Annotated in this window: 52 protein-coding genes, 5 tRNA genes and 1 pseudogene (1 of these 58 running past the window's edge); 16 read left to right on the forward strand and 42 right to left on the reverse strand. The window is 46.2% G+C overall.

What is annotated here, in order from left to right; all coding sequences use genetic code 11:
- Positions 1 to 181: 181 nt before the first annotated feature.
- The gene (gene hemB, locus R7127_RS20235; protein WP_031777176.1) at positions 182 to 1,243 is read right to left on the reverse strand and encodes a porphobilinogen synthase; all 1,062 of its coding nucleotides are present in this window, start codon (positions 1,241 to 1,243) and stop codon (positions 182 to 184) included.
- A 184-nt stretch (positions 1,244 to 1,427) separates the two neighbouring features.
- Here hemB and R7127_RS20240 point away from each other — a divergent pair, with 184 nt between their 5' ends.
- Entirely contained in the window at positions 1,428 to 2,189 is a 762-nt protein-coding gene (locus R7127_RS20240) for a TatD family hydrolase (RefSeq protein WP_206949368.1), read from the forward strand.
- Between the two features lie 461 nt (positions 2,190 to 2,650).
- Here the strand turns inward: R7127_RS20240 and tatC are convergent, their stop codons facing one another.
- The 7 genes from tatC to rmuC all read right to left on the reverse strand — a co-directional run bounded on the left by tatC (position 2,651) and on the right by rmuC (position 8,839).
- Positions 2,651 to 3,403 (reverse strand): twin-arginine translocase subunit TatC, encoded by a 753-nt coding sequence (gene tatC, locus R7127_RS20245; protein ID WP_005379234.1) that lies wholly within the window; start codon positions 3,401 to 3,403, stop codon positions 2,651 to 2,653.
- Between the two features lie 68 nt (positions 3,404 to 3,471).
- Complete coding sequence (gene tatB / locus R7127_RS20250; RefSeq protein ID WP_005379230.1) at positions 3,472 to 3,870, reverse strand: Sec-independent protein translocase protein TatB; 399 nt, start codon at positions 3,868 to 3,870, stop codon at positions 3,472 to 3,474.
- A 3-nt stretch (positions 3,871 to 3,873) separates the two neighbouring features.
- Positions 3,874 to 4,119 (reverse strand): Sec-independent protein translocase subunit TatA, encoded by a 246-nt coding sequence (gene tatA / locus R7127_RS20255; protein WP_005382958.1) that lies wholly within the window; start codon positions 4,117 to 4,119, stop codon positions 3,874 to 3,876.
- 52 nt (positions 4,120 to 4,171) lie between these two features.
- On the reverse strand, positions 4,172 to 5,806 hold the full coding sequence (gene ubiB, locus R7127_RS20260) for a ubiquinone biosynthesis regulatory protein kinase UbiB (protein ID WP_005379226.1): 1,635 nt from the start codon (positions 5,804 to 5,806) through the stop codon (positions 4,172 to 4,174).
- Positions 5,803 to 6,438, reverse strand: a complete 636-nt coding sequence (locus tag R7127_RS20265; protein ID WP_005379213.1) for an SCP2 domain-containing protein — start codon at positions 6,436 to 6,438, stop codon at positions 5,803 to 5,805. The genes ubiB and R7127_RS20265 overlap by 4 nt, the downstream gene beginning before the upstream one ends.
- 11 nt (positions 6,439 to 6,449) lie before the next feature.
- Positions 6,450 to 7,229: a bifunctional demethylmenaquinone methyltransferase/2-methoxy-6-polyprenyl-1,4-benzoquinol methylase UbiE gene (ubiE, locus tag R7127_RS20270; RefSeq protein ID WP_017635022.1), complete on the reverse strand. Its 780-nt coding sequence runs from the start codon at positions 7,227 to 7,229 to the stop codon at positions 6,450 to 6,452.
- Between the two features lie 77 nt (positions 7,230 to 7,306).
- Positions 7,307 to 8,839 carry a DNA recombination protein RmuC gene (gene rmuC / locus R7127_RS20275; protein WP_033905890.1) on the reverse strand — a complete coding sequence of 511 codons (1,533 nt, stop codon included), beginning with the start codon at positions 8,837 to 8,839 and terminating at the stop codon, positions 7,307 to 7,309.
- Positions 8,840 to 9,007: 168 nt separating this feature from the next.
- Between rmuC and R7127_RS20280 the strand changes: the two genes are divergently transcribed.
- Together R7127_RS20280 and R7127_RS20285 are read left to right on the forward strand one after the other, a co-directional pair.
- Positions 9,008 to 9,913: a DMT family transporter gene (locus R7127_RS20280; protein ID WP_258461188.1), complete on the forward strand. Its 906-nt coding sequence runs from the start codon at positions 9,008 to 9,010 to the stop codon at positions 9,911 to 9,913.
- A gap of 195 nt (positions 9,914 to 10,108) precedes the next feature.
- Positions 10,109 to 12,556, forward strand: coding sequence for an EAL domain-containing protein (locus tag R7127_RS20285; protein ID WP_315956749.1), 2,448 nt, complete (start codon positions 10,109 to 10,111; stop codon positions 12,554 to 12,556).
- An 18-nt stretch (positions 12,557 to 12,574) separates the two neighbouring features.
- Here R7127_RS20285 and R7127_RS20290 read toward each other — a convergent pair whose 3' ends face one another.
- From R7127_RS20290 to R7127_RS20305, 4 genes are read right to left on the reverse strand one after another with little or no spacing between them, the layout of a single operon-like run.
- Positions 12,575 to 13,645 carry an AI-2E family transporter gene (locus R7127_RS20290; protein ID WP_213872488.1) on the reverse strand — a complete coding sequence of 357 codons (1,071 nt, stop codon included), beginning with the start codon at positions 13,643 to 13,645 and terminating at the stop codon, positions 12,575 to 12,577.
- 45 nt (positions 13,646 to 13,690) lie between these two features.
- Positions 13,691 to 14,017 (reverse strand): hypothetical protein, encoded by a 327-nt coding sequence (locus tag R7127_RS20295; protein ID WP_005379200.1) that lies wholly within the window; start codon positions 14,015 to 14,017, stop codon positions 13,691 to 13,693.
- A complete protein-coding gene (locus R7127_RS20300) occupies positions 14,007 to 14,519 on the reverse strand; it encodes a hypothetical protein (RefSeq protein WP_033905884.1) in 513 nt (170 codons plus the stop codon). Before R7127_RS20300 ends, R7127_RS20295 begins: the two co-directional genes overlap by 11 nt.
- Positions 14,520 to 14,567: 48 nt before the next feature.
- Positions 14,568 to 14,816: a hypothetical protein gene (locus tag R7127_RS20305; RefSeq protein WP_005379196.1), complete on the reverse strand. Its 249-nt coding sequence runs from the start codon at positions 14,814 to 14,816 to the stop codon at positions 14,568 to 14,570.
- Between the two features lie 367 nt (positions 14,817 to 15,183).
- Here R7127_RS20305 and R7127_RS20310 point away from each other — a divergent pair, with 367 nt between their 5' ends.
- Together R7127_RS20310 and R7127_RS20315 are read left to right on the forward strand one after the other, a co-directional pair.
- A complete protein-coding gene (locus tag R7127_RS20310; protein ID WP_005379194.1) occupies positions 15,184 to 15,621 on the forward strand; it encodes a DUF2383 domain-containing protein in 438 nt (145 codons plus the stop codon).
- 155 nt (positions 15,622 to 15,776) lie between these two features.
- On the forward strand, positions 15,777 to 16,175 hold the full coding sequence (locus tag R7127_RS20315; protein WP_258483358.1) for a hypothetical protein: 399 nt from the start codon (positions 15,777 to 15,779) through the stop codon (positions 16,173 to 16,175).
- Between the two features lie 204 nt (positions 16,176 to 16,379).
- Here R7127_RS20315 and R7127_RS20320 read toward each other — a convergent pair whose 3' ends face one another.
- The 5 genes from R7127_RS20320 to R7127_RS20340 all read right to left on the reverse strand — a co-directional run bounded on the left by R7127_RS20320 (position 16,380) and on the right by R7127_RS20340 (position 19,704).
- A complete protein-coding gene (locus R7127_RS20320; RefSeq protein WP_062730778.1) occupies positions 16,380 to 18,044 on the reverse strand; it encodes a diacylglycerol kinase family protein in 1,665 nt (554 codons plus the stop codon).
- Between the two features lie 144 nt (positions 18,045 to 18,188).
- A complete protein-coding gene (locus tag R7127_RS20325) occupies positions 18,189 to 18,620 on the reverse strand; it encodes a hemerythrin domain-containing protein (protein WP_017821107.1) in 432 nt (143 codons plus the stop codon).
- 104 nt (positions 18,621 to 18,724) lie between these two features.
- The gene (locus R7127_RS20330; RefSeq protein ID WP_005379178.1) at positions 18,725 to 18,922 is read right to left on the reverse strand and encodes a hypothetical protein; all 198 of its coding nucleotides are present in this window, start codon (positions 18,920 to 18,922) and stop codon (positions 18,725 to 18,727) included.
- A gap of 8 nt (positions 18,923 to 18,930) precedes the next feature.
- On the reverse strand, positions 18,931 to 19,107 hold the full coding sequence (locus tag R7127_RS20335) for a DUF1328 family protein (protein WP_005379177.1): 177 nt from the start codon (positions 19,105 to 19,107) through the stop codon (positions 18,931 to 18,933).
- 45 nt (positions 19,108 to 19,152) lie between these two features.
- Positions 19,153 to 19,704 carry a BON domain-containing protein gene (locus R7127_RS20340; RefSeq protein WP_042522589.1) on the reverse strand — a complete coding sequence of 184 codons (552 nt, stop codon included), beginning with the start codon at positions 19,702 to 19,704 and terminating at the stop codon, positions 19,153 to 19,155.
- 436 nt (positions 19,705 to 20,140) lie between these two features.
- Between R7127_RS20340 and R7127_RS20345 the strand changes: the two genes are divergently transcribed.
- Positions 20,141 to 21,484, forward strand: a complete 1,344-nt coding sequence (locus R7127_RS20345; protein WP_005382945.1) for a sigma-54 interaction domain-containing protein — start codon at positions 20,141 to 20,143, stop codon at positions 21,482 to 21,484.
- Between the two features lie 93 nt (positions 21,485 to 21,577).
- Here the strand turns inward: R7127_RS20345 and R7127_RS20350 are convergent, their stop codons facing one another.
- The 3 genes from R7127_RS20350 to ftnA all read right to left on the reverse strand — a co-directional run bounded on the left by R7127_RS20350 (position 21,578) and on the right by ftnA (position 23,893).
- Positions 21,578 to 22,771: an NAD(P)/FAD-dependent oxidoreductase gene (locus R7127_RS20350; protein WP_005379170.1), complete on the reverse strand. Its 1,194-nt coding sequence runs from the start codon at positions 22,769 to 22,771 to the stop codon at positions 21,578 to 21,580.
- A gap of 179 nt (positions 22,772 to 22,950) precedes the next feature.
- Positions 22,951 to 23,274: a universal stress protein UspB gene (gene uspB, locus R7127_RS20355; protein ID WP_005379169.1), complete on the reverse strand. Its 324-nt coding sequence runs from the start codon at positions 23,272 to 23,274 to the stop codon at positions 22,951 to 22,953.
- A 91-nt stretch (positions 23,275 to 23,365) separates the two neighbouring features.
- Positions 23,366 to 23,893 carry a non-heme ferritin gene (gene ftnA / locus R7127_RS20360; RefSeq protein WP_005379167.1) on the reverse strand — a complete coding sequence of 176 codons (528 nt, stop codon included), beginning with the start codon at positions 23,891 to 23,893 and terminating at the stop codon, positions 23,366 to 23,368.
- Positions 23,894 to 24,175: 282 nt separating this feature from the next.
- On the opposite strand from ftnA, the gene uspA reads away from it, so the two are divergent.
- Complete coding sequence (gene uspA, locus R7127_RS20365) at positions 24,176 to 24,601, forward strand: universal stress protein UspA (RefSeq protein WP_005379165.1); 426 nt, start codon at positions 24,176 to 24,178, stop codon at positions 24,599 to 24,601.
- A gap of 64 nt (positions 24,602 to 24,665) precedes the next feature.
- A complete protein-coding gene (locus R7127_RS20370) occupies positions 24,666 to 25,544 on the forward strand; it encodes a carboxylate/amino acid/amine transporter (protein ID WP_017821112.1) in 879 nt (292 codons plus the stop codon).
- Between the two features lie 68 nt (positions 25,545 to 25,612).
- Here R7127_RS20370 and R7127_RS20375 read toward each other — a convergent pair whose 3' ends face one another.
- The 3 genes from R7127_RS20375 to R7127_RS20385 all read right to left on the reverse strand — a co-directional run bounded on the left by R7127_RS20375 (position 25,613) and on the right by R7127_RS20385 (position 30,366).
- Positions 25,613 to 26,185, reverse strand: a complete 573-nt coding sequence (locus R7127_RS20375) for a hypothetical protein (RefSeq protein WP_213967730.1) — start codon at positions 26,183 to 26,185, stop codon at positions 25,613 to 25,615.
- Positions 26,186 to 26,371: 186 nt separating this feature from the next.
- On the reverse strand, positions 26,372 to 27,151 hold the full coding sequence (locus tag R7127_RS20380) for a class I SAM-dependent methyltransferase (protein WP_005379162.1): 780 nt from the start codon (positions 27,149 to 27,151) through the stop codon (positions 26,372 to 26,374).
- Between the two features lie 89 nt (positions 27,152 to 27,240).
- Positions 27,241 to 30,366 carry an EAL domain-containing protein gene (locus R7127_RS20385; RefSeq protein ID WP_258457918.1) on the reverse strand — a complete coding sequence of 1,042 codons (3,126 nt, stop codon included), beginning with the start codon at positions 30,364 to 30,366 and terminating at the stop codon, positions 27,241 to 27,243.
- A 113-nt stretch (positions 30,367 to 30,479) separates the two neighbouring features.
- Between R7127_RS20385 and asnC the strand changes: the two genes are divergently transcribed.
- Positions 30,480 to 30,944 carry a transcriptional regulator AsnC gene (asnC, locus tag R7127_RS20390; protein WP_005389595.1) on the forward strand — a complete coding sequence of 155 codons (465 nt, stop codon included), beginning with the start codon at positions 30,480 to 30,482 and terminating at the stop codon, positions 30,942 to 30,944.
- A gap of 66 nt (positions 30,945 to 31,010) precedes the next feature.
- On the opposite strand, the gene prlC is transcribed toward asnC, so the two are convergent.
- Positions 31,011 to 33,053, reverse strand: a complete 2,043-nt coding sequence (prlC, locus tag R7127_RS20395; RefSeq protein WP_318141898.1) for an oligopeptidase A — start codon at positions 33,051 to 33,053, stop codon at positions 31,011 to 31,013.
- 399 nt (positions 33,054 to 33,452) lie between these two features.
- On the opposite strand from prlC, the gene R7127_RS20400 reads away from it, so the two are divergent.
- Positions 33,453 to 34,292, forward strand: a complete 840-nt coding sequence (locus R7127_RS20400) for a 23S rRNA (adenine(2030)-N(6))-methyltransferase RlmJ (protein ID WP_203345749.1) — start codon at positions 33,453 to 33,455, stop codon at positions 34,290 to 34,292.
- 259 nt (positions 34,293 to 34,551) lie between these two features.
- Entirely contained in the window at positions 34,552 to 35,907 is a 1,356-nt protein-coding gene (gene gorA / locus R7127_RS20405; protein ID WP_005379157.1) for a glutathione-disulfide reductase, read from the forward strand.
- 81 nt (positions 35,908 to 35,988) lie between these two features.
- Here gorA and R7127_RS20410 read toward each other — a convergent pair whose 3' ends face one another.
- Positions 35,989 to 36,894 (reverse strand): LysR family transcriptional regulator, encoded by a 906-nt coding sequence (locus tag R7127_RS20410; protein WP_005379156.1) that lies wholly within the window; start codon positions 36,892 to 36,894, stop codon positions 35,989 to 35,991.
- Between the two features lie 120 nt (positions 36,895 to 37,014).
- On the opposite strand from R7127_RS20410, the gene xapA reads away from it, so the two are divergent.
- On the forward strand, positions 37,015 to 37,839 hold the full coding sequence (gene xapA / locus R7127_RS20415; RefSeq protein WP_005379149.1) for a xanthosine phosphorylase: 825 nt from the start codon (positions 37,015 to 37,017) through the stop codon (positions 37,837 to 37,839).
- 105 nt (positions 37,840 to 37,944) lie between these two features.
- Here xapA and R7127_RS20420 read toward each other — a convergent pair whose 3' ends face one another.
- Together R7127_RS20420 and R7127_RS20425 are read right to left on the reverse strand one after the other, a co-directional pair.
- Entirely contained in the window at positions 37,945 to 38,556 is a 612-nt protein-coding gene (locus R7127_RS20420; protein WP_005379148.1) for a bifunctional 4-hydroxy-2-oxoglutarate aldolase/2-dehydro-3-deoxy-phosphogluconate aldolase, read from the reverse strand.
- 9 nt (positions 38,557 to 38,565) lie between these two features.
- Entirely contained in the window at positions 38,566 to 39,942 is a 1,377-nt protein-coding gene (locus R7127_RS20425; RefSeq protein WP_318141899.1) for a GntP family permease, read from the reverse strand.
- Between the two features lie 153 nt (positions 39,943 to 40,095).
- On the opposite strand from R7127_RS20425, the gene R7127_RS20430 reads away from it, so the two are divergent.
- Together R7127_RS20430 and edd are read left to right on the forward strand one after the other, a co-directional pair.
- A complete protein-coding gene (locus R7127_RS20430; RefSeq protein WP_318141900.1) occupies positions 40,096 to 40,620 on the forward strand; it encodes a gluconokinase in 525 nt (174 codons plus the stop codon).
- Positions 40,620 to 42,416, forward strand: coding sequence for a phosphogluconate dehydratase (gene edd / locus R7127_RS20435; RefSeq protein WP_213869989.1), 1,797 nt, complete (start codon positions 40,620 to 40,622; stop codon positions 42,414 to 42,416). The genes R7127_RS20430 and edd overlap by 1 nt, the downstream gene beginning before the upstream one ends.
- Positions 42,417 to 43,486: 1,070 nt before the next feature.
- On the opposite strand, the gene R7127_RS20440 is transcribed toward edd, so the two are convergent.
- From R7127_RS20440 to R7127_RS20480, 9 genes and pseudogenes are all read right to left on the reverse strand, one after another.
- Positions 43,487 to 43,816 (reverse strand): SMR family transporter, encoded by a 330-nt coding sequence (locus R7127_RS20440; RefSeq protein WP_005478614.1) that lies wholly within the window; start codon positions 43,814 to 43,816, stop codon positions 43,487 to 43,489.
- Entirely contained in the window at positions 43,813 to 44,217 is a 405-nt protein-coding gene (locus R7127_RS20445; RefSeq protein WP_017821127.1) for an SMR family transporter, read from the reverse strand. Before R7127_RS20445 ends, R7127_RS20440 begins: the two co-directional genes overlap by 4 nt.
- Before the next feature lie 269 nt (positions 44,218 to 44,486).
- Positions 44,487 to 45,429: pseudogene (locus R7127_RS20450) on the reverse strand (LysR family transcriptional regulator).
- A gap of 55 nt (positions 45,430 to 45,484) precedes the next feature.
- Entirely contained in the window at positions 45,485 to 46,492 is a 1,008-nt protein-coding gene (locus R7127_RS20455) for a substrate-binding domain-containing protein (RefSeq protein WP_017636149.1), read from the reverse strand.
- A gap of 226 nt (positions 46,493 to 46,718) precedes the next feature.
- Entirely contained in the window at positions 46,719 to 47,738 is a 1,020-nt protein-coding gene (locus tag R7127_RS20460) for an SPOR domain-containing protein (protein WP_250654318.1), read from the reverse strand.
- Between the two features lie 157 nt (positions 47,739 to 47,895).
- Positions 47,896 to 48,846, reverse strand: coding sequence for an ABC transporter permease (locus R7127_RS20465; protein ID WP_054730225.1), 951 nt, complete (start codon positions 48,844 to 48,846; stop codon positions 47,896 to 47,898).
- A gap of 2 nt (positions 48,847 to 48,848) precedes the next feature.
- The gene (locus R7127_RS20470) at positions 48,849 to 49,826 is read right to left on the reverse strand and encodes an ABC transporter permease (protein WP_005379110.1); all 978 of its coding nucleotides are present in this window, start codon (positions 49,824 to 49,826) and stop codon (positions 48,849 to 48,851) included.
- A gap of 147 nt (positions 49,827 to 49,973) precedes the next feature.
- On the reverse strand, positions 49,974 to 51,527 hold the full coding sequence (locus R7127_RS20475; RefSeq protein WP_005379109.1) for an ABC transporter substrate-binding protein: 1,554 nt from the start codon (positions 51,525 to 51,527) through the stop codon (positions 49,974 to 49,976).
- A 92-nt stretch (positions 51,528 to 51,619) separates the two neighbouring features.
- A complete protein-coding gene (locus R7127_RS20480; protein ID WP_005379108.1) occupies positions 51,620 to 53,335 on the reverse strand; it encodes a dipeptide ABC transporter ATP-binding protein in 1,716 nt (571 codons plus the stop codon).
- 661 nt (positions 53,336 to 53,996) lie between these two features.
- On the opposite strand from R7127_RS20480, the gene R7127_RS20485 reads away from it, so the two are divergent.
- Positions 53,997 to 54,722, forward strand: a complete 726-nt coding sequence (locus R7127_RS20485; protein ID WP_005379107.1) for an HAD family hydrolase — start codon at positions 53,997 to 53,999, stop codon at positions 54,720 to 54,722.
- A 195-nt stretch (positions 54,723 to 54,917) separates the two neighbouring features.
- Here the strand turns inward: R7127_RS20485 and R7127_RS20490 are convergent.
- From R7127_RS20490 to R7127_RS20510, 5 genes are all read right to left on the reverse strand, one after another.
- Positions 54,918 to 54,994: transfer RNA gene (locus tag R7127_RS20490), tRNA-Pro, on the reverse strand.
- Between the two features lie 64 nt (positions 54,995 to 55,058).
- A tRNA-His gene (locus R7127_RS20495) sits at positions 55,059 to 55,134 on the reverse strand.
- 48 nt (positions 55,135 to 55,182) lie between these two features.
- Positions 55,183 to 55,259, reverse strand: a tRNA-Pro gene (locus R7127_RS20500).
- Between the two features lie 69 nt (positions 55,260 to 55,328).
- A tRNA-His gene (locus R7127_RS20505) sits at positions 55,329 to 55,404 on the reverse strand.
- A gap of 33 nt (positions 55,405 to 55,437) precedes the next feature.
- Positions 55,438 to 55,514, reverse strand: a tRNA-Arg gene (locus tag R7127_RS20510).
- Positions 55,515 to 55,849: 335 nt separating this feature from the next.
- On the opposite strand from R7127_RS20510, the gene R7127_RS20515 reads away from it, so the two are divergent.
- Positions 55,850 to 56,263, forward strand: coding sequence for a c-type cytochrome (locus R7127_RS20515; RefSeq protein ID WP_005384252.1), 414 nt, complete (start codon positions 55,850 to 55,852; stop codon positions 56,261 to 56,263).
- Positions 56,264 to 56,336: 73 nt separating this feature from the next.
- Here the strand turns inward: R7127_RS20515 and rep are convergent, their stop codons facing one another.
- On the reverse strand, positions 56,337 to 57,671 hold the 3' portion of the coding sequence (gene rep, locus R7127_RS20520) for a DNA helicase Rep (RefSeq protein WP_318136215.1). The gene runs 681 nt beyond the window's last position; the window shows 1,335 of its 2,016 coding nt (coding positions 682-2,016); the start codon falls outside the window, past its right edge; the stop codon is at positions 56,337 to 56,339.

Genomic DNA, 57,671 nt, shown 5'->3' on the forward strand with positions numbered 1-57,671 from the left:
TGAGTAGTTTTACAGGCAAAGCCGAAACGGATGATAACCACCTACTGAAGTAGGTGGTTTAGGGCTGAAAATAAAAATACCCAAGCACCTTGGATTGTTACTGTTGTAATCCGCCTGAGGTTACTTGGGTATATACAGACGAACAACTCTCGTTGGTCTGGTATTTCTCACTGAGCGATAATTACTCTTCTGTCGCTTCCGGAGTACGATTTAGGTGTTGAGCAGTTTGTGCATTCTCTTCTGCCAACCACTCAGCAACGTCTTTCGCAAAGTACGTTAAGATGCCATCTGCACCTGCACGTTTGAAGCACAATAGTGATTCCATCACAATTTCACGCTCTTTGAGCCAGCCATTCATGATCGCCGCTTTATGCATCGCGTACTCGCCAGAGACTTGATAAGCAAATGTCGGTACTTGAAGTTCAGTTTTTACTCGGCGAACTACATCTAAGTATGGCATACCAGGTTTAACCATCACCATGTCCGCACCTTCATTGATGTCTAGCGCCACTTCGTGAATCGCTTCATCAATGTTTGCTGGGTCCATTTGGTAGTTTTTCTTGTTGCCGCCTTTTAGATTTGAAGAAGAGCCAACCGCATCACGGAATGGTCCGTAGTAGTTCGATGCGTACTTAGCCGAGTAAGCCATGATTTGAGTATGAATGTAGCCCGCGTTTTCTAATGCTTCGCGGATCTTACCAATTCGGCCATCCATCATGTCTGAAGGCGCGACTACGTCAGCTCCCGCTTCTGCATGAGACAAAGCCTGCTTAACCAATACTTCTGTGGTTTCATCATTCATTACGTAGCCATCTTCATCGATGATGCCGTCTTGGCCATGTGTCGTGAATGGGTCAAGTGCCACGTCTGTGATTACACCAATTTGAGGAATGTGTTCTTTAAGTGCTCGTACTGCTCGCTGAACCAAACCTTCTGGGTTGTAGGCTTCAGTAGCACATAAGCTTTTAGCGTCTTGGTTTACGACAGGGAAAAGCGCGATTGCTGGAACGCCTAGATTTGCAAGGTATTGTGCTTCTTCTAGCATTAAATCAATCGACAAACGCTCTACACCCGGCATGGACTCCACGCTCTCACGACGATCTTTACCCATAAGAATGAACATTGGGTAAATCAGATCATTAACAGAAAGTTGGTTCTCAGCCATCAAACGACGACTAAAATCGTGCTTACGTAAACGACGCATACGGCGTGCAGGGAATGGACCTTGAATTGATACAGACACCATTTTCTCCTTGTCTGGACGGTTATGATGATCAAATCATCTGGTGAACAAAATCATATCACTCTTGATGCATGTTGCGAGTGACAATCTGGAAAAAGGTAATGAAAAAAACTGAAAATGACCCAGCACTCACACTCAAGTATACTTCGAATACGAAACCAACCATGAAGCACAGAGAGTAACGATGATCGATACCCACGCGCACATCTATGCCAGCGAATTTGATAACGACCGCGATGAAGTAGTACAACGCGCCTTAACGCAAGGCATTAATAAAATCCTGTTGCCAAACATCGATCTGGACTCAATTGAGCCCATGCTAAAAACCGAAGCGGCGTATCCAGACGTGTGCCACTCAATGATGGGGCTGCACCCTTGCTATGTGGATAACAACGTTGAGCAAACGTTGGAGATCATCCGCGGCTGGTTTGAGAAACACAAGTTTATTGCGGTGGGCGAAATCGGTATCGACCTATATTGGGATAAAACCTATCGTGCTGAGCAAGAAATAGCGTTCGTAGCTCAACTTAACTGGGCAAAAGAGATGGATTTACCGGTCGTTATCCACACTCGTGATTCGATTGAAGAAACACTCACTTTGCTACGACAAGAGCAAGATGGTCGTCTGCGTGGTGTATTCCACTGTTTTGGAGGCAGCTTAGAAGAAGCACAAGCAATCAATGAGCTAGGCTTCCACTTAGGCTTAGGTGGCGTATCGACCTTTAAGAATGGCGGGATGGATAAAGTCATTCCACATTTGGATATGCAGTGGGTCATTTTAGAAACCGACTGTCCATATTTAGCGCCTGTGCCACACCGTGGTAAACGTAATGAACCAGCCTACACTTCTCTCGTTGCACAACGTGTTGCCGACTTGCGTGATGTCGACATCGCAACCATCGATGCCATAACGACTGAGAATGCCAAAAAGCTGTTTAATATTTAATTCACGAGAATTGAAAAAAGCGACGAAATCAACGTCGCTTTTTTATCACCTAAACTATTGAATGAACGATTCAACCCGTTGAAATAGTAGAACAATCCATACAAAATTATTGATAAAAATAATAATTAACTAGCAACTCTACTTACTTCTCATATCGTCACTTTACTTCGTCCGCTTTGCAAAACTGTCGACAACTCGACACATTATTTTTCTATACTGATTTACGCCCATTAATTAGCACAAATGTAAAACAGCATGAATATGGAAGTTGAAGTGTGCACACATGGTGCTTACTTACAACGCGTACCGCGCAGTTTTTTTCAAAAGCTGCTGGGCATCAAGGAAGTATACGTATGCACAAAATGTGGTTACGTCATGAAAGTTAAGTAATTAGCCCAAGAAAAAACCAACCGCAAAAAAAAAGCGGCTCAATTGAGCCGCTTTTCACATCTAGATTAGCCTTATTCTTCGGTTTCCGCTTCTACTTCTTCGCTTCGACGAGTATAAAAACGCGCGAAGAACAAACCGACTTCAAACAGTAAACACATCGGAATAGCGAGTAAGGTTTGCGAGATCATGTCTGGTGGCGTTAACACCATACCTACGACAAACGCAGCCACTATAATATAAGGACGTTTCTGTCTTAAATCTTCTGGTGTAGTGGCCCCAGTCCAACACAACAAAATAATCGCAACAGGCACCTCGAATGCGATACCAAACGCCATAAATAGCGCCAGCACAAAGTCGAGATAACTCGAGATATCAGTTGCAAACTCTACTCCACCAAGAGAGATGGCGGTAAAGAAGCCAAACACCAATGGAAATACCACGAAGTAGGCAAATGCCACTCCACAGTAGAACAATAGCGAACTAGAGAACAGCAATGGCATGATCAATCGACGTTCATGCTTGTACAAACCTGGCGCTACAAATGCCCACACTTGATACAAGATAAACGGCACCGCAATAAATACCGAAGCAATTAACGTCAGCTTAAGTGGCGTAAAAAAAGGTGACGCTACATCCGTAGCAATCATGGTCGCGCCTTCAGGTAGACGTTCTACTAAAGGTGCGGAAACAAACTCGTAAATGTGGTTAGAGAAATAAATTAGTCCGACAAACACGACCAACACTGCGAGGATTGAGCGCAGTAGTCGGTTGCGAAGCTCCAACAAATGACTAATTAAAGGTTGTGTCTGCTCGACGGTAGACATGGCAAACCTCTTATTAAAAACCAGATCAAAAAGGAGCTACCAATCACTAGTAGCTCCTCCTAATGAGACTATTCGGCTTTCTTATCTGCCGCTGTAACCTTGCTCTCTTGCGCTTTCACGGCCTCTTCGACTGCTGGCTCTGTTTTTACAGGCTCAGTCTCTGAATCGGTGTTCTTTGCGTAAGGACGATTTACAGATTGCGCTGCCTTCTTCAACTCTTCAACTGAAGATTTCAACTCAGGGGACAAATCATCCATCCCCATTTGTTCTGCTTTGCGCAAGTTTTCTTGCAGCTCTTGGACTTTCAGCTCGTGTGACAATTCGTCTTTGACGCTATTTGCCATACTCTTAGCGGCACCGATAAAGCGAGACACGCTGCGAATAGCATGAGGCAAACGCTCCGGCCCAAGAACGACCAGACCAACAACAGATATTAATACCAGTTCCCAAAAACCGATATCAAACACGTTTTACGCCTGCTCTTTGTCTTTTTTCGTTTCAGGAGCAGCTTCTTTTTTCTGCTGCTCTTCTAGACTTTTTGGTTCGAAGTCTGCGTCTTTGTCATTTTTCGCAGGTTCATCTTCGCTCATCGCTTTTTTGAAGCCCTTAACGGCACCACCCAGATCGCCACCGATACCGCGTAGTTTCTTTGTTCCGAATAGCAATACAACAATTACAGCAATGATTAGAAGTTGCCAAACACTGATACCACCCATTCTCTTTACCTCGGGTCTTTAAACAAACAAAAATATTTCAAGAGTTTAACGTCTATTGACGATAAGCTCGCCAACTAAGCAGCCAAAATGTGACACCTGCGATACCGCAGGCCAACGAAAGCTGCTCAAAAGCATCGTTCACCAATATTGCCGAGCATACGACTAAAGTCGCGCCAACGCCAAACAAAAACTTTCCTGTCGCCTGCTGGCGCTTGCTCTGGCGATACCCTTGATAAAGCTGATCCATACGTTGATTCATCGCTTTACCTTGTTTCAGGCTATCGTAAAGTAGCTCTGGCAGTTCAGGTAATTTCTCTGCCCAAAATGGTGCGCGGTCTTTAATCGCATTCACTAGAGCTTGCGGCCCAACTTGATTCATCATCCATTCTTCCAGGAATGGTTTTGCGGTCTCCCACAAATCAAGTTGAGGATATAGCTGCCTACCAAGCCCTTCCACGTACAACAGCGTTTTTTGCAACAGTACAAGTTGTGGCTGAACCTCCATATTGAATCGACGTGCCGTGTTGAACAAATTCAACAACACATGACCAAAGGAGATTTCGCACAATGGCTTAGCAAAAATAGGCTCACACACAATGCGAATCGCGAACTCAAACTCATCGACATTGGTATCCGCAGGCACCCAACCTGAATCCACATGTAACTCCGCCACTCGGCGGTAGTCACGATTGAAAAACGCCAGGAAGTTTTCCGCCAGATAACGCTTGTCTTCGCTATTAAGTGTACCAACGATTCCGCAATCTAGCCCTATCCACATTGGGTTCTCTGGATGTTCGGGTTTGACGAACACATTACCCGGATGCATATCGGCATGGAAAAAGCTGTCTCGGAACACCTGAGTGAAGAACACACTCACACCGCGTTCCGCGAGCAATTTCATATTGGTGCCATTTGCTTTCAAGCCTTCAATATCAGAGACTTGAATGCCATATATTCGCTCAGAAACCATGACAGTTTCATTACTGAAGTCGGGAAAAACTTCAGGAACATACAATTCTTCGCTGCCCTCAAAGTTGCGGCGCAACTGAATGGCATTCGCCGCCTCACGTCGCAAGTCGAGTTCATCAAGCAGGGTTTTCTCGTACTCACGCACGACTTCAACTGGTTTTAAACGACGTGCTTCAGGCATCGCTCCGGCGACTATACGCGCCATTCGGTGCATCAGTTTTAGATCTGAATCAATGACTGGGCGAATATCTGGGCGGATAACCTTTAATACCACTTCTTGGTTAGTGTCTTTTATGCGCGCAGTATGTACCTGAGCAATCGACGCAGACGCCAGTGGTTTGATATCAAACTCGGTAAACCATTTTTCTAACGGACCACCTAATGCTTGCTCCATCTGCTTTTTTGCCAACTCGCCATCAAAAGGAGCGACTTGGTCTTGAAGTAAAGCTAGGGGATCAGCGATATGCGGAGGAAATAAGTCACGGCGCGTCGACATCATCTGACCGAACTTAATCCAAACCGGCCCCAGCTCTTGCAGTGCTAAACGCAGACGTTCACCGAGTGGTTTTTCTGGGTGCTTGTTCTTAATCCAAAACAAGCTTTTGCGCAGTAAAAGCGGCGCTTTGGTCAGTTGGTGATCGGGAAGCAGCTCATCTAAGCCGTATTCCAGTTGTACTTTGGCGATGTGGTATAAGCGCTTTAGTTCTGCTGGCGTCATGGTTTCTCCAATGCAGGCTTATCTGCATCCAGCTTATTCAGCAAAGCCGTTAAACGAGCTTCAATGCGAGAAGCCTGGCTGCGAACCTCATCAACTTGGTCGCAGAAATAGGCCACTTCTAACGGAGCGGGAGCCAGTTTCCATTCTTCAGTCACTACTTGCGCAAGATGACGCTGGTGTTTTTCTGCTTGAGACGCAAGAAAGTTGCCGATGTTTTTTGAACCTTGCACAAAGGTATGTGCGGCGACATCGCCAGTCACGCGAGACAACCACTCTTCAACATCTGGTTTGCAATCCACCATCAACTGAGAGAATTTCTGCGCCAATTGAATATCGCCTTCGAGTTCAAGTTTATCTTGTTTAATAAGACGAGTGATGTTGGCCTGATCGCGCAGCTCTGGTAACACACTCAAGTTGAGCGATAGATAGCAGTTAGGCTGCCCTTCGTAATGACCGAGCACATCAATTTGCTGACTAAAAACGAATGTCAGTGTTTTATTGATCTCTTTCAGGTGAACTTGAATAACTTGACCTTTTAGACGCGCTAAACGACGGCCCAATGCAGGGTCGTCTTTGATCAGTGTATTCAGTGACGTTTCAATCACAGCGGTGATAAGTGGTTCAAATGGCATGCCGTTAACCCTTAGAATTTATAACCGCGATGCAAAGCCACAATACCACCAGTTAAGTTGTAGTATTTGGTGTTTTCAAAACCTGCTTCTTGCATCATGCCTTCCAGCGTTTCTTGGTCTGGATGCATACGGATTGACTCCGCTAGGTAGCGGTAACTCTCTGAGTCATTCGCAACTAGCTCACCGATTCTCGGCAACAAGTGGAATGAATATGCGTCGTATACTTTCGATAACGGCTCTAGCACTGGTTTTGAAAATTCCAACACCAATAGACGGCCGCCTGGCTTCAGTACGCGGAACATTGAACGAAGCGCTTTGTCTTTGTCAGTCACATTACGCAAACAAAAACTGATGGTGATGACATCAAAATAATCATCTGGGAACGGCAGTTCTTCTGCGTTGGCTTGAACGTAATGCACGTTACCCACAATACCGTTATCACGCAGTTTATCGCGACCAACGTTAAGCATTGAGTTATTGATATCGGCAAGGATGACATGGCCTTCATCGCCAACAATGCGCGAGAATTTCGCCGTCAAATCCCCCGTACCACCACCTAGGTCAAGAATACGTTGGCCAGGGCGAGCGCCACTACAATCGATAGTGAAGCGCTTCCAAAGGCGGTGAATACCACCTGACATCAGGTCATTCATGATGTCGTATTTTGTTGCCACGGAGTGGAATACTTCGGCAACCTTAGTCACTTTTTCGTCTTTTGCCACTGTAGAGAAACCAAAGTGAGTGGTTTCATTCTCTAACGCTGTATTGGATTGCAAACTTGTGTCCGTCATTCTAATTCCTCTTAGGCAGCGCTTTCCTCTACGGGGCGTTTGTTGACAAATAAAATCGCCCACTGCACTGCGGGCGATTAGTTTACTTTATCCTCAGCCGGATGTCTTTCTACTAACGGGTCATTTTCTGAAAATGCATCACTCTGCGCTAACTGCGCGAGGTCGGAAGAAATCGGTCGTTTAATTTCAACTCCCAAGTGTTTAAAGCTTTCGGCTTGGCGAATCACATTTCCGCGCCCTGTGGCAAGCTTGTTCATCGCACCTTGATAGCTTTGATTCGCCTTATCCAGCGCACCGCCGAGCCCCTCCATGTCGTCTACAAACAATCGTAATTTGTCGTAGAGTTTTGTCGCACGCTGCGCAATCATTTTGGCGTTTTCATTTTGGCGTTCATTGCGCCATAGATTATCAATGGTGCGCAGTGCCACCAGCAACGTTGTTGGGCTCACCAAAATGATGTTTTGCTCCATCGCGTCTTTAATCAAGCTTGGATCGGCTTGAATCGCGACTTGGAACGCCGGCTCAACCGGGATAAACATCAGAACATAGTCCAAACTCTGAATACCTTTGAGTTTGTGGTAGTCCTTCATGCTTAACCCTTTGATATGTGCACGTAGAGCAGCTAAGTGCGCATTCAAAGCCTGATCGCGCTCAGCATCAGTTTCGGCGTTGAAGTAGCGCTCATAGGCAACCAGCGCCATTTTAGAATCCACAACCACTTGTTTGTTTTGTGGGAGATGCACAATGACATCAGGTTGGTAACGCTTGCCTGCTTCATTTTGTAAGTTCACCTGAGTCTGATATTCGTGCCCTTCACGCAAGCCAGATTCGGCAAGTACCCTAGCGAGCACCACTTCGCCCCAGTTACCTTGCTGTTTGTTGTCCCCTTTCAACGCTTGGGTCAAATTAACCGCTTCGCGCGTCATTTGCTCGTTCAAACGTTGCAGGTTTTTCAGCTCATGCACTAGGGTATGGCGCTCTTTAGCTTCTTGGCTAAAGCTGTCATTAACGTGCTTTTTGAACCCTTCTAACTGTTCTCTAAGCGGTGACAACAAGCCTTCTAAACTCTGACGGTTTTGCAAATCGACCTTCGCGGTTTTTTCTTCAAACAATTGGTTGGCCAAGTGCTCAAATTGTTGTTTCAAGCGTGCTTCCGCTTGTTCTAAAATTTGCAGTTTTTCGGCATTAGCTTGGTTAATTTGCTCATGGCGAGCTTGCTGTTCACGCAGCTGCGTTTCTAGACGTGATTTGTGTTCACGCATTTGACCAAGCTCATCAAAGTATTGCTGGCGCTCTTGCTTTACAGCCTCGAAGTAACGCAGTTTTTCCATTGCTGCCATCAGCTTTCCATGTGTTTGGCGTACTTCAAACGCGGCTTTATCGCGCTCATCATCTAATTCATCCAACTCTTGCTGGGCATCGGCAAGGCTTTGCTTGACCTGTTCAAGTTGCTGTTGATGAAGCTGTTTTTCTGAAAAAAGTTGTTGCTCGAGAAGCTGAGTTTGGGTGATAAAACGCTGTTTCACCCACCAACCGGCAGCGACACCACTAAGCGTGGCAGCACAAAGAGAAGAGAGAATGAGAGATTGGTACTCAAGAATCCATTGCATAATAGCGAGTTAGCCTGTGTTTTGTATCTATAACAATGGTATTTAGACACTGGATAAATGTCCAGTTTGTTGGATGAAAAATCCTCGCATACACTAGGCCTTCCTATAATATTCTTTCTTCCGCTCAAATTATCCAAACCGAGCGGCACATCATCACGCAGAGGCATCATGAACGAGCGTCGCGCCCTAGGATTTGGGCTCTCAGCAGTATTACTTTGGTCTACCGTTGCAACCGCATTTAAACTCACGCTGGCAGAATTTACGCCGATTCAAATGCTATGCATTGCCAGCATCGTCTCTGCGATTGCACTAACAGTAATCTGTGGTGTGCAAGGTAAACTGGGCCAGTTAAGCGCTACATTTTTCTCAAACCCTTGGTATTACCTACTGCTTGGGTTGATTAACCCTTTGGCGTATTACGTTATTCTGTTCAAAGCATATGACTTGCTGCCCGCATCTCAGGCTCAAGCGATCAACTACAGCTGGGCCATCACCTTAACGCTAATGGCCGCTGTTTTCTTAGGACAAAAGATCCGTGGTAAGGACTGGCTAGCTTGCGGTTTTAGTTATGTCGGCGTGATAGTGATTGCCACACAAGGCAATCTTTTAGGCATGGAATTTGAGAGCCCGTTGGGTGTTGGTCTTGCGCTGCTATCAACGCTGCTGTGGGCCGGTTACTGGATTTTAAATACCAAAAATAAGGCCGACCCTGTGATTGGCGTTCTGCTCGGCTTTTTGGTCGCTATTCCATTCGCCATTGGTTTAAGTCTTTATGAAGGTGCGAGCTGGCAGGCAATCTCAATTAAAGGCTGGGCAGCGGTGACGTATGTCGGACTGTTTGAAATGGGGATCACTTTCGTTTTGTGGCTGAGCGCACTCAAATCAACGCAAAACACCGCGCGTATCAGTAATCTGATCTTTGCTTCTCCATTTATCTCACTCATGTTGTTAGCTACCATCATCGGCGAAGAAATTCATCCTTCAACCTTGATTGGCCTGGTATTGATCATCAGTGGCTTAGTCATTCAGCAAGTCTCATGGGGCAAGAAAACCAAAGCGGTAAACGCTTCTTAATCACCTATCAAAAGCCCTAAAAAAACGATGCAATAAGTTGGATAAAAAAGAGATATAGATAACATTTTAATGATAGAAAGCACTTTACGCTGCTAGGATTTAGCTACGCGTTGGATACGATACTCACAAAGCCCAATAGCTTACGCTAGATTCTAATATAATTACCTTTGGGCGATTTAGGACTCGTTATTAATTATGTTTCGCTTCGCTATTCCTTCGCCTTTGATGGCAGACTGGCAACACGCTCTGCGACAATGCTGTGATGTAACTCAAGCTCAGGGACAGCTTTATACTCTGAGCGATACTCAGCGGTGGCTATCGACTGAGGTGTCCACCTCAACCCAAAATCATCGTGCTATCGTCGATGTGATAACGCAAGTTGTCGATCACTTTACGCCGACAGATTTTACAGTTAGCCATACCCCCTTTGAAGAGCAAACCTTGAGCATAGGACCGATTTGGCTACCTAATGGCGAATTGCTTGCCGTACTGACATTGACTCACCCTAATGATCAATCGACGGTTGTTTCGGCATGGCTAAGCGCAATGGCGGGGCGGATCAGCTTTGATATCAACTTGCACTGTCAGCAAGAACAAACGCGACATCAAAGCGCGGAAATAAAGCCAACACCAACACTACAAGAGTTTATCGACTGCCTTGAAGACCACGTATGGATAAAAGGCATAGATGGTCTTTATTCGATGACCAACCGAAGCGTAGAAAATGCGTGGCAAAAAACCAACAGTGAAATCATTGGAAAAGACGATTTTGCTCTGTTTAGCCATGAACGTGCGGAAAAATTCATTGATGCCGATAAATTGGTGGTAGCCACGGGCACGCAAAATATTGTTGAAGAATGCCGTCAAATTGATGAAAACAATAACCCCACTTGGCTAGAAACCATTAAGTCTCCTGTCCGTGATCATGCGGGAAACTTAATCGGCATTCTGGGGATGACACGTAACATCACCCGCCGAAAAATGGTAGAAACGCAGCTCTCCTTAGCGTCCCAAATTTTCAACAATTCGCAAGAAGGCATGGTCATTACAGACCGCAATGCCAACATCATTGATGTAAACACGGCTTTTACCCAAATTACAGGTTACCGCTCTGAAGAGGTGATAGGAAAAAACCCACGAATTCTGCGCTCAGGCCATCATGATCAAGGTTTCTATCAACAGTTGTGGCATCAACTCGAAAACAAAGGCCAATGGAAAGGCGAATTCATCAACAGAAAGAAAGATGGCAGCATTTATCCGCAATTAGCGACCATTAGCGCCGTAATGGACGATAAAAACCACCTTATTAACTACATTTGTGTGTTTGAAGATATCTCTGTGCGTAAGGCACACGAAGAAAAGCTGCAGCGCATGGCTTTTTACGATCCATTAACCAATCTACCTAATCGCACCCATTTACTCAGCTTACTCGAACAACACATCGAAACCGGACACAAAAGCCAGCAGACGTTTGCCACCCTATTCTTAGATATCGACCATTTCAAACACATCAACGATAGTATGGGCCACTTCTGTGGTGACCAATTGCTGTCTAAGTTAGCGATTCGTCTGCAAGATGTGCTTCACCTCAATGCGCATGTGGCTCGCATTGGCGGCGATGAATTTGTGATTATTTTGCCAGACATCCATAGTGATGTTGCCTTACTGGAAACCGTCGGCGATATTCTAAGCGTATTCCAGCAACCATTCGACTTGGCAAACCACGACTCACTTCGTGTCTCGACCAGTATTGGTATTGCCTTGTACCCAAGAGACGGTCAAGACAGTGAAACCTTACTGAAAAACGCAGACACCGCGATGTACTTAGCGAAGAAAAATGGACGCAACGGCTACGCGTTTTACTCACCGGATTTGACCGATAAATCCGTATCCCATGTACGCATTCAATCCGCTTTGCATCAAGCAATAGAAAAACAACAACTCCGGTTAGAATTCCAACCGCAATACAACTTGGAACGAAATACGATTGTCGGCGTCGAAGCTTTATTACGCTGGCAGCATCCAGAATTTGGCCTTGTACCACCAGCAGACTTTATTCCAATTGCAGAAAAAACAGGGCTGATTCAAAGCATTGGTGAGTGGGTGTTACAACAAGCTTGTTTGCAAGGTAATGCTTGGCTGGACCAAGGCATCGAGTTTGGCAAAATCGCCGTAAATGTTTCTGCGTTGCAGCTTCAGCAGTCAAATTTCATTCAGCGATTAAGTACTATCCTCGATAACACCGGATACCCTGCCCAACGGTTAGATTTGGAGATCACAGAGAGCTTTTTACTGATCGACCCTCAACAAGCCATTGCATCGTTAAATCAATTACGAGAACTGGGTATTGAGATTTCTCTGGATGACTTTGGAACTGGCTATTCGTCTTTGTCTTACTTGAAAGGTTTGCCAATCAACAAACTGAAAATTGACCGCTCATTTGTCAGTGATGTCCCAAGTAATAGCGACAGCAACGCGATTGTGAATGCCATTATTGCCATGGGAAAAACGCTGTCGTTGAAAGTCGTCGCGGAAGGGATAGAAACTCGGAAACAAGCCGATTATTTATTCGAAAAAGGCTGTATTTATGGTCAGGGATATTTATTTAGTCAGCCAGTGAGCGCTGAAAAGCTGTTTCGTTGAACCAGCTTGCTCCTCAAGTCACTCTCGCGGTGCCACGTCCGCGGAGGTGATTTGCTTTGCTTGATTTTGGGTTGATTGGCACAACTCTAGGCGATCAACCAAAATATTGATACAAACCAGCAACGGCACACCGATCAATAGTCCCATTCCGCCCCAAAGCCAGCCCCAAAAAACAAGCCAAACAAAAATCACTAATGGGTTTAAGTTAAACCTTTTCCCCAATAGTGTTGGTGTAACAAACTGACTTTCAATCAAATTGAGCAGTAAATAGATAGACACAACCGTCAGCATAAAACTGACCGACTCCAACTGAAGATAAGCAACAAAGCCAAAGCTCACCATGGATATGACAGGGCCGAGGTACGGCGCAAAATTCATCACGCCTGCAAATGCGCCCCATAGAAATGGGTCTTCAAGGCCTAGAACAAAAAACACGGCCCCGACACTCAACCCCAGCCCCGCATTCACTAAAGTGATGGTGCCAATGTATCGAGATAGGTCTTTCTGTAGCGCTTTGACCAACTCAATCGCTTGGCGCTGTTTGGCGAACCCATGTAAGTAAGACACTGACTTTCGAAATAAGCTTCGTCCATGATTGAGCATAAAGTAAACCATAAACAGCACGATCATCGCTTGTGTCAAAATCGTCGGCGTAGTGGTCGCGAGCGTTTTTACCAAAGAAAATACGGTGTTGTTCCCGACCTCATCCATACTCATTTCGTTGGCGATATTCAATGGAGTATTAAGGTGATCAGCCGAAGCTTTAGTAACTTCGCTTACTTCTTGCGACACATTTTTCACGATACTGGGCAGCTCAGACCACCATTGCTTGGCGGGCTCCGACATGGCGGCAAGACCAATAATTGAGGCGCCAACGAGGAATGACAGCGTCAACACGACGGTAATAGCACGTGGTAAACCTTTGTCTTCAAGATAATTAATGAAAGGGCTGCACAGCAGAGAAATAAAGGTGCTAAGCACAATAGGTAACAATATTGGCTTGGCAAAATACAGCCCTGGGACGAGTAACAGGACGAGAAGCGTTGCACCAATCGCAGTGTTGGCAGGAATGTTCAATTTCGCTGTCATAATAAGCTCAGAATCGGTAAGAAAATTTTGCGGTGAAATCCGCTATTAGAGTGGTTCGCCCTCTGTCGTCGCAGCGTTGCTTACTTGTGTTGCTGCATTTCCATTTTGCTCCGCATCTGACTCATCCAGAGAAGCTGCCGCGACCGGCTTTGTGAGCGAATCGGTAATATCAGACACGCTGCTAACCAATAGCCCCATTGACGAAATAGAAGAAGTCAGTCGAGACAATCGACCTGCTTTTGCTGCGGTAACGGCAACGACAGCACTAATGCCTAATGTCGTCCAAGGGTTTTCTCTCACAAACTTCTTGGTGGTAAACGTGAACATTTCCATCGACAAACAACATTGCTCTAGAGATGCTTTACCTTCCATCCGCTTGATCCGCATGGCTCGATTGAGCTTTTGTAGCGAGCGCATCCCACCCCTCCTGTAATTGTTCTGTCGTATTTTTGAATCCAAGAAATCCAACTAAACGCTTCTGCCACCAGGCTAAAGCAAATAATGCCAAGCCTAATGATGTGATAAATACACCCACGGCAACATATACGTTGGCAGTTAACTGATAAGCCACCACCCCAGAGGCAAGGCACAAACTGAATACGAACAATACCGACAATAGGGTAAAAACAACGGTACACAGCAAAATCTGACGCACTGCGGACACGTTAACTTTCATCTCCAAGAGGAACAAATCCAACGTTGAACCTGACCATACTTTTAGCGATTTCGTCAGTTGGTCCAATTGCGCAAGAATGCTGCTCAAACCATTAATGGTTTGTTGGATATCCTGTTCTTCTGCCCCATCAGGGGCTCGGCCGCTGTCTGAAGCCGCCGAGCCTGATTGCTGATTGGTAACTTGCCCTGAGTTATTCATGTGAAGCCTCGCCTTTCTGTTGTGTGGCTTAATCCTTGGTGACCACTATTATTTGATCAGCTTCGAAACCGCCCAACCAGCAAGGAAGGCACAACCTATGCTCAGCAATGGGCGCTCCTTGATTACATTTTCTGCCGACTTAGTCGCCTGCTGAACTTGCTGTGCACCGACATCCAGCTTCTCTTTGGCTTGATCTTTCATCGCGCCAACGGCTTCCGTCGTGGCTTGTTCCGCTAAGTGATATGCTTCTTCTAACTGCTCTTGAGGTTTTACTGTGCTTTCTTTTGTAGTAGCCATAACTAGCCTCCATTAATGAGTTGAATAGTGAATCAAGTGAAACAATGTTTGACCTCACTTACTCCCTACAAAGCCATATCCATGCCAGAATTTTAAGTTATTGTTTTTTATTGATTTTATTTTCATTTCGATAAAAAGCCGTATCTGTACGTGTAATTCTTTCCAAGCTTTCCCCGCCATTCTTGTAATTTTTTCTTAGCGCCTTACCGACTGTTAGCAAGTTATTGCAAAAAAAGATATTAAGTCACTGATTAATCAGACTTAAAATTCATTGGCATACAACCTGCAATTAAAATTAAAGATGAAACATCGTGTTTGTATTCCATACGCTCAAACACCCCTATCACCAGTAAATAAGGAGTGGCATATGAAAAATGAAAACATCGCCTCAATCATTGAGCTTATCGAAAGCGGAAATGAAATTTACAACAAGGCCATCGAGAACATCGACAACACTTCTTTGAATAATGTGTTGGTAGAACTGCTCAGAGTACGTGAGCGTGCAGTCATTGAGCTCACTCCCTACTCTCTAGCAAGTAACAATGAAGAATCTGCCGACGACACTCCGGTTTCCTACACCATCAAGGCGCGTGAGGTCTACAGCGACGTGATGAAGGAAGTGTCCTCTGACAAAGAGTCTATGTATTTAGAACAGCTTGAAGGTGTCGAAAGCAAGGTACTCAAAGAGATTGAGAATTTGATTACTTCCCACCCAGAGCAGGCGGATAACTCGGTTCTGCTGAAAGTTCGTAGCGATATAAAAAGCTGCAAAGAAAAACTCAGCAGCATCAGCCTTATTAGCTAAAACCTGGTGGTCGCCTTTGCAATAAAGCTCGGTATTGAGCAAAGAACAAAGAAATGGCCAACTTGCTTTGGCCATTTCTGACAAGCCCACAGGCGCATTAACATAACCGTCACGAGAAATGTCCCACGACAATAATCACAAATAAAGAGGTCACTATGACATTGGATAACAATCGAGTAAGGGAGCTACTCGTAAAAATGACACACCATCGCCAAACGTGTTTGCCTCTCGTTAACCCGCAATCACATATGACACTCGCAAGAGCGGCATATCGATTCGTGAAAATAGAAAAAGTGATGATCAAAAAGATGGCGAAGCTGTTTTTCGACCAAGATGGTGAACAATTCATTGCAGAAAATGCCACCGAATACGGCGTTGCCGGGCTAGGTAATTACAAAGAAATGCATTTTATGAATAAATTACTGTTAGATGATTTAAAAGCCCTGCTTAGAGCCATTGACGACACCAACTTAACCGCACTTGTTTCTTATTGGTTAGCTGCTTTACAAGTTGAAAACGATGAAATTGAAAAGCACTTACCTCAGGGTGAGTAATTATACTCGCCCTTCTTTCTTCACTTTGTTTAACCCTCATCCCCAATCAACCTAGTAAAAGGTACAGATAGAAAAAAGCCGCTGCATCTACTACGCAGCGACCTTAATAGCCTTTTTACGACGCACACCAAATCATCAAACAGCACAGAAAAAGCGCCATGTAGAATACGAAGCAAATGGCGCGTTATCCGCGGATTATCTGTGTTAAAGCGAAGCTGATTTACGTCTCTGGCTTGGAACAAATACGTTCAATGACTTTGGACGCAGCTTGATTGCCAGTTGCTCATCAGAATACAGTTCACCATCAATCACATATTCAATCGGTTTATTCGCAGAAATAGTGACGCTCTGAGCCGTCGCGTATTGAAAATGTGTCGATTCTTCCTGTGCACCTACGCTCGTTAATGTCAGATCCGACAAGGCGATAAGACGTCCACCTAAAGACTCGGTGTTATCTAAATATGTGATATGCAGCTTGCCATCATCAGGCTGCGGCGCATCACCACCTTGGGCAAGCAACGTACTAAATGGAGCGATATTCGCAACGACAAAACTATGGACTTCAAGCGTTTGTGTATTATTGTCGTGGTTTCCATCTTCAGTTGGAGCGTCTAACGAAACGGTTAAAGCTTGCGTTTCTTCCGCCACTACAGCATTAAAAAAGCCAGTGAGGTAAGCGAGTTGTCCAAAAACATTTTTCTCTTCTCGCTGAGCGTGCTCGATCATCTTCTGTTCTAGCCCAATACCTAAGACCAATAAAATAAGCCGCTGATTACATTCCGCAGTATCAATACGTTGGCAGTGTCCGCCAAGCAACGCTTCACACGCTTTTTCGACCGGTGAGAATTTTGCGCCAACGCCATAGAGCACATGACATAACGCATTGGCAGTTCCGAGCGGAACAATACCGAGTTTTAGGTCGGTATCCACCAATTGGCTCGCCACCTCTGTTACTGTGCCATCGCCACCAGCTACGATGATTTGCTTAGCTCCACTTTCTTTTGCCTGTTGTGTTAGCTGCTCGGCGCTGAGGTTTGTGGTGGTTTGATGAATACTCAAGCGATATTTTTTGGTTAGTTCACGAATCAGGTGCTGTTCGTTTTCCTCCCATTTTCCGCCACCTGCAACAGGGTTAACCACCATCCAAGTGGATTGATCCAGCCCTAGTACGCCTTTTTCACTGATCGCTCGTAACGTTCTAATCTGTAATTTATTCAATCTCGCGGTACTGCGTACGTCATTGATTTTTTTCATCACGGATTCAACCGTCAGTGACGGGTCTTTGCTCAGTAAATACGCCGCCACAACAAACACTGAACGACCACGCCCTAACGCACAATGCACAACCACTGCCCGCGAGCACGAGATTTGAGTATCAATCCAGTTAATCGCATGGCGAAGGCGCTCTAGCGTTGGGGCTTTGTGGTCGAGTACCGGAATCGAAAGGTAATGAAACTGCTTGTCGGTCATCGCACTTTCAAGGCCTGCAAATTCTGCGGTGACATCGACAATACAAGAGATTTCATTGGATTCGAGAAAATCTAAGTCACTCTGAAACAAACGGCGAGATAGGTATAAATTGTCGCTGACTTTTTGGATTGGAGGCACTGTATCACGCCGTCTTTCCCAGGCGTTATACGCTCTAGCCCCCAATAGAAATGGGATGAATGCCCAGCGAATCCACCTGACAATCTTGCCATCTTGGTTTTTTCTAAAAATAGAGGGAATGTCGAATACGTAGGCTACGCTGACCAACGCTAAAGAAAGCGATATCCATAAGAACAGCAAACTAACGATAATTTGAGGCGTATAGATAGCGGCCAATAAACTGATCAGAGCGCCAAGAATATAATATTTGATGATAAACATTCGCTCTCCTTGCCTTCAGCGAGTGCACTTTTTAGTGGAAGTTAGAATACGCGGGGGATTGAGCTTGGATACATGAACTTGAGTAAACGCCTTGATTGAGTGCCTTCCCGTGCCGAAATGGCACGAAAAGGTCCAACACTCTACCTAGCTTACCATCTCTTCAACATAACCATCCGCTAGTTTCATTTTCTGCTTATCGGTCATTACCTTACCGGCTAACTGGAAGAAACGCTGCTCTTCTTCCTCAAGATGGTGCAACACTTTGTGACGCAAGGTTTTCATTAGGTTGAGCCACGCTGGCGAGCTCATATCGGTTGCATCAAGCTGTGCAATCACTTTATCAATTTCATGATGCTCTGCGATGCCATGGCGAGTGAGATCAATGGTCTTATCGCTATCTATTAAAGGCGCGTAGAAAAACCGCTCTTCTGCCGCTGCGTGCTGTTCGAGTTCCTCTTTAAGGTTGTGATAAAACTCTTCACGAGCGGGGGAATCTCCAGACGTTTCCATCAGAGCATCGAGTAAAAGGCGTTGCTTTTCATGACTCTCTTTCAGTACATCAAATATGTTTTTCATCTTTGACTCCTTATCTGATTGTAAACAATTGGGACAAAAGGAAGGGCGGTTATTGACCGCCCCTCTCTTACATAGCTATGCGTAAAAAACCTAACCTGATTCGGCTAACAGTCTTGGTCTTCAGCGTTTAGGTTTTCTTTAATGTTTTCACATTCATCTTCAATCGCATTTTGGGTTTCTTCGGCGGCTTCATCTATCTTTTTGCCGGCCTGTTCCATTGGCCCTTCTTCACTACAAGCTGCCAACGCAAACACCAAACCGAATACTGCGGCGATACGGTAAATAAATGACGTAAGTCGCATGGAATCTCCTATCTATTTACGTTTTTTCTTCCCAGCAGAACAATCACTATTGATACAATTAATGACAATAGGAATAGGTAAAATATCACTTGCGCGATAGAGGCAGCAGCTCCTGCAATACCAGTAAAGCCTAATAGTGCAGAAATTAGTGCCAGTGCCAGAAAAATAAACATCCAACGAACCATAGTGTTACCTCCTAATAAAAGTGGGTTAAATCACTCGGCTCGCTATTATTGAACCACTTCTAGCTTATCAATCACCTTATTTACGTCATTGGTGTTATTTGCAATTGAAATTGCAAGATCATGCTCCGCATCTGAATTAACTTGACCTGCCAACGTTACCGTTTTGCGTTCTGTCGTTACATCAATATCCGTACCACTCACATTGGTATCCATTAGTAGGCGCGTTTTAACTATAGTCGTGATTTTAGAATCGGTCAGTGTAGCTAAAGCTTCTGAATCAGTTTCTTTCTTGCCTTCATTCACTACTGACAATTCGTTGTTTACTTTTTTCACACCATCAAGACCAGTAACAAGCTCTTCGGCAAGTGATTTTTCAAGATCATTGTTTACCGAACCAGAAAGGGTAACGACCTGATTCTCAACATCGGTATTGATATCAAAAGAGTTGAGATTGCTGTTTAGCAGTAGTGTGGTTTCAGCTTTACCATCTAGCCAAGCGTCCATGGATTCTTTTTCCCATTTATCACTCGCTAAGACTGCTGTAGATGAAGTAGCAAGAACTGACGTAAGTACAATTTTAGCTGCGATGTTATTCATGGTAATTCTCCTTTATTGACGTTGCACTTCCCTAGGAGCAAACCACGTGCCAACTTTATAACTCATTGTTTTTAAGTGACTAATAAAGGAAAGAGGTAAAAATGAGATGAGCAATAAAGTATAAGCATGAATTATTTACACGTAAAAAATGTAATTTTTAATCGGTGATAAAGCCTCCGTCACTTGTGCCTAAATAACCTGATAAAACAGAAAGGCTATTTCTCCAGAATCAATTAATAGCAAAATTATTATTTTAAAAATAAAAATCTGAACAAAAGGAAATATCTACTGATGGCTCTCACCGATATATATCAAAAAGGGGCTAATAACATAAAAATACCGAACAAATCCTTAAATCTATGCTGACAATATTTTGTCTTGTGAAGTGAGAATAATCCACGTACATTGTTTCTGTCATAGTAAAGAGGACATTTCTATGTCGATGCCAAGCCTGTTTCTAAGAATACAAGATCCATCACTTAAAAATGCCATCGCTTCTTGCCAGGAACTGAACAAATTTCGTCTGCATGACATCGATGCCGCAGACCAATGGATTGAAGATTTCCTACAACTCAAACCGGAAGTTGCGATTGTTGAAGTCGCCCACTTTACTAGTGCAGATTATCAACGTCTTTCTAATATCGAAGACATCTACGATATGGACTTGATCATCATTAGCTCAGGCGCTCCAAACGAGAACTTGGATAAGCTGATGAACTTGGGTGCTATTTTTCACTACAGAAAGCCCGTTGATATTGCCATTCTGACGGACACCCTGAGCGAAGTCAGCCAGTACTATCAACACAAACAAGATCAAGGGCGTAAAGTGTCCACCAGCGATCTTGACCAATTTGGTCTTTTGGTCGGCTCTTCCTCTCCGATGCATCAGCTCTATCGTATGATCAGGCGCGTTGCTAAAACAGAAGCCAACGTCCTTATTGTCGGTGAAAGTGGATCAGGCAAAGAACTGGTGGCGCAGACCATCCACTTAGCGAGTGAGCGTAAACAACAGCCCTTTATAGCGATTAACTGTGGTGCCATTAGCCCTGAATTGGTTGATAGTGAACTGTTTGGCCATGAGAAAGGCGCTTTTACCGGAGCAAATAAAACTCACCAAGGTGTATTTAAGCAGGCAGAGGGCGGCACCCTATTTTTAGATGAAATCACCGAGATGCCTATCGAGCATCAAGTGAAGCTATTGCGGGTGCTAGAAACCGGAGAGTATCGCCCAGTTGGCAGTAATACGGTTCATATCGCTAATACTCGCATCATTGCTGCTACAAACCGTGATCCTAAAATCGCCATTGAGGAGCAGTTCCTGCGTGAAGATCTGTTTTTCCGCTTATCGCATTTCCCATTAACGATACCGCCACTGCGAGAACGAGGCGGTGATATCGTAGGTCTGGCCAAGCACTTTATTGCGCACCGCAACGCCAATGAGGCAAAAACCAAAACGATTCTTGACTCTGCGATCCAAAAAATCGCTGCACACGACTGGCCAGGTAATGTCCGTGAGCTCAAACACACGATCGAGCGTGCATTCATTTTGGCTGATGACACCATCCGAGATGAACATCTTATCTTCGACACACCACCATTGGAAACAGGCACCAGCATCGAAGACCTTGTTCCGGCGGGCGTTTCGCTAGAAGAGCTAGAAAAAGCCGCCATTCTCAATACCCTTGAAGAGAATCAAGGCAATAAAACGGAATCAGCGCAGGAGTTAGGCATTAGCGTGAAAACGCTCTATAACAAACTCGAAAAGTATCAAGACGAGTAACTCGCTATGGGAGTACAAAAAGAGCACTGAATTTTATTCAGTGCTCTTTTTGTATCTTATCTTTTATGCAGTTAGGCTGCGTTTGGTGTTTGATTAAACCCACTGCCCCGCAACAAAGCCGCTCGACCAGCACCACTGAAAATTGTAGCCCCCTAGCCAACCAGTCACATCCATCACTTCACCAATAAAATAAAGCCCTTTAATGTCTTTGCATTCCATGGTTTTCGAGGATAAGTGATCAGTATCGACACCGCCGAGTGTCACTTCCGCAGTTCGGTAGCCTTCAGTGCCATTCGGGGCGATATCCCAATGCTCTAGACGCTCCACAATCGCCGCAAGCTCCTTTTGATTGAACTGTTTTAGCGGTTTATCGACTAGCTCTTTACGTTCAATTAAGACTTCAACCAGACGCTTAGGCAGCACTTTGGCAAGCGTATTCTTGAGTGACTGATTTGGATGCTTCTCACGACTGCGTTCTAATAACTCAGCAACATCATCGTTTGGCACAAGATTGATCAACACCTTTTGTCCGGCCCGCCAGAATGAAGAAATCTGTAACACTGCTGGACCAGATAACCCACGATGTGTGAAGAGCAGGGCTTCTTTGAACATGGTGCCATCTTCAGCCGTAATTTCCGCAGGTACCGCGATACCAGATAACTCAGCAAAGTCTTCTTTGTCTTCTTTATGCAGAGTAAATGGTACAAGCCCTGCCGTGGTTGGAATAACTCGAAGACCAAATTGTTCCGCGACTTTATAACCAAATGGTGTCGCTCCCAGTTTTGGCATCGACAAGCCACCTGTTGCGATAACTAAAGACTCACATTCGACAATCTCAGTACCAGCATGCAAACGAAAGCCTTCATCAATTTTTTCAATCGAATGAACATCGCATTGGTAACGCTGCTCGATGTTCGGCATGTCACACTCAGCTAACAACATCTTCACGATATCTTTGGCCGTAAATGCTTCGACACAAAACAACTGGCCGTGATCACGCTCTTCGAACTCAATGCCATGTTTACACACCATCGAGATAAAATCCCAGTTAGTGTATTGGGAGAGCGCCGACTTAACAAAGTGCGGGTTTTGACACAAATAGTGATTAGCTGAAACGTCGTAGTTAGTGAAGTTACAACGACCACCGCCCGAGATAAGGATTTTACGTCCTGGCTTTTTAGCATGATCGAGCACCAAAACACGGCGGCCTCGCTTGCCTGCTTCTGCAGCACACATTAAACCTGCTGCGCCTGCGCCAATTACAACAACATCAAATTTCTTACTCATCGGTAGCTCTTAGACTGATTGGTATCAAATCAAAATAAAAAAGGATGTGCACATTGCACATCCTTGCTTTCTAGGCGCGACATTCTACCGACAAATACCGAAAGGGAAAAGCGCTTAAACTCTAAGCGCTCTGTATGTCCGCAAAATCTCAGACAGAACAACTTCTGGATTATTGACTCTTAGAGAATGAAGGCCGCAAGTAGCGTCACGCCGAGCAACGCGGTCGATAGAACAAACAATTCACGCACTCTTTCACACTTACCAGTAAAAATTTCATCGTGGTGATGATGATATTCTTTACTTTTAATGTAGTGATACAACCTCACCTGCTTGGTGACATTTCCATGAGTAGTAAAAAAACCATTACCATCAACTTGCTGATATAACAGCGGATGCGCTTCACGCATGATATAAATTAGAGAACGAAGAGCGGTGAGATACCGGACCATATTAACTCCAGTTACCACCATTAGCGCAAATAAGATTGTGTCTCCACTGATCATCTTTTCCTCCCTACATCTTCAACAATGCTCAAGAGAAAAAGACGATCAACACTTCGTCTTTACCCGCTACTTACAACGTCCCAAAACGCGTTTACGCAGCTGGAGCATCCATGATTGAAGATGAACCTTCTTTCGCCATTTGTGCTAGATCTTTGTCAATGAAGAACAACGCTTTACCGTCTTCACCTACCAGTTCGATCTTATCTAAAATCCCTTTAAACAACTTCTCTTCTTCGTGCTGTTCTGACACGTACCACTGTAGGAAGTTAAACGTTGAGTAGTCTTGGCTAGTAAATGCAACGTGCGCCAGTTTGTTGATTTTTTCCGTGATCATTTGCTCATGTTCAAATGTCTCGCGGAAAACGTCACCTAGGCTCGCAAAGTCATGCTTTGGCGCATCAATAGCGCCTAAGATTGGCATTGAGCCAGTTTCACTCACGTAAGTGAATAGGCGTTGCATGTGCTCCATTTCTTCTACGGCGTGAGCGCGTAAAAATTCAGCCGCACCTTCAAAACCTTTGTCTTCACACCAAGCACTCATTTGTAAGTATAGATTGGATGAGAAAAATTCTAGGTTAATTTGCTCATTCAATTGTTCGACCATAGTTTGAGACAGCATGTTAACTCCTATTATTGTGCATGCAATATACCCAAGTAACCTCGAAATAAGTGACGCTGCGAGAATAGCTTGGTCCGGCAGACACGGCGAAGTTTCACTTCAACTCTAGTCAGTAACACTACGCTTATTTCAGCATATCAAAGTCACTTGGGTATAACGCCACTATAACATGATTACTGAGACAAGACTTTGTACCTACGGCACCGATATGAGATCACTTCAGCAAATTTTTTTTGGGGTTGGTGCTAATCTAAAACTATGACCTTACAAGGAGATAGCAATATGAGTTACAAACACATACTTGTGGCAGTCGACCTTTCAGACGACAGTAAAGTGTTGATTAAGAAAGCCGTATCACTGGCTAAACCTCTGGATGCGAAAGTCTCTTTTATTCACATCGACGTGAACTACGCAGAACTCTACACCGGGCTTATCGATATCAATATGGCAGAAGCGCAACATCAAGCAATGGAAGCATCGCGCACACAATTGGCAAACTTCGCTGAATATGCGCAATACCCAATTGCCCATACTTTAGTCGGTAGTGGCGATTTGAGTAATGAGCTGTGCGATACCATTCAAGACTACAGTATCGATTTGGTGGTTTGTGGTCATCACCAAGATTTCTGGAGCAAGATTCTATCTTCGACTCGACAGCTGATTAACTGCTCACCAGTCGATATGCTGGTCGTACCGCTAAAAGACTGATTGGCGCAACGATAAAACTTGGTTAGACTGCGGGCACATTTGTTGTTGATAAAGATTCTCATCCATGGCTTATCTATCCGCAGTTACCCTACTTTGGGCATTCTCATTTAGCCTGATCGGCGTTTACCTCGCCGGTCAGGTTGATTCTTGGTTCTCGGTGTTCATGCGCGTGGCACTGGCGAGCCTGGTTTTCATTCCCTTTTTGAAATTCCGTGGCGTTAGCAAATCCCTAATCGCGAAACTGATGACTGTCGGTGGCTTCCAGCTCGGTTTGATGTATTGCTTCTACTACCAATCTTTTTTGCTCCTTTCCGTGCCAGAAGTATTGCTGTTCACCGTATTCACACCCATTTACGTCACGCTCATCTATGACTTCTTGAAGGGTCGCTTTTCACCTTGGTACTTAGTTACCGCAGCAATAGCCGTATTTGGTGCCGCCTGGATTAAATTTGCAGGCATTAATGAAGATTTCCTACTGGGCTTCTTGGTCGTACAAGGAGCAAACCTCTGCTTTGCCATCGGTCAGGTGGGCTACAAATATATCATGGAGAGTGAACCCGTCGATTTGCCACAACACACCGTGTTTGGCTACTTCTACTTAGGTGCACTTTGTGTAGCAACCGTGGCTTTCGCGCTCATGGGTAACCTCGACAAACTACCTACCACTGCAACACAATGGGGCATTCTGACATACCTTGGGTTGATTGCTTCTGGTTTTGGTTACTTTGCTTGGAACAAAGGCGCGACTATGGTGAACGCAGGTGCACTGGCAGTAATGAACAATGCATTGGTTCCGGCGGGCTTGATTGTAAACATTGTGATTTGGAACCGCGATGTTGATGTCATGCGACTCGCCATTGGCGGTGCGATCATCATGCTATCCCTATGGATTAACGAAACCTGGGTGAAAAAGCGCGTAGAGATGAGCTACGCCAATAAGTAACGCAGCTAATCCTATAAACATTTCGACAATAAAAAACGCTCTCCGACTGGAGAGCGTTTTTTGTTTGATTAATGCACTTTGGCTTGTGAGATTGCGTTCATCAAAGTATTAGGTGGCGTTGGCAGCAACACTTCTAGTTTCGCATTGCGCGCTTCAAGCTTGCGCTGACGCTTAAGTAACTTTTGTTGTTTTTTCGCCACTTTTAGTAACTTCTTTTGCTGCTTATAGTGCTTTTTCAGTGCTTTTTTCGCTTTCTTGAGCGATTTTTTATCCGCTAAATCAAACCATACTGGTGCGTCGGCTCTTACTGGCTCCAGAGATTTTTCGGCTTGTTTTTTCTCTTTCACACGCTCAACAACACGCTTCACAATCGCGGCTTTTTCGTTGCTTTGTTTAGTGGTCACTGGAATCGCTTGTGATGGCAGAGCTTCAACCAATAAGCCACATGCTTGTTGCTCACTCAGTGGCTTGTCTTGGCATTTTTGTGGAGGAATTGCGGCTGGCTTACAAAGGGTATCTTTGGCCGATGAAGAGCGTGCGCAAGAACGACAAACGAATTTTGGTGCGACAACTAAACGATGGATATCACCAAGTTCTGCCGCGATCTGTTTGCGACTCATTTTACATAAACGTTTAGCCATTCTACTACTCCAGCTTCCCAGTTATCGACCGCATCACAACAAGTGAAATAATAATAATTCTTAGTTAGATATACAGTCAGGGAAGGGAATTAGCAAGAGAAAACTATCAATAGAGACGAGGAAAGAGAGGCTGAGTCACAGCACGACACACCGTACTGTGACAAGAAAAGTTGAGCCGTCAGGAAGTTATGCCATCGATGCTTTAACATAGACATCGAAGCGATTTTTTTTCGTTTCAATCGCCATGGTCGGTTTTTTCTCGTTCAGCCAGTTAGCATAGTCTGGGCGTTTAACTACTACACGCTTTGTGGCTAACGCCATGGCTGGTTCTAGCAAACCATCGGCGTCCAAATCGGCGCCAACCAACGATTGGAAAACGCGCATTTCTTTTTTTACGAGCGCCGACTTCTTTTTATTTTCTGGGTGCGGATACATCGGGTCAAGGTACACCACATCTGGCTGGACAAAGTCTTTATCTTGCGCCAATTGTTCCAGCGCATCATGGCTAGAAGCATGGATTAGCGACATGCGCTCAGATACCCAGGTGCCAATTTCTGGGTCTTGTTTCGCTCGATCCAAGCCATCATCTAACAAAGCCGCTACGACTGGATGACGCTCGACCATCTGCACTTTACAACCTAGCGAGGCGAGCACAAACGCATCACGACCAAGACCTGCCGTGCCATCTAACACGGTTGGCGTTGCCCCTTTGTTCAAACCCGCCGCTTTCGCAATTGCCTGGCCTTTACCACCACCGAACTTGCGACGATGACCGACCGCACCACCAATTAAATCCACAAAGATTGCACCCAGCTTTGGCTCATCCACTTTACGTAGCTCCAAACGCTCGGTGGTTAGCACCAAAGCAAAATCGCTATCGTCAGTGTGTGAAAGCTGCCAACGCGCAGCGAGTTCATCAAGATGAGATTGTTGAGACGGGTTTTCACAGATCAATTGCAGTTGCAAAAGGAGGCTCCAATAAAAATCGAGGTAACTGGCGCTGAGTGTATACCTAAGTTACCTATTAATGCTAGGTTGAGCTTGCTACGAAGAGGTTATACAACCGTCAGTTGCTCCACTAGCTCAGAAAGCGGCTTAGGATGACCAATACCGTAGCCTTGACCGTAGTCCACACCGAGGTCTATCAAATGCTGCATGACCTGGTCATTTTCGACAAACTCCGCCACCGTCACTTTGCCGAGCTGTTTCGCCAAGTCATTGATTGAACGAACCATCACGCGGTCCATTTCATTTACGTTGATATCTTGCACGAAAAGACCATCAATTTTCACGATATCGACAGGAAGTTTCTTTAAGTAACCAAATGAAGACAATCCAGATCCGAAATCATCCAATGCAATCATGCAACCCAAAGACTTTAGCTTGGTAAACAACTCAATGGCTTGATCCAGATTGCTCATCGCCGCTGTCTCGGTGATTTCTAAGCAGATTTTTTCACACGGCAGAGTCGAACTTTCCAATCGCTCCAATAAGAAGTCAATAAACTCTTGATTCCCCATAGATTGACCTGAAAGGTTTATCGAACAGCGACCAAGCTGTTCAACCACCTCAGGACGCTGTTCAAACCACTCTAGCGTTTGAGTAATAACCTGCTTATCAATCCAATGGGCAATGTTGTAACGCTCGGAAGCAGGGATAAACAGCGCAGGAGAAACATAATCACCGTACCCATTGCGAATACGCACCAAAATCTCAAAATACATTTGAGTCTCGTGCTTTTGTAAGCTTTTTATCGGTTGAGCAAACAGTTCTAAACGTTGATTCGACAATGCCTCATGCACCAAATTGACGCTCTGCATTTCCATCTGACGACGCTGCAACTCTTCGTTATCTAAGCTGAATAGATTATAGCGATTACGGCCTTGCTCTTTAGCGGCGTGACAAGCAGAGTCTGCTTGAGCGTGCACCATTTGTGGCGTATCAGCGGTATGATCGATGATACGGATACCAATTGAGCAACTGATGAACAGGCGTGTGTCTTCCCAAATAAAGAGGTGTTCGCTTAGTGTCGAGATGATCAGTTTGGCAATATTGATGGCGCCATATTCGTCACAGTCTTTGAGTAACACCGCAAACTCATCGCCTCCCATTCGAGCCAAGATGGAATTGTACGGCAGAACGCCTTCCAGCATACTGGCGCAGAATTGAATCGCCGCATCACCTGCATCATGCCCAACCGTATCATTGAGGACTTTTAGTTGATCTAAGTCGAGGTACAACATGGCGTGGACTCGACGATGGCTGTCCACTTCGCACAGTGCGGTCTTAAGCTCTAGTTCAAAATGGTTTCTGTTGTAAGTCCCCGTCAGTAAGTCATAGCGAGCTTGGTATTCCAATTTCTCGGAGAGCAGTTTGGTTTCGGTAATATCTTCGCCCACAATCAGCAGTTGCTCAGATTCACTCAGCGGACGAATATTCTCGCGCACCCAAACACGATGACCATTTGCATGACGATACTCGACTTCACGTCGCCAAACACCATGCACTTGCTGGTTGGGTTGCAATAACACTTGGCGAGGGAACAGCACTTTGTCATCAAAATAGAACTCCCTCAGGCGATGTCCGAGCATGTCCATCGGTTTGTAGCCAAGAAGTAGTTGAGCAAATCGATTCACTTCTTGAATTCGGTTATTACTATCAAGCGTCACCATCATCACGGGCTGCTGCTCATAATAGTTGCGTAGGGTTGACTCACGTTGGTAGAGCTTGTCCTCCATCAATTTACGACTGGTAATATCGCGCGCTTCAAACAAGTATTGCTTATGATTCCCTACTTGCTGAGAAAAAGGCTTGAGCGAAACTTCTAACACCAATGCGCCGTGTTCTTTACTCCAAATTTCAGCTTCAAACGTCGACACTTGATGGTGAGGCGCGTGGAAATACTCCTCAAGCAACGCTTGTGCTTTTTCACTCCAGTTGGGGTGAAACCAAAGTGGTCGGTCTAAACGCAGTCCTTGGTGATAAAGTAAGGATTGAAGGTGATCGTTGCCCGATTTAAGCACACCGTTGGCATCCAAAATGCCCATATACTGCATGCTCTGATCGAAAATCGATTCTAGAATAGCCTGGCTTTCTCGCGCAGCGCTCTCACTGCGACGCATCCGCTGTAAATAATAACCCATCAGCAAAATGACCACCGACATCACCACAAACAGGCTACCAAACAGGCGAATTTCCTTGGCAAAACGTTCAGAAAGCTTCATTGGCTTATTAAAAAATACCGCAGAAACCTCTTGTTCAGCCCCCAATCCCCAACGCGCTACCGCTTGGTAATCGAGCTTTATTTCAGAATCACTTTTTTTCACCGCAGGCAGAGGCTGATCAGGGTTATCCAAAACGAATTCAAGCATCTCTGCGCTCTCAATACCATGCCGATAACCACTTTGAATAACCCCTCCAACTGCGCCATGACCCAAACCAATGTCATGCACCATAAACAGCGGCGCGTTTGAGACTTTGTTGACACCAACCCAGTCACGCTCGCTGCCAACCATACCTTGTTTATCTCGGTAATAGGTCCAGAACAAGACGACTTTATCGGAACTCAGTTTTGCGACTTGTTGTTTTAGATCGATGATACTGTCTGGGACAACTTGTACGATTTTGTCTCGATATTGCGGGAACTTGAGGACAAAATTGTCGATTTGATAACGCAACACCTCACCGGTCACCGAGTGGTCACTGACGATGAGAACTTGTGTGTAGTTCGGATGTAAGCGCTCAATAAGAGCGAGATTCGCTTCCAAATCGACATCTTCCATGACTCCGGTTGCATTCAGAGAACGATGTAAAGAAGGATGGTAGTTATTAATGCCGTTAAATATAACTGGGGTGTCTTTGATGATTGGGGCTAAACGCTGCATGAGTTCAAGCGCATTGTTATCGCTCACTAAAATGGCATCGAATCGCTCTTTGCGTAATTTCGTAAGATATAAGGATTTTAGTTGTGCAAAAAACTGCTCACTCTGGTTACGTTTCGAGTCTAGATAGAGCACACGCATGTCCAGCGCTCGATCGCCCAGCTGTTGCTCGATGCCTCGCTGTATGGAGTCCGTCCAGAAAAAACCCTGATGATAGGAGTGCACGACCAACACCTTCGGATCTGAGGCCGTAGCAAACGCGCTCCAACATAGCGCGGCAATAACCAGAAAACGCTGCACATTATCTCCATAGCTCGGAGTTAACCCGCAGTTACTCCTGCCAAACCTTGTGAATCCTATCCGCTATGAGTATAAAAGGGAGGTAAAACTCTATCCCTAACGGAAATCATAGTATGAATGCGAGCCTGCCGAAACTCGACGACCTTGACCGCGCAATATTAAAAACACTGATGGCTGACGCCAGAACGCCCTACGCAGAAATGGCAAAGCAGTTCGATGTCAGCCCTGCCACTATCCATGTGCGTATCGAGAAGATGAAGTCGGCTGACATCATCGAGGGAACGGAGGTGATCATCAATACCAAAAAGCTTGGCTACGATGTGTGCTGCTTTATTGGTATTAACCTCAATGCAGCTCGTGATTACCACTCCGCGTTAGAAAAACTCAACGCGCTCGACGAAGTCGTTGAAGCTTACTACACCACGGGCGCGTATAACATATTCGTCAAATTGATGTGCAAATCGATTGAAGAGCTGCAATTTGTACTGATCGACAAGCTGCAAGCCATTGATGAGGTTCAGTCCACGGAGACATTGATATCGTTGCAGAACCCGATCAACCGAAACGTAAATCCGTAAAATTTTTTATAAAAACTGTACAAAAAAGGCCAACCGAACGGTTGGCCTTGATGTTTTTTGCTCAATTTACGCCGCAATACCCGAATGGCGCAACAGTGCATCGATTTGTGGCTCGCGGCCACGGAAGCGCTTAAACAGCTCCATTGGCTCTTCACTGCCCCCCATTTCTAGAATGTTGTTCAGGAAGCTTAGACCCGTCTCTTTGTTGAAGATGCCTTCTTCTTCAAAGCGAGAATACGCGTCTGACGACAGCACTTCAGCCCACAGGTAGCTGTAGTAACCCGCACTGTAGCCACCAGCAAAAATATGGCCGAAGCTGTGTGAGAAACGCGCCCACTCAACCGCAGGAACTACCGCGACTTTCTCTTTCACTTTCGCCAGAGTTTCCAGTACACGCGCACCCACTTCAGGGTCATATTCGGTGTGAAGCGTGAAATCGAACAAGCCGAATTCTAGCTGACGCAAAATACCCATCGCAGATTGGAAGTTTTTCGCTGCGAGCATTTTGTCTAGCATCGCTTTAGGTAGCGGCTCACCTGTCTCATAGTGACCAGAAATGAACGCCAGCGCATCCTCTTCCCAACACCAGTTTTCTAGGAACTGACTTGGTAGCTCAACCGCATCCCAAGGCACGCCATTAATACCTGAAACAGCACCTGTATCAACTTGCGTCAACATGTGGTGGATTCCATGACCAAACTCATGGAATAGCGTCACGACTTCATCGTGCGTGAACAGTGCTGGTTTGTCGCCCACTGGACGGTTGAAGTTACACGTTAGATACGCAACCGGCGTTTGCAGCTCGCCAGATAGCGTAACGCGACGACCACGACAATCATCCATCCACGCGCCGCCACGTTTGTGTTCACGAGCGTAGAGATCTAGGTAGAAACTGCCACGGAGTGTGCCTTCAGCATCAAAGATATCGAAAAAGCGCACGGACTCATGCCAAGTGTCTACGCCTTCGCGCTCAGTAACGGTCATGCCAAACACGCGGTTTAGCACTTCAAACAGACCGCTCACGACTTTTGACTCTGGGAAGTATGGGCGCAGTTCTTCATCCGAAATTTGGAACAGGTACTGCTTTTGTTTCTCGCTGTAGTAAGCGATATCCCAAACGTTCAGCTCTTCAACACCAAACTCACTTTTCGCAAACTGACGTAACTCTTCGACTTCACGTTCACCTTGCGGTTTCGCTCGTGTCGCTAGGTCATTCAGGAAGCCCAGCACTTGATCCGGCGTTTCAGCCATCTTTGTTGCTAACGACTTTTCACTGTAAGTATTGAAACCTAGCATACGTGAAATTTCATGGCGCAGTTTTAGCTGCTCAGTAATGATTTCTGAGTTATCCCATTTGCCTGCGTTTGGACCTCGATCAGAAGCGCGCGTCACGTACGCTTCGTACACTTCTTTACGCAACTCTTGGTTATCGCAGTACGTCATGACAGGTAGGTAAGATGGGATATCTAGCGTAATGAGGTAACCATCTAACTCTTTTGCTTCTGCGGCAGCTTTCGCTGCTGCCAGCGCCGATTCTGGCATACCTGCTAGGTCTTTCTCGTCTGTGATGTGCTTGGTCCAACCCATGGTGGCATCCAGCACATTGTTAGAGAATTTAGAGCTCAGCTCAGACATACGTTTGCTGATCTCGCCGTAACGGTGCTGCTCATCGGATGGCAAACCAATGCCTGATAACTCGAAATCACGCAGTGCATCAGTGATGGTTTTCTGCTGGGCACGAGTTAACGTTGCAAATTCTTCGCTCGCTTTGATGGTTTTGTACGCTTCGTACAACCCTTTGTGCTGACCAACCCAAGTGCCGTACTCTGACAAAATTGGTAGGCAACTTTCGTAAGCTTCACGTAGCTCTTCGCTGTTCACTACCGAGTTCATGTGACCCACTGGCGACCAGATGCGGCTTAAGCGATCATCCGCTTCTTCAATTCGCGCAATCACACTGTCCCAAGTTGGGTGAGCGTTGTCTTGTAGAACTTCATCGATTTTTGCTCGGCAGTCAGCAATCGCTTGCTCAACGGCAGGCTTGATGTGTTCTGGTTTAATTTGAGAAAACGGAGGTAGGTCCGTAAACGTCAGAAGAGGATTAGACATGAATAATTCCTTTTGTGTTTTGACTCTGTGATTGCCTGTCTATTTTGTGTAGATAGGCCAACTCAATGTACAGACGAGCCAGCAACATGGATTGGGGGAGCTCCGTTCCCTTTCTCTATGCCGCGATGACCATCATATAGTCAACCAGCGCTACTCTGTCCTTGAGTCTTGTTATACCTAAATGAAATTTCACACCCTTTTGAGTGCGAGAAACTCACCTAGTTCAATTCGATTACCAATAGTAAGTGTGGGTGACTTAAAGAAATTTCAATAGCGTCCCCTTATCAGAGGAACAGATTTGATTGGAAGTTCTACATCTTTAAGTTACTTGAGTATAATACCGCCATAGAGTGAAAATCACAGACCACACTCAGCCAAAGAGTGTTTCGAGAGTTTAATTTGTTAAGTTACCGCCACAGCTTCCACGCTGGCAACCATGCCGACGTGGTCAAACACATCGTTCAAAGCCTCATTCTTGATGCGCTGAAACAAAAAGATAAGCCATTCGTTTATCACGATACCCACTCGGGTGTGGGCCGTTACGATCTGACTCACGAATGGTCTGAAAAAACGGGCGAATACAAACAAGGCATCGCACGTATTTGGGATAACCCAAGCATTCCCGAAGACATCAAAAGCTACATCGATGCCATTAAAGTGCTCAACAACGGCGAGAAGCTGCGTTACTACCCAGGCTCACCACGTGTAGCGCGCGCGCAAATCCGCCCACAAGATCGCATGGTGCTGACCGAGTTGCACCCGGCCGATCACCCATTGTTAGAGCAAGAATTCCATCGTGATCGCCAAGTGAGCATCTTCAAAGAAGACGGATTCCAACGCCTCAAAGCAAGCTTACCGCCACAAGAGCGTCGTGGTTTGGTGCTGATTGACCCACCATACGAACTCGCGAAAGAGTATCGCGATGTGGTGCGAGCGATTCATCAGAGCCATAAACGTTGGGCAACCGGTATCTACTCGATTTGGTACCCAGTGGTAAACCGTCACGACATCGAAGATATGATCGAAGGCTTGGAAGCACTGAGCATTCGTAAAATTCTGCAAATCGAGTTAGGTGTTGCACCAGATACCAACGAGCGCGGCATGACGGCATCCGGCATGATTGTGATTAACCCGCCATGGAAACTGGAAAGCCAGATGAAAGAGATTCTGCCATTCCTGCAAGATGCGATCGCACCAGCAACTGGCCACTGGAAAGTAGACTGGATTGTGCCAGAGTAAGCACTTCAGTACTGAGATCTTCAAGCGCAACGATATTCTCGTTGCGCTTTTTTATGCTCTCACCTTCTCCCTCCAATCGTGCTTATTCTTCTTTTTGTGCCTCTCATCGCTATTTGTCATAAGTATTGTCGCTTTTTCCCATTTAGGAATTAGTCGAATTCGATTTATGATAGTGGGATAACGGTGGCATTGAGTTCGGGCAAGGTCATCCCAATCTATCTATGTACCAGATAAAATTTATAAGCTCTTGGAGAAAGTAATGGCGACTCATTTTGACTATATCTGTATCGGTGGCGGCAGTGGCGGCATCGCATCTGCAAACCGTGCGGCGATGTACGGCGCGAAAGTTGCGCTAATCGAAGCTCAAGACCTTGGCGGTACCTGTGTAAACGTAGGTTGTGTACCGAAAAAAGTGATGTGGCATGGCGCGCAAATCGCAGAAGCAATGAACCTGTATGCAGAAGATTACGGTTTTGATGTCGACGTGAAAGGTTTCGACTGGAGCAAACTGGTTGAGAGCCGTCAGGCGTACATTGGTCGTATTCACCAATCTTACGATCGCGTTCTTGGCAACAATAAAGTAAACGTGATTAAAGGCTTTGCTAAGTTTGTTGACGAAAAAACTGTCGAAGTAAACGGTGAACACTACACAGCAGATCACATCCTGATCGCGGTTGGTGGTCGTCCTACTATTCCAAACATTCCAGGCGCTGAATACGGCATCGATTCAAACGGCTTCTTCGACCTAGCAGAGCAACCAAAACGCGTTGCGGTTGTGGGCGCAGGCTACATCGCAGTTGAAATTGCTGGCGTACTGCACGCGCTAGGTACAGAAACGCACCTGTTCGTACGTAAAGAGTCACCACTACGTAGCTTCGATCCAATGATCATCGATACGTTGGTTGAAGTAATGGACGCAGAAGGTCCAAAACTGCACACCCACTCTGTACCAAAAGAAGTGGTAAAAGAAGCCGATGGCAGCCTAACTCTGCACCTAGAAAACGGTGAGAGCCAAAACGTTGACCAACTGATTTGGGCAATCGGTCGTCACCCAGCAACTGACGCAATCAACCTAGCGTCAACTGGTGTTGCAACGAACGAAAAAGGTTACATTAAGGTAGACGAATACCAAGAAACCAACGTGAAAGGCATCTACTGTGTGGGTGACATCATGGAAGGCGGTATCGAGCTAACACCAGTAGCAGTGAAAGCGGGTCGTCAACTTTCTGAGCGTTTGTTCAACAACAAACCAAACGCGAAGATGGACTACGATTTGGTACCAACTGTGGTATTTAGCCACCCACCAATCGGCACTATCGGTCTTACAACGCAAGAAGCGGAAGAGAAGTACGGCAAAGACAACATCAAAGTCTACACATCTGGCTTCACGGCGATGTATACCGCCGTTACTAAGCACCGTCAACCATGTAAGATGAAGCTTGTATGTGCGGGTGAAGAAGAAACGGTTGTTGGTCTACACGGCATCGGTTTCACGGTAGATGAAATGATCCAAGGCTTCGGCGTAGCAATGAAGATGGGCGCAACCAAAGCAGACTTCGACTCTGTTGTGGCTATCCACCCGACGGGCTCAGAAGAGTTCGTAACGATGCGTTAATTGCGCGCTAATCGCATTGCTGATTTCAGCGAATCATTTGAAAAGGTCATCTTAGGATGACCTTTTTTTGTTTGCCCATGCTTAACTCGCATTCTCCAATAACGTGCGAATAAACTCGGCTTTGATAGCACTCTCCTGCTTACCGTCATGAATCAGGCATAAGTCTGCACGCAGTGATTCTTTCAGCTTGATAAAACGAATCCCATGCCAATGATGCTGAGAAAACGTCGACGGCACCAACGTCACGGTATTGCTGTTTGCTACATACGCCATCAAGGTGCTTGGCTCCACCACTTGTTTGCCAATATGGGGTGAAAAGCCTTCTTGCAGACAGGCATTGATGATGAAGTTTGCCGAGGCAGAATTCGCCAAACTCATAAACGCAAACTCACACGTCTTTAAATCTTGGAGCCGCAGCAAAGATTTGCTGGCTAACTCATGTTGCTCCGACACTGCTACCACAAACACATCTTTGCCCAAAGACACCGACTGGTACGGATAAATGTTGAGTGCATCGGCAAAACGCACGATGCCCACATCGATTTTCTTCTCGCTCAGATGCTTCTTTTGCGTCTCTGGGTTAAGGTCAAAAATGTCGGCGTGATAAGTGTCATGCTCAGCATGGAAGCGCTGTAACAAACGATCAAATCCGCCCCAAAATGCGCTACTTACCACACCAACTCGCAGGATATTTCTCTGGTTCAACCCCACTTGCTGCACTTGATTGAGCGAGACATCCAAGGTTTGAAAAATCAGTTGGCATTTGGACTCCAACAATCGTCCGGCCTCCGTTAGCATGACGTTTCTTGAATCACGCTCAAACAGTTTGACGTTAAGCACTTCTTCCAACTCTTTGATGCGATTGCTCAACGGCGAATTGGTGATATTGAGGTTCTCGGCGGCCTTAGTGAAATGCTTGGTTTGTGCGACCTCGTAAAAGTAACGCAGCATCTTCAGCGTCACGCGCTCAAATGGTTCTGACTTCATAATTGAGTCCTAGCGAATTTCATCATCCTCTTTTTAAGGATGATAGTAGCGAATAAAGCAAAGATAACCAGCGCAGAAAGTCACACAATGGAATCAACACACAACCAGAAGGTGACTAACATGAATCACGATCCAGTAATCGGCGCACTACAAACCATTCGCGAACGCAAACCAAACTTCCAACCTAAAGCGGCGTTTATTTTAGGCTCTGGCTTAGGCGTATTGGCAGACGAGCTACAAGACAAAGTGGTCATTCCATACGAAGAGCTCGAAGGCTTTCCGGTTAGCACCGTGCAAGGCCACTCTGGTGAGTTGGTACTTGGCACCATGGGCGGCGTAGACGTAGTGTGCATGAAAGGTCGCGGTCACTACTACGAACACGGCTCAATGAAGGTCATGACAACACCAGTACGCACCTTTAAAAAGCTGGGCTGTGAGTTTTTGCTCGTCACCAACGCGGCAGGTTCACTTCGCCCTGAGCGTATTGATGTCGGCTCTCTAGTGGTATTTCATGATCACATCAATACCATGCCTGAATCGCCAATGATCGGTCCGAATGATGAAGAGTACGGCCCGAGGTTCTTCAGCCTCGCCAATGCGTACGACAAAGACCTGCGCGCAGAAGCGTTTGAAGTTGGCAAAGCCAATGGTATTCACCTCAATGAAGGCGTGTTTGTCTCTTACACAGGCCCCAACTTTGAGACCGCAGCCGAAATCCGCATGATGCAAATCATCGGTGGTGATGTGGTGGGCATGTCGGTCGTGCCAGAGGTGATTTCTGCGGCGCATTGCGGCTTACCCGTATTGGCAGTGTGTGCGATCACCAACATGGCAGAAGGCTTGGGAGATGTAGAATTGTCTCACGCCCAAACATTGAAGTGCGCGAAGCTAGCCGAAGCAGATTTTATTCGCTTTATTAAGCGCTTTATGAAGCATCACTTCTAAAGCCGTTTCATTCCCAAAAGCAAAAGGGTCATCAAGTAACTTGATGACCCTTTTTCGTATCACGTTTTCTAACGTTCGCGGGCATTTCGGAGCCGTTTGTGCGTTTTACTTAACTGCGCGAACCAATTCAGCAATGCCTTCCCAATCGCCGTTGTCCATCATTGCGGTTGGCACCATCCAAGTACCGCCACAAGCCACAACCGATTTCAGCGCTAGGTAATCTTCCACGTTGGATGGGCTTACGCCACCTGTTGGCATGAATTCCACTGGGTAAACCGCCGTGAGTGCTTTCAGCATGCTTACGCCGCCTGATGGCTCAGCAGGGAAGAACTTCAACGTACGCAGACCCATTTCCATCGCTTGCTCAACCAAGCTTGGGTTGTTTACACCCGGTACGATAGTCACGCCACGTTGCTGACAGTATTTCACTGTGGTTGGGTTGAAGCCTGGGCTAACGATAAAGTCCACGCCCGCTTCGATGGCGATATCCACTTGTTCTGTAGTCAGAACGGTGCCCGCGCCAATCAACAGTTCTGGGTACGCTTCACGCATGATGCGAATCGACTCCGCCGCCGCTTCGGTGCGGAATGTCACTTCCGCACATGGTAAACCGTTTTCTACCAACACTTTTGCCAGTGGCAGAGCGTGTGCTACGTCGTTGATTGCGATAACTGGGACGATTTTGATTTCTCTTAATCGTTGTTCAAGTGTTGTCATGGGGAACCTCTAAAGAATAAAGCTTAATGTTGCGACGATAATAAACGCGATACCGCCAAGTAACGTTTCCATTACCGTCCAAGTTTTTAACGTGGTTTTCTCATCCATCTCAAGGAGACGAGATACCAACCAGAAACCAGAGTCATTGAAGTGAGACAGTACCGTTGCGCCACCCGCAATCGCGATTACGATAAAGCAAAGGTCTAGTTCACTCAAACCTGTTGATGCAGCCACAACTGGCGCGGTAAGAGCCGCCGTAGTGGTTAGCGCTACGGTTGCCGAGCCTTGAGCAACACGCAGACAGGTTGAAATCACAAACGCCGCCACAATCACAGGCATACCTGTGTCTGTAAGAACGTCAGCCAGTGCATCACCGATGCCGCTTGAGCGCAGTACGCCGCCAAACATGCCACCAGCACCCGTTACTAGGATAACGCCACAGATTGGAGCCAATGACTCACCACACAATTTTTCTAGTTTTGCCATGCCGTAGTCTTTGGCAAACACAGCCAGACAGACAATCAAAGTGATCAGCAACGCGACTGGGGTTTTACCTAGCATGCGTAGGAACTCAACCAGTGCCGTTTTGCCATCGATCACACCCGCAACCGCCAGTGTGTTCAATACCGTATCCAAACAGATTAGCAGGACTGGCAGCACAAGGATGGTCATAACCGTGCCAAATTTTGGTGCGTTGCGCTCATCCACCATCGCTTCGCCATTAAAGAAGGCTTTAGATAGTGGGATATCGAATTTTTTGCCCGCGTACAAACCAAATAGGTAAGCGCCAAGGTACCAAGTTGGAATAGCAACCAGAATACCCACCACCAATAGCAGACCGATGTTTGCGCCAAGGAATTCTGCCGCTGCAACCGGACCTGGGTGTGGTGGAACAAACGCGTGCATAACCGCAAAAGCACCGGCTGCTGGCAACGCGTATTTAATTGGTGAGCCACCAAAACGAGCCGCCACACTTAGGATGATTGGCATCATCACTACAAGGCCTGCATCGAAGAAGATTGGGAAGCCAAACAGTAATGAAGCGACGCCCAAAGCAAATGGTGCGCGCTCTTTACCAAAGCGACCAATCAAAGTGTCTGCCAGCACTTTCGCACCGCCAGTCACTTCAAGAATTTTACCGATCATCGCACCAAGACCAACCAGCAATGCCACGGAAGCCAGTGTGCCGCCGAAGCCGCCCATCATGGTCGATACGACTTTCTCAGAAGGAACGCCAGTGGCGATTGCCGTACCTAAACTCACCATAGTAAGGGAAGCAAAAGCATGGACTTTCAGTTTAATGATCAGAACGAGTAACGCTGCAATGGCAAGGCCTGCAATCGTCAGTAGGAACGTAGGATCTGGGGCTTGGGTTAATTGCTCCATAGGTTCACCTTTAAGAATTATTGTTTGTGTTATGGTTCACATTTATTTCAGTTACCGGTAACATGTTACCGATAACATGAATAAGATAAACCCATATTTTAAAGTGAATTCAAAAATTGAGATCACGCGCAAATTTGGTTATGAGGATAAGTTATGGCTGGTAGTAGTGTCATCGTTATGGGCGTTTGTGCTAGTGGTAAAAGCACAATTGGTGAGCATCTAGCGAAAAAGCTAGGGCGTAAATTCATTGATGGTGATGATCTTCATCCACGAGCGAACATTCAGAAAATGGCATCGGGCCAGCCTCTGAACGATGATGATCGCAAGCCATGGCTAGAACGCATTCGTGATGCGGCGTACAGCCTAGAAAGCAAAAACGAACACGGCATTATTGTCTGTTCAGCACTGAAAAAGATTTACCGCGATCAGATCCGCGAAGGCAACGACAACGTGACCTTCCTGTTCCTTGATGGCGATATGGAGTTGATCCTTAATCGCATGCGTATGCGCAAAGGCCACTTCATGAAAGAAAACATGGTGAAGAGCCAATTCGAGACGCTAGAGCGCCCAGACAACGAGCCTCAAACTCTGATCGTCAATATCGACGGAGACATCAGCGACGTGTTGGAACGCTCTGCCGCTGAGCTAATCAAAATGCAAGCGATCGAGGTGGCGTAATGACTCACTCTGTTGTTCTTGAGGTCACACAACGTTTGACCGAGCGCAGCCGTGAAGCGCGCGCTGCCTTTCTTACTCGCACCGAAGTCCAAGCCGAAGCAGGTAAAGGCCGCGTTGGTTTATCTTGTGGTAACTTAGCCCATGCAGTCGCCGCTTCTTGCTCTTCTGAAAAGAAAAATATTCTCGATTTTACTCATGCCAATGTCGCGCTGATAAGCGCCTACAACGACATGTTGAGCGCCCACCAGCCGTACCAAGACTACCCAGCACAAATCAAAAAAGTGCTGGCGGACTACGGCCATACGGCGCAAGTCGCAGGTTGTGTGCCAGCGATGTGCGATGGGGTGACTCAAGGTCAAGCAGGCATGGATATGTCGCTGTTTTCGCGTGACTTAATTGCGCAATCAACGGCGTTGTCTTTGAGTCACAATGTCTTTGATGCCACATTACTGCTTGGCATCTGTGACAAAATCGCACCGGGGCAACTGATGGGCGCGCTGTCTTACGCACACCTGCCAACGGCGTTTGTGCCAGCGGGTCTGATGGCAACAGGCATCAGCAACGAAGAGAAAGTCGACGTGCGCCAAAAATACGCAGCGGGAGAAGTCGGCAAAGACGCTCTGCTGGATATGGAGTGTCGCGCTTACCACTCTGCGGGTACGTGTACATTTTACGGCACCGCCAATACCAACCAGTTGGTGTTCGAAGCCATGGGCTTGATGCTGCCAGGTTCGGCATTCATTCATCCCCATACCCAACTGCGTAAAGCGTTAACCGATCACGCAGCTCTGAAAATCGCCTCTATGACGGCGGGTTCTGCACACTTTCGTCCGCTGGCCGAGGTGGTCACAGAAAAGAGCTTGGTCAACGGCATCATCGCTCTACTTGCATCTGGCGGCAGCACCAATCACACCATTCATATGATCGCCGTGGCGCGTGCTGCTGGCATCTTGCTCACGTGGCAAGACATCAGCGATCTGTCGGATGCGGTTCCTTTGTTAGCGCGCGTTTACCCGAACGGCCCAGCCGATATGAACGCGTTCCAAGACGCGGGGGGCGTGCCAGCGTTATTGCACCGCTTGAACGAATCCGAGCTTTTGCATCGCGATGTGAAACCCGTGTTTGGTGAATTTGAAGACCAAATGACGCTACCGAGTCTTGTCGATGGCCAACTGACTTGGACACCGTGCCAAGGCAGCCAAGACGGTGACGTGATCGCCAAACCAGACGCCACTTTCCAAAACACCGGCGGCACTCGCGTACTGACTGGCAACTTGGGCAAAGCCGTGGTGAAAGTGTCTGCGGTGAAAGAAGAGCAACGCGTGATTGTGGCACCAGCGATCGTATTCCAATGCCAACACGAAGTGGAAGCCGCGTACAAACGTGGCGAGCTGAACAAAGACTGCATCGTTGTGGTCACACACAACGGCCCAGCGGCAAACGGCATGCCTGAACTGCACAAGCTGATGCCAATTTTAGGTAACGTGCAAAAAGCGGGCTTTAAAGTGGCGTTGGTTACTGACGGTCGTTTATCTGGCGCGTCAGGTAAAATTCCGTCTGCGATCCATGTTTCTCCAGAAGCCATTCGTGGCGGCGCGATTGGTTTGGTGCGCAACGGCGATTTGATTCGTCTGGATTGCCAAACGGGCGAACTGAACAACTTAAGCGACACCACTGGTCGCGAGTTGATTCATTTCGATACCGAATCGACCCAACAAACTTGGGGACGAGGTCTGTTTAGCGTGATCCGCCAAAACGTATCGAGTGCAGAAGAAGGCGCAAGCTTTATTGTTTAAGGCGAGAAGAAAGACCTCGTCGTTCCGACGAGCCCAAGCAAGATCAGGAATTTAATATCAACGTGCAGTGAAGACAGAGAAAACACCTCTGCCACAGCACTTTTTGTTGGTAGATTCTGAATCACGTTCGTCCCTCGCTGTTCAGAATGACGAGCTTTGGGATTGGCCTCAGTTCTTTCTAAAAAACGAATGAATCCGTCATTCCGGCGAGCCTAGGCGAGATCAGGAATCTAATATCAACGAGCTGTGAAGCCAGAGAAAACTCCTCTGCCACAGCACTTTTTGTTGGTAGATTCTGACTCTTGCTCGTCCTTCGCTGTTCAGAATGACGAGTTTTGAGATTGGCCTCGGTTCTTTTTAAAAATGAATGAGTCCGTCATTCCGACGAGCCTAGGCGAGATCAGGAATTTAATATCAGCGTGCTGTGAAGCCAGAGAAAACCCCTCTACCACAGCACTTTTTGTTGGTAGATTCTGAATCACACTCGTCCCTCGCAGTTCAGAATGACGAGCTTTAGGATTGGCCTCTGTTCTTTCTAAAAAGCGAATGAATCCGTCATTCCGACGAGCCTAAGCGAGATCAGGAATCTAATATCGACATGCTATGACGTCAGAGAAAACTCCTCTGCCACAGCACTTTTTTGTTGGTAGATTCTGAATCACGCTCGTCCCTCGCTGTTCAGAATGACGAGCTTTGGGATTAGCCTCAGTTCTTTCTAAAAAACGAATGAATCCGTCATTCCGACGAGCCTAGGCGAGATCAGGAATCTAATAGCAAAATGCTGTGAAGCCAGAGAAAACCCCTCTTCCACAGCACTTTTTGTTGGTAGATTCTGAATCACGCTCGTCTCTTGCTGTTCAAAATGACGAACTTTAGGATTGGCCTCTGTTCTTTTTAAAAATGAATGAGTCCGTCATTCCGACGAGCCTAGGCGAGATCAGGAATCTAATATCAAGGTGCTGTGAAGCCAGAGAAAACCCCTCTTCCACAGCACTTTTTGTTGGTAGATTCTGAATCACGCTCGTCTCTTGCTGCTCAGAATGACGATATCTAGCATTCAGTAAATTACATCAAGCGGTCTTCATCACTACGACGGCAGCAATCACCACAAAGATACCAAACCAGCCGATTGGTTTGAGTTTCTGCTTAAACAGCAAGGCTCCACCCACTGCGGTACCCAAGATACCGATCGCACCCCAAGAGGCATAAGCAATGGCTAAGTCGATCTCTTTCACCGCTTGTGCCAACAGCGTGAATGCTGTCAGTACCAACACAATCGCCGCAATGCCCCAGCCTTTATATTTAAAACCTTTTGAGCGTGTCAGCGCCATATTGGCCATGATATCGACCAAGGCAGCCATCACGACAAATCCAAATGACATCGTAAAAAATTGACTCATGATTCGCACCTTGTACTAGTAGAAAATGAACGTTCTTTTGCCGATTTATCGGCATTTTTCTTGGCGTTAGGTTGACCATGTGATTCCCCTAAGGTCACACACACAATGCCAACAACGGCTAACATCAAACCAAACAACTCTTGATGGTTTAAGTTGGCATCAAAGGCGATGATCGACACCACGGTGATCAACGAGATACCTAACCCTTCCCAGACAGCGTATGCCACACCGATAGATATTTTCTTCGCGGCAAATGCGAGGAAGTAGTAAGAGATTGCGATCAGCACATACATTACGATGTAGCCCCACCACCCGTGCCCTTGTCCGATAAGAGACATAGTGCTGGTGCCAGCCACTTCGGCAACGATGGCGAGCAATAAAAATAGACGTGCAACTAGCATGATTAATCCTCCATCAGAAATTAAAAAAATGCATAACGGAGAATGGTGAATGCCGCGTACCTGTATCGACATTCAAAAAGTTAAAAAGATAAAAATGAGCCACTTCTCCTGACTATTTGAGATAAGGTTAGCGCTGGGTAGGAAAAAGAGACAGGTAATTGAGATATTCATTTTTGAATATCTTAAGAAATAAGTTGTCTATGTAATCACACAACATTGATAAGGTTAAAGCATCTGCTCTCTCATTCAGCGGATGCCATCAGGTGACGTCACTGCGTAAAAATCAGCGGCGTATTGAGGGTTTGTCGCACCACTTTATGTAGGTGTCTGTGCAAAGGATGGTTGCGGTTGGTTTGAAGGAAACCGCCAGAGACAACAAACTGGCTAAACTCACGATTAACGGGTGGCATTGCGTAAGAGGCGAGTTCTGGCATCAACAATGCCGAGCTTTGACTGGCATACATAATCGCGTCGGTTTCTTGCAACATTTGGCAAGCCAAACGCAAATTATAGGACTTCAGTAACACTACTGGCTCATACCCCATGCGTCGATACTCGGACTCCACGGTACAAAGCGGTTTATATGACGCGGGCGCAGGCAAAGAGACAAGTGGTAGTTTGGACACCGTGTCCCAATCATTGCTGACTTTCGACAACGTTGGGTGGTTTTTGCGCGCCAAAATCACTCGTTTTTCAACGAATAACGGGCGCATGTAAATGTCTTTCGACAGCTCGGAGCTCGGTCTCTTGGTCAAGAATGCAGTAATCGTGCTCGCCTTCTAACATTTCATCGTGCGAGTAAGTATTCCAGCTGGAAAAGGCAAAGTGCGCTTTGGGAAAGGCTCGATGACAACCAGTGAGCAGTCGCTGCCCTTGTTCATCCATCAAATAAGGGTCAGTTACAATCGCGATCTGCCCTTGGTATTGCAGCGGGTCGAACACTTCAAATTCTTGCACCACTTTTTCCAGTGGTGCAACCATATTGTCGAACTCGGCGGCGAGACGAATCGCCATGGGTGATGGCTCTACCCCATGTGCTTTACGCACAAAAAGCGGGTCATCAAACACTTGCTTCAACTTCATCACGCCGCGGCTGGCGCTCGGTTGAGAAATGCCAAGCTGCATTGCGGCCAGCTTGATGCTGCGGTTTTCCACCACGGCTTTTAATAAACGCATTAAGTTGAGATCCAATGCATCCAGCTGATGTGCCATACCCTAACCTGCCAATACCATTAATGAGCGAATACGAAGAGCGGTTAACTGCGAGTTAAACACTCTCTCCCGACGTAATCTGATACCCCATATCGAAGACTTTTTCTTCTTGCGTTTCGCCTTTCAGGCGCGCAATTAATAGCTCTGCGCTCTTTACACCAATTTGGAAACGCGGCGTATCAACGCTGGTCAGTTTCGGGCTGATGGTTTGACCAATATCCAACGCGTTATAGCCCGCCACTGCCAATTGCTGTGGAACTTGAATGCCACGTTGCTGCGCACTCAGCATGGTGCCAATTGCGATGTCATCGTTGGTACAGAACACCCCATCGAGCGTTGGGTGCGTTTCCAGTGCGCGTTCGAGCAAATCATGCGCTAAAGAAAAACTAGAATGATCACCAGTTAATACATGTTTGGGTTCTAGCCCTGCTTCTGTCATCGCGCGATCGTAACCTTGCATCCGCAATTTGGTTCGCGTATCCAGACGCGCGCCAAAATAGACGATTGTACGCTTCCCCGTATCTAGCATCTGCTTAACCACGGTGTACGACGCATCTTCATGATCGAGTCCAACCGCCATATCAATCGGCTCCGATGGCAGTTCCATGGTTTCGACCACCGGAATGCCCGCATTTTTGATCATCTGTAATGTACGCGGCGTGTGATGGCTTTCAGTTAGAATAAGCCCATCGACTTGATAAGAGAGTAATGACGCGATCTTGCGCTCTTCTTCAAGCTCATCGTAGCTAAAATGCGCTAAAAGCGTCTCATAGCCATTGGCTTTGGTCACCATCTCTATGCCCTGAACAAAGGAAGCAAAAATTTGGTTGGACAAAGACGGCAGTAAGATACCAATGGCTTTACTGGAGGACTTTGACAACATCGCCGGTGCACGGTTTTCGATGTAACCCATCTCTTCAATCGCAGTCGCAATCTTGGCCCGAGTCTTTTCTGCCACCGATTCAGGGTTACGCATATAGCGTGAAACGGTCATCTTCGTGACGCCAACCTGGTCTGCGACATCCTGCAATGTCGTACGAGTTTTCTTATTCTGTTGAGCCATAAATATGTGATTTATCAGTAATGTTACAAGTAACATTATGACGAATAGACTCTCTGCCGACAAGTTCAGTGAAAATAATTCGCAAAATGAGATGAATATCAGTGGTAGAGCGTATTAGCAAACGCATCACAAAGAAACGCCACTTAAATAGCGATAATATTTGAGACCGCAAAAAAGCCCCGAACTCGGGGCTTTCTTCTATATTTTGACCGCAATATCTGAGTCGTTATTTCACGCACACCACGTTCAACAATGAGGTCCCGGTGAGCTGATTGGGCTCACGATCGGCGAACAAACCTTTCTTATCTTTGCCCCAATACGGCAGTTGCAGTGGCCATTGATTTTTTTCCATCACCCCAGACGCCCTCAGCGCTTTAAACTCTGCAGGGTTAGCTAAGTTCATACCCAGTTGCTGACATACTTTGTGCGAGTTTTCGTAGTTGAGGCGGTTCCACGGCTTACCATGTTCCATGTAAAACTGATTATGGTGATCGAGTAAATATGGGACCACGTACGTTTTGCCCTGCACTGAAGTTCTCAACCGAACTTCAATGTCATCATTTCCAGTGACAATTGGCTTCGCTTTGGTCTTAGCAACAGGCGTAGACGAAGAGCTATCACGCGAACTTTTTGCCTTGGTATCTGGCTTCTCTGCCCGCGCTTTAAAGGCGTCGGTATCAGCTCGCACAGCAGGAACTGGCGCGGGTTTCGAGGTCACCGTCGGTGTTGGCTTAACCGAAGATGCGGCTGATTTCGACGATACAGTAGATTTAGGTGTAGGTGGTGTTACTGGTTGTTTCGTCCCTTTCCCAACCACTCGGATGAACGCCTCTTTGTAATTCGACAAGGTTTTGACTCCTCGTAAGTCATCCCTCGCATCAGACAATGCCTTGTAAGGTCCAATCAAACAGCGATAGCCTTTGGATTCAGGCTTCATCCATACGTCAGTCGTGATTTTACTATAGAGAGGCTTAGCTTTCGCGAGAGACATAGGCTTGGGTAGCAATCCGCATTGAATCCAGTAAAGGTAGTTGCCCCCCTGCGGCACTTTCTTTCCCCATACTCCGTTACCAATTGGGCACGTTTTCTCAAGCATCGGTAATTCTTTCTCGCTGGCTTGAGTGGCTTGGCAAAGGAACTCCTCCGCCGATACTGGGCTAGAAAACTGGGCGCATACTAGCAACAAACCCAAAGCCAGGCTTGCTTGGAAGATACGAGATGGGTGTTGTGCCTTCTTCATTTCCATACACTTCACTCTAAATTAGTGGGTAAGGTCATTATGGCGGCAAAGCGCCAAAAAAATGTGAACAAAGAATAACTAGCAAAAAAAGAGCCGGAATTTGCATCCGGCTCTCAGTTTAGGAAGGAATTAAGTGAATTTACAACGCTTGGTGGGAAAATTCTTATCCTTTGTACAGTTTCGGGTTGAATACATCACGTAGCCAGTCGCCCAACAGGTTGATAACCAAAACCAATGTTACTAGCACGATGCCAGGGAAAGCAGTAATCCACCATGCACCAGAGAAGATGTAGTTAAAGCCGATGCTGATTAGCGCACCCAGTGACGGCTGATCGACTGGCAGACCCAAACCTAGGAATGACAGCGCCGCTTCCGACATGATCGCGTTCGCTACCTGTACCGTCGAGATAACCAAGATTGGCGATAGACAGTTTGGCAGAATGTGACGGAACATGATTCGCGGAGCTTTAAAGCCCATCACACGCGCCGCTTCGACGTATTCTTTCTTCTTCTCTGCCAATACCGAGGCACGAATAGTCCGTGCGTATTGCGGCCATTCAGCCACACCGATGATCACCACCAGCATCACCACCGCGTATTGGCTGTAAAAATCGCTGCCAAAGCTGGCTTTGAAAATGGCCGATACGATGATCGCCACCATCATGGTTGAGAACGATAGTTGAACATCCGCAAAGCGCATCAAGAAGCTATCGATACGACCACCGAAGTAACCCGCCGACAAACCAATGATGATACCCAGAATCAACTGAAGACCGACGGCTAAAAAGCCGATCGTCAAAGACAAACGAGAGCCGTAAAGAATGGTCGATAAAATATCGCGGCCTTGCTCATCAGTACCAAGAACAAAACGCTCATCGCCCTCTTCCATCCAAGACGGTGGTAGCTCTGAATCCATGATGTCGATAGACGTCAGATCGTACGGGTCTGTTGGCGCAAGAATCGGTGCAGCCAATGCCAATACTAAGAACATCATAAAGACGGTAAAACTCGCCATCGCCACTTTGTCGCGTTTGAAGTAATACAGAAAATCTGACTCTTTGAAACGCTGCCACGCTGATGGAGCAGGAGCTGGTGTTAAATTTGATTGGCTCATGATTAAGCTCCTTTTCCAGTTAGGTTCACAGTTGGGTTGATGATGCCGTACAGCAAGTCAACGATGGTATTGGTTACCACGAAGATCAGACCAACAAAGATAACGTAAGCAGTGATCAGCGGTGTATCTACACGGTTGATTGCCTCTAGGAAAAGGAAGCCAGTGCCCGGCCATTGGAACACGGTTTCAGTGAGAATGGTGTAGGCCACCATGGTACCAATCTGCACGCCACCTACCGTCAATACTGGTAGCATGGTGTTCTTAAGTGCATGTTGGTAATAAATCTTTTGTAAGTTCAAACCTTTTGCTTTGGCGAACTTAATGTATTCCGAACTCAGTACTTCCAGCATTTCTGAACGTACCAAACGGATGAACAACGGCAGCATGATAGACGCTAGCGCAATACAAGGTAGGATGAGGTGCTTGATACCATCAATGGTAAAGAAGCCAGATTCCCAACCGAGTACGTTAGCGGTTTCACCTCGCCCATAGGAAGGCAGCCAGCCGAGTTCGATGGAGAAGACGTACATCAGCATGATTGCGGTTAGGAACACCGGAATCGAGATGCCGACACTACTCATCGCCATAACAAATTTGGTAAAGACACTCTTCGGGTGAATCGCGGAATACACCCCGAGTGGTATAGAGAAAACGATAATGATGAGCGTCGCGCCAAACACGAGCTCTAATGTTGCCACCAGCTTATCGAGGATCACCTCAACCGCAGGTCGCTTGAAAAAATATGAGGTACCCAAATCACCTTGCAGTGCATTACCCACAAAGCGCGTGTACTTTGTGATAAAGGGATCGTTCAGGCCCAAGTCGTCGCGTAGCGCTTGACGCTCCGATTCCGAAACCGACTGACCTACAAGCTCACGCAGCGGATCACCCAGGTTGTCCTGAATGGCAAACGCCACCAAACTGATCACAAACATCACTATCAGTGCCTGAAACAGGCGCTTGACCAGAAACGAAAACATTCCTTGCCCCTTAACTATCCATAGATCTCTAAATTAGAGAGAAAATTCAGTCTAAATAACCCACTCAATCCGACTGAAACAAAACTGAGTCGAGTGCTTTAAGTTGAGGAGGGAAATCCATCCCTCCTCAAAGTCGACTAACCGTGATTATTCAACCACTAGGTCACCGAAGTAAGGCATTACCATTGGGTTAACGATGTCTGCCGCTTTCACGTTAGACTTCGCACCCCACGCTTCACTTTGCCAGTGTAGCGGTACGAATGCTGCGTCGTTGTATAGTGTTGCTTCTACACCTTTCAGCATTTCTGCACGTTTCGCAGGATCCGTTTCTACGTTCGCAGCTTCAACCACTTTGTCCATTTCTGGGTTTGAGTAGTAACCACAGTTGTACTGACCACGACCGGTTTCTTCGTTACGAGTCATCGTTAGGAACTCGTTGAAGTTCGCTGAGTCTTCTGTATCTGAGTGCCAACCGATCATCAGCATGTCTGCCGCACACTTGTCGAACTCTGGCCAGTATTGCGCTTTTGGCATGGTCTTCAGATCAACCTTGATACCGATCTTAGACAACATTGCCGCTGCCGCTTGTGCTACTTTCGCATCATTCACGTAACGGTTGTTTGGTGCGATCATCGTTAGCGTCAGGCCATTTTCGTAACCCGCTTCTTTCATCAGTTCTTTCGCTTTCTTCAAGTCGTAGCGAGGAACCAGTTTGTCATCGTGACCCACGTAACCTGCCGGGCTTTGCTGACCAGCAGCCGTTGCGAAGCCTTTCATGATTTTCTTCACGATACCTTCGTTATTGATTGCGTGAACAATCGCTTGGCGAACGCGAACGTCTTTCAATGCTTCGTTGCTGTTTTGGTTTAGTTGGAACGTGATGATACGAGTACCAGGTAGCGTAACTAGGTCGATGCCGTCAGCATCTTCAACGCGTTTGTGGTCGTTTGGCGCTACAGGGTGAATCATGTCAACACCGCCAGAAAGCAGCGCTGCTACACGAGTTGCGTCTTCTTTAATTGGCACAAGCGTTAGCTTATCAACGTTACCTTTCGACTCTTTGTCCCAGTAATCTTTAAAGCGTTCAAATTCCACTTTTACGCCCTGTTCACGTGAAGTCACAATGAATGGACCCGTGCCAGATACGTTAGTCGATGCAAATGAGTTACCGTGCTTCACTAGCTCAGACTTGTCTTTGCCGTCCGCAGTTTTGCCAGTGTAGAACTTGCTGTCCATTGGGAAAATGTACGTTGCGGTTTGCAGCACTAGTGGGTAAGGACCTTTAGTTACAAGATCGAACGTGTTGTCGTCCACTTTGACGATTTTCTCGTACGGGTCGAAGATGTTTTTAAAGTCAGGAGAGCTTTGTAAACGCTGGAACGTCCACACGACGTCGTCAGCAGTTAGAGTATTGCCAGAATGGAATTTCACACCTTCACGCAGTTTGAAACGAACAGTCGTATCGTTAATACGTTCCCAACTTTCCGCTAGGCGAGGCTCGAAATCCATTTTTTGAGTAAAGCGAACCAACGGATCAAATACCATGTGTGACATTTGCAGTGTGCCACCTGATAGCTGCTCATGTGGGTCAAGCGATACTGGGTCAGCTGCATAGCCAACTTTGATATCTGCTGCCATTGCGTTAAAGCTTAGGCCCGCAGCCATTAGCGCCACTGCTAATTTGCTTTTCATGGTTTTCATTTGCATAACTCCTTCATGCGGGGATACGGATCCCTTGTTGTTGTGTTTGCGTCTTTGTTATGACTAAAGGTTAGCCAAGCGAATTGCTTGGTTTATGCCGTTTCGATCTCTTCTCGCAAGCCAGTAAACTCCGGCATCAGAGAAATCAATTTTTTGCTGTATTCGTGTTGAGGTGCCGTGAATAACTGTTCTGTTGGTGCCACTTCTAAAAGTGTACCCATTTGCATCACACCTACTCGGTCACACATCTGACGAATAACAGGTAAATCGTGGCTGATAAACAACATAGTCAAGTTCAGCTCACTTTGCAGATCTTTCAGCAAGTTTAGAATTTGTGCCTGTACCGATACGTCCAGTGCTGAGGTCGGTTCATCACAAATCAAAAGTCGAGGACGAGTCGCCAACGCACGCGCAATAGAAATACGCTGACGCTGACCACCGGAGAATTCATGAGGGTACTTAAGCCCAGCCATTCGACCCAAACCAACATGATCCAATAGGTCATTCACGATTTGGCGAGTTTCCGACTCGTTTTTCGTCAATTTATGGAAACGGATTGGCTCAGCAATAATATCGAATACCTTCATACGAGGGTTCATTGAAGTATATGGGTTTTGGAACACCATCTGCATTTGACGACGCATCGGGCGGCGCTCTTTCTCAGAGGTTAAAGCGGTCAGGTCAATGCCCTCGAATTTCACCTGACCAGAGTTAGGTTGGTATAAACCAGCAATCACACGTGCAATGGTCGATTTACCTGAACCAGACTCGCCCACCAAACCAAAGGTTTCGCCTTCGTGCACTTCAAAGCTCACATTATTAGATGCTTGCACGTATTCTCGGCGGCTCTCGAACAAAGAGTCTTTGGTAACAAAGCGAAGATTGACGTTCTTCACGTCCAAAAGCGGGCCAGTGTACTCACGCTCATCTTGGCTTTGTCCTAACCAGTGGTTCTTGATATCGAGTGGCTCCATTTCCGCCGCTTCTTCGATATAGCTTACTAACGGGAAACGATCTAGCTTTCTGTCTGAACGTGGTACCGCTGAAATTAGACTGCGAGTATAAGAGTGATCAGGATCGCCCAATACTTTGGCTGTTGGTCCAAACTCCACCAAGTCACCACGATACATTACCGCCACGCGATCGGTGACGTTGGAGACGACACCCATATCGTGAGTAACCAACATACAGCCGACATTGTTCTTGATACACAGCTCGCGGATCAAGTTGAGGATTTGGTCTTGGATAGAAACGTCTAACGCCGTAGTTGGTTCGTCCGCAATGATGAGATCAGGCTCACCAGCCAAAGCAATGGCAATGACAACACGCTGACGCATACCACCAGAGAATTGGTGCGGGTACTGTTTTAAGCGGTTTTCTGGTTGCGGAATACCAACCTGCTGCATAAGAGAAAGCGCGCGCTGATACGCCTCTTCATCAGAGACCTTCATGTTGGCGTGGATCGTCTCTTTCAGCTGTTGCTCAACAGTAAAAAGTGGATTGAGCGAGGTCATCGGATCTTGGAAAATAAAACCTATTTTCGAGCCGCGAACCTTACGCATCGCTTCTGGTGATAGGCCAGAAATTTTTTCTCCATCCAAGAAAACATCGCCGCTAGCAACGCGACCTGGAGGGCTAAGCAAATCAATAACGGCGTTACCAACGGTGGATTTACCCGCACCTGATTCGCCAACAACACCCACGATTTCACCACGTTCAATATGAAAAGAAAGTGACTTCACGGCAGCGTGAACGCCGTGTCGGGATGGGTATTCAATACGAAGGTTTTTCACTTCTAATAGTGACATTTCAGACCTCTACTGCCTTGTCTGTGGTATCGAATCATGCCAAAGGCACCATTCATCACCTGAATGAATCCGTTCAAATTCAGAATAATACTCTGAAATCTTAATGCGGAAATAATTTGGCAAAAATCACACAAAAAAGCAACAATTAAAGTATATTCCGCCGAAAAAACATTAAATAAACGCACAATTAGCGAATAAAAATGCATTAACAAGTATTTAACCATTTTCATATCACACTATTTTTGTGCGCCATGCACCAATAAAACTAGAAAAATGCTCTAAAAGTAAACATGAGCTAAACAAGATCATTAACCATATTATTCATGTGCATTTATTAACATTTAACAAACAATATCATATGCAAAAAGTGTTTTTTCAACATAAAAAACTATTAATAAAATAGTCGGCAAATACAAAAAGCCAAACTTAGGAAGAGAAAGGATAGGTCAAAACGTGAACAAAACAGCAAAACCACACAAATCCTGCTCCAATGCAGATTATGCGCCACTTAAGCGGTTTATTGACTAAGCAAAGGAAAGTACCGCTATCTTCATTCGTACGTCATAAGAAAACTCGCCGGTTTTAACCCTTTACGACACAATTGAGAGTGGGATAATAGATGAACAGTGTCAAAGCCAAGCCGTAAATAAAAGGAGCCCCTGTGCTTAAAGCGATTTTTTTTGATATGGACGAGACTTTATGTGCAACGTCACAAGCCGATAAAGTTGCAGGACAAGCGTTTACAACTTGGATTCATAAAACCTACCCACAAGTGACTGAGCCAAAAGCTTTTTTGCAGCGCTACTTACAGGGTGTATACAAAAAGCTGAATGCTGAGTTCCCTCACCTTGTTGCTCTGCTACCCGATGAAAATGCCTTCCGTTGTGGCCTGATCCAAAACATCTTGGCGGAGCAAGGCGTCAGCATCACTGCAAAAGAGGCTCAACAAGCTCAAGACTACTTTGACTCTGCACGTATGGGCGCGTTCACTTTCTTCCCTGGTGTAAAAGAAATGCTCAGCGACCTTCGTCAACATTACAAACTCGTCGTGATCACTAACGGCCCGATTTTTTCTCAACACCCTAAATTAAACGCGACACAAATGAGCAACTGGGTGGACCATATTATTGTGGGAGGAGAAGAGCCAGAAGAGAAACCTGCTACAAGTATTTTCCAAAAAGCGCTCGACTTGGTCGAAGTAAAACCAGAAGAGGCTCTACACGTGGGCGACTCTTTACCTGCTGACATTGCTGGCGCTAACAATATGGGCATTTTGAGTGTATGGGTGAATGCGACAGGCGCAAGCAACTCAACGGATATAACGCCAAGTTTTGAAATCCAAGAAACGGTAGAACTGAAAGAAATCCTTAAAACACTCGCCCAATAAAAGCAGCGGATTAGAAAACTACAAAACCCCAGACACTGCTCTGGGGTTTATTTTGTCAGCTCGAAAAGCATTTGGATCATAGGTGGTCAAAAGCCCCTAGAGCTGTACACTTTTGGGAAAAATTGAAATGGAATGCCGATTTTTTTCAGGAGAGATGCAAAAAAGCCCCAGTCTTTCGACTGAGGCTTTAAATAGTGGTCGGTGAAGAGGGATTCGAACCCCCGACCCTCTGGTCCCAAACCAGATGCGCTACCAAGCTGCGCTATTCACCGAACTGTATTTGCTGATTTTCTCAAATCAGACAGGACACTTCAACTAAGAAGTCACCTTAATTAATGGGGTGGCTAACGAGATTCGAACTCGCGACCACCGGAATCACAATCCAGGGCTCTACCAACTGAGCTATAGCCACCATCAATTTTTGCTGTTTACCGCTCTATTAGAGCCATAAACTAAATAGTGGTCGGTGAAGAGGGATTCGAACCCCCGACCCTCTGGTCCCAAACCAGATGCGCTACCAAGCTGCGCTATTCACCGACGATGTTTTATCTTGATTGAATCAAGATTGGGAGCAATGCTACCGCATTCAATCTAAAAAAGAAAGAATGGGGTGGCTAACGAGACTTGAACTCGCGACAACCGGAATCACAATCCGGGGCTCTACCAACTGAGCTATAGCCACCACTGATTTTTACCGATGTATCCTCCGAGGCAATGGTACGCCCGAAAGGATTCGAACCTTCGACCTTTGGCTCCGGAGGCCAACGCTCTATCCAACTGAGCTACGGGCGCATGCCCTATCGGCGGAGTGGAATAATACGGATATCACACTATGCCGTCTAGTACTTTTTTTACTTTTTTTATCGTTTGGTCTCTTTTTCGACAGTTATCTTCCGTTAAAGTGGATTTTTGATGTGATTCACGCCCTGTCATGGATAACTTGTTGTTTATTGCAACAAGTTATCGGGATATAATCACCCATTATTTACATTGATTTAACAGCTGCAACCAAGTTGTCTAATCATTCTATGCCATTCAGTGGAATTTAATGATTTCTCTGCTCGGCATTAATACTCTAACTATATAAATAGGTAAGTCACTTACCTCGGGAATGTGAAGTGGGTTTAATGGATATGTCTCGACAAATGATTAGCGTTTTGTTCGCTGCCTTAACGTTTTCTACGGCAGCTTTAGCTTCTGACATCAGCCAAACTGAATACGATGCGATCGCAGAACGCATCCAACCTGTCGGTGATGTTTATCTAGCGGGTTCTGAGCCAGTGAAAGAAGAACCAACCGGTCCACGTGATGGCGCCACAGTTTATGGTACTTTTTGTATTGCTTGTCACGCATCTGGTGTAAACGGCGCACCTAAAACAGGTAATGCCGATGATTGGGCACCGCGTATTGCACAAGGCAAAGATACGTTAGTGAAGCACGCATTAGAAGGCTTCAATGCGATGCCAGCCAAAGGAACCTGTATGGACTGTTCTGACGATGAAATCATCGCAGCAATTGACCACATGATTGAAGGTCTATAAGTAAAGACATCAACGAAAAAGGCTTGCCAGTTGGCAAGCCTTTTTGTTTTTAGTCAGTGAGAACAAGGTTACTTTACTTCTTAAACATTGCTCGAATATTGGCAATGTGTGCTTGACCTTTCGCCATACGCTCTTCTGCTGATACTGGCTTTTTGTTTACTTCCCATTCAACGTCATCAAATGGCAACTCATCCAAAAAGCGGCTTTGAGTCGGTTTGATCAACTCGCCGAACTGCCGACGCTCTTTGCACATAGTGAAAGTCAGTTCACGTTGCGCTCGAGTAATACCAACGTACATCAGGCGACGCTCTTCTTCCACGTTATCTTCATCAATACTGGTTTGGTGCGGTAAAATACCTTCTTCGGACCCAATTAAGTATACATATGGGAACTCAAGGCCTTTTGATGCGTGCAAGGTCATCAGTTGTACTGCATCACTGTCTTCATCTTCTTCACCGCGCTCCATCATGTCACGCAAGGTCAAACGTTGAACGACTTCTTTTAACGTTTTCTCTTCTTGATCGTAGTTGTCACCCTCTAGGTCCGCCACTATCCAGGAATAAAGGTCAGAAACGTTCTTCATTCTCATTTCAGCGGCTTTCGGACTTGCTGAAGTTTCGTATAGCCAATCTTCATAATGGATATCACGAACTAGCGAACGAACCGCTTCGACGGTATCACCACGCTCAGCTTGATCAGCAATCGCCACTAGCCATTGGGTGAAACGACGCAGGTTTTCTAGGCCACGTCCCGTTAGGTGCTGTTCGAGCCCCATTTCAAAGCTCGACTCAAACAGACTCTTGCCTCGCATATTGGCATAACTGCCTAACTTCTCTAACGTCACTGGGCCAATTTCACGTCGTGGAGTATTCACAATGCGCAAAAATGCATTGTCGTCATCCGGGTTAACCAAAACGCGCAAATACGCCATGATGTCTTTAATCTCTGCGCGCGCAAAAAACGAGGTGCCGCCAGAAATTTTATACGGTACGCGGTTTTGCATCAGAGACTTTTCAATCAAACGTGATTGGTGGTTACCACGATATAGAATCGCATAATCTTTATATTCGGTACGGTTTAGGAACTTATGCGCAATTAGTTCACTCGTTACGCGCTCTGCTTCATGCTCTTCATTTTTAGCCAACAACACTTTGAGTTTTTCACCGTCAGGAATTTCAGAGAACAAGGACTTCTCATAGACGTGAGGGTTGTTAGCTATCAAAATGTTGGCCGCACGCAGGATTCGACTCGTTGAACGGTAGTTTTGCTCCAGCTTAATCAAACGCAAATTCGGATAATCTTCACCCAGCAACACAAGGTTCTGAGGTTTCGCACCACGCCATGAATAAATAGACTGATCGTCATCCCCTACAACCGTCAATCGCCCACGTTCACCGACAATTAGTTT

It is taken from the genome of Vibrio sp. 1159 (assembly GCF_033340395.1).
GTDB classification, from domain to species: domain Bacteria; phylum Pseudomonadota; class Gammaproteobacteria; order Enterobacterales; family Vibrionaceae; genus Vibrio; species Vibrio alginolyticus.

Excerpts from the sequence above, each read along its gene's own strand:
- R7127_RS20465 (WP_054730225.1), bottom strand. The coding sequence starts at position 48,846 with ATGAGCCAATCAAATTTAACACCAGCTCCTGCTCCATCAGCGTGGCAG.
- R7127_RS20285 (WP_315956749.1), top strand. The coding sequence starts at position 10,109 with ATGTTTCGCTTCGCTATTCCTTCGCCTTTGATGGCAGACTGGCAACAC.
- R7127_RS20515 (WP_005384252.1), top strand. The coding sequence starts at position 55,850 with ATGGATATGTCTCGACAAATGATTAGCGTTTTGTTCGCTGCCTTAACG.
- R7127_RS20290 (WP_213872488.1), bottom strand. The coding sequence starts at position 13,645 with ATGACAGCGAAATTGAACATTCCTGCCAACACTGCGATTGGTGCAACG.
- R7127_RS20330 (WP_005379178.1), bottom strand. The coding sequence starts at position 18,922 with ATGCGACTTACGTCATTTATTTACCGTATCGCCGCAGTATTCGGTTTG.
- ubiE (WP_017635022.1), bottom strand. The coding sequence starts at position 7,229 with ATGACGGACACAAGTTTGCAATCCAATACAGCGTTAGAGAATGAAACC.
- rmuC (WP_033905890.1), bottom strand. The coding sequence starts at position 8,839 with ATGCAATGGATTCTTGAGTACCAATCTCTCATTCTCTCTTCTCTTTGT.
- R7127_RS20425 (WP_318141899.1), bottom strand. The coding sequence starts at position 39,942 with ATGGAGCAATTAACCCAAGCCCCAGATCCTACGTTCCTACTGACGATT.
- R7127_RS20325 (WP_017821107.1), bottom strand. The coding sequence starts at position 18,620 with ATGAAAAACATATTTGATGTACTGAAAGAGAGTCATGAAAAGCAACGC.
- R7127_RS20305 (WP_005379196.1), bottom strand. The coding sequence starts at position 14,816 with ATGGCTACTACAAAAGAAAGCACAGTAAAACCTCAAGAGCAGTTAGAA.
- R7127_RS20475 (WP_005379109.1), bottom strand. The coding sequence starts at position 51,527 with ATGAAAACCATGAAAAGCAAATTAGCAGTGGCGCTAATGGCTGCGGGC.
- R7127_RS20420 (WP_005379148.1), bottom strand. The coding sequence starts at position 38,556 with ATGACAACACTTGAACAACGATTAAGAGAAATCAAAATCGTCCCAGTT.
- gorA (WP_005379157.1), top strand. The coding sequence starts at position 34,552 with ATGGCGACTCATTTTGACTATATCTGTATCGGTGGCGGCAGTGGCGGC.
- R7127_RS20320 (WP_062730778.1), bottom strand. The coding sequence starts at position 18,044 with ATGTTTATCATCAAATATTATATTCTTGGCGCTCTGATCAGTTTATTG.
- R7127_RS20265 (WP_005379213.1), bottom strand. The coding sequence starts at position 6,438 with ATGCCATTTGAACCACTTATCACCGCTGTGATTGAAACGTCACTGAAT.
- R7127_RS20310 (WP_005379194.1), top strand. The coding sequence starts at position 15,184 with ATGAAAAATGAAAACATCGCCTCAATCATTGAGCTTATCGAAAGCGGA.
- xapA (WP_005379149.1), top strand. The coding sequence starts at position 37,015 with ATGAATCACGATCCAGTAATCGGCGCACTACAAACCATTCGCGAACGC.
- asnC (WP_005389595.1), top strand. The coding sequence starts at position 30,480 with ATGAATGCGAGCCTGCCGAAACTCGACGACCTTGACCGCGCAATATTA.
- ftnA (WP_005379167.1), bottom strand. The coding sequence starts at position 23,893 with ATGCTGTCTCAAACTATGGTCGAACAATTGAATGAGCAAATTAACCTA.
- uspA (WP_005379165.1), top strand. The coding sequence starts at position 24,176 with ATGAGTTACAAACACATACTTGTGGCAGTCGACCTTTCAGACGACAGT.
- edd (WP_213869989.1), top strand. The coding sequence starts at position 40,620 with ATGACTCACTCTGTTGTTCTTGAGGTCACACAACGTTTGACCGAGCGC.
- R7127_RS20445 (WP_017821127.1), bottom strand. The coding sequence starts at position 44,217 with ATGCTAGTTGCACGTCTATTTTTATTGCTCGCCATCGTTGCCGAAGTG.
- R7127_RS20340 (WP_042522589.1), bottom strand. The coding sequence starts at position 19,704 with ATGAATAACATCGCAGCTAAAATTGTACTTACGTCAGTTCTTGCTACT.
- R7127_RS20470 (WP_005379110.1), bottom strand. The coding sequence starts at position 49,826 with ATGTTTTCGTTTCTGGTCAAGCGCCTGTTTCAGGCACTGATAGTGATG.
- R7127_RS20300 (WP_033905884.1), bottom strand. The coding sequence starts at position 14,519 with ATGAATAACTCAGGGCAAGTTACCAATCAGCAATCAGGCTCGGCGGCT.
- R7127_RS20480 (WP_005379108.1), bottom strand. The coding sequence starts at position 53,335 with ATGTCACTATTAGAAGTGAAAAACCTTCGTATTGAATACCCATCCCGA.
- tatA (WP_005382958.1), bottom strand. The coding sequence starts at position 4,119 with ATGGGTGGTATCAGTGTTTGGCAACTTCTAATCATTGCTGTAATTGTT.
- R7127_RS20410 (WP_005379156.1), bottom strand. The coding sequence starts at position 36,894 with ATGAAGTCAGAACCATTTGAGCGCGTGACGCTGAAGATGCTGCGTTAC.
- R7127_RS20455 (WP_017636149.1), bottom strand. The coding sequence starts at position 46,492 with ATGGCTCAACAGAATAAGAAAACTCGTACGACATTGCAGGATGTCGCA.
- R7127_RS20240 (WP_206949368.1), top strand. The coding sequence starts at position 1,428 with ATGATCGATACCCACGCGCACATCTATGCCAGCGAATTTGATAACGAC.
- R7127_RS20430 (WP_318141900.1), top strand. The coding sequence starts at position 40,096 with ATGGCTGGTAGTAGTGTCATCGTTATGGGCGTTTGTGCTAGTGGTAAA.
- R7127_RS20345 (WP_005382945.1), top strand. The coding sequence starts at position 20,141 with ATGTCGATGCCAAGCCTGTTTCTAAGAATACAAGATCCATCACTTAAA.
- R7127_RS20295 (WP_005379200.1), bottom strand. The coding sequence starts at position 14,017 with ATGGAAGGTAAAGCATCTCTAGAGCAATGTTGTTTGTCGATGGAAATG.
- prlC (WP_318141898.1), bottom strand. The coding sequence starts at position 33,053 with ATGTCTAATCCTCTTCTGACGTTTACGGACCTACCTCCGTTTTCTCAA.
- R7127_RS20440 (WP_005478614.1), bottom strand. The coding sequence starts at position 43,816 with ATGAGTCAATTTTTTACGATGTCATTTGGATTTGTCGTGATGGCTGCC.
- ubiB (WP_005379226.1), bottom strand. The coding sequence starts at position 5,806 with ATGACGCCAGCAGAACTAAAGCGCTTATACCACATCGCCAAAGTACAA.
- R7127_RS20335 (WP_005379177.1), bottom strand. The coding sequence starts at position 19,107 with ATGGTTCGTTGGATGTTTATTTTTCTGGCACTGGCACTAATTTCTGCA.
- R7127_RS20315 (WP_258483358.1), top strand. The coding sequence starts at position 15,777 with ATGACATTGGATAACAATCGAGTAAGGGAGCTACTCGTAAAAATGACA.
- R7127_RS20460 (WP_250654318.1), bottom strand. The coding sequence starts at position 47,738 with ATGGAAATGAAGAAGGCACAACACCCATCTCGTATCTTCCAAGCAAGC.
- uspB (WP_005379169.1), bottom strand. The coding sequence starts at position 23,274 with ATGATCAGTGGAGACACAATCTTATTTGCGCTAATGGTGGTAACTGGA.
- R7127_RS20375 (WP_213967730.1), bottom strand. The coding sequence starts at position 26,185 with ATGGCTAAACGTTTATGTAAAATGAGTCGCAAACAGATCGCGGCAGAA.
- R7127_RS20370 (WP_017821112.1), top strand. The coding sequence starts at position 24,666 with ATGGCTTATCTATCCGCAGTTACCCTACTTTGGGCATTCTCATTTAGC.
- R7127_RS20350 (WP_005379170.1), bottom strand. The coding sequence starts at position 22,771 with ATGAGTAAGAAATTTGATGTTGTTGTAATTGGCGCAGGCGCAGCAGGT.
- tatC (WP_005379234.1), bottom strand. The coding sequence starts at position 3,403 with ATGTCTACCGTCGAGCAGACACAACCTTTAATTAGTCATTTGTTGGAG.
- R7127_RS20280 (WP_258461188.1), top strand. The coding sequence starts at position 9,008 with ATGAACGAGCGTCGCGCCCTAGGATTTGGGCTCTCAGCAGTATTACTT.